This is a genomic window from Exiguobacterium sp. s150, from assembly GCF_018618435.1.
Classification (GTDB): Bacteria; Bacillota; Bacilli; order Exiguobacteriales; family Exiguobacteriaceae; genus Exiguobacterium; species Exiguobacterium alkaliphilum.
Genome location: NZ_JACSMC010000013.1, coordinates 1 through 57,671 on the forward strand (window position 1 = coordinate 1; position 57,671 = coordinate 57,671).

The 57,671-nt window shown below is 53.3% G+C and carries 55 protein-coding genes (1 of these 55 running past the window's edge); 47 read left to right on the top strand and 8 right to left on the bottom strand.

The window, feature by feature from the left end:
* Positions 1–101 precede the first annotated feature (101 nt).
* The 3 genes from KNP76_RS08005 to rnhC form a co-directional block, all read right to left on the bottom strand.
* Positions 102–1,124: a PTS sugar transporter subunit IIC gene (locus tag KNP76_RS08005; protein WP_214837865.1), complete on the bottom strand. Its 1,023-nt coding sequence runs from the start codon at positions 1,122–1,124 to the stop codon at positions 102–104.
* A gap of 344 nt (positions 1,125–1,468) precedes the next feature.
* On the bottom strand, positions 1,469–2,281 hold the full coding sequence (locus KNP76_RS08010) for an alpha/beta fold hydrolase (protein WP_214843992.1): 813 nt from the start codon (positions 2,279–2,281) through the stop codon (positions 1,469–1,471).
* Positions 2,282–2,353: 72 nt separating this feature from the next.
* Entirely contained in the window at positions 2,354–3,262 is a 909-nt protein-coding gene (gene rnhC, locus KNP76_RS08015; RefSeq protein WP_211780857.1) for a ribonuclease HIII, read from the bottom strand.
* 125 nt (positions 3,263–3,387) lie between these two features.
* On the opposite strand from rnhC, the gene KNP76_RS08020 reads away from it, so the two are divergent.
* From KNP76_RS08020 to KNP76_RS08050, 7 genes are all read left to right on the top strand, one after another.
* Positions 3,388–3,789, top strand: coding sequence for a hypothetical protein (locus KNP76_RS08020; protein ID WP_211780858.1), 402 nt, complete (start codon positions 3,388–3,390; stop codon positions 3,787–3,789).
* On the top strand, positions 3,789–4,313 hold the full coding sequence (locus tag KNP76_RS08025; RefSeq protein WP_211780859.1) for an NfeD family protein: 525 nt from the start codon (positions 3,789–3,791) through the stop codon (positions 4,311–4,313). The genes KNP76_RS08020 and KNP76_RS08025 overlap by 1 nt, the downstream gene beginning before the upstream one ends.
* Positions 4,314–5,831 (top strand): flotillin lipid rafts scaffold protein FloT, encoded by a 1,518-nt coding sequence (locus tag KNP76_RS08030; RefSeq protein WP_214843994.1) that lies wholly within the window; start codon positions 4,314–4,316, stop codon positions 5,829–5,831. It begins immediately after the preceding gene.
* 145 nt (positions 5,832–5,976) lie between these two features.
* Positions 5,977–6,948 (top strand): BMP family lipoprotein, encoded by a 972-nt coding sequence (locus KNP76_RS08035; RefSeq protein ID WP_214843996.1) that lies wholly within the window; start codon positions 5,977–5,979, stop codon positions 6,946–6,948.
* Positions 6,945–8,585 (top strand): methyl-accepting chemotaxis protein, encoded by a 1,641-nt coding sequence (locus KNP76_RS08040; protein WP_214843998.1) that lies wholly within the window; start codon positions 6,945–6,947, stop codon positions 8,583–8,585. The genes KNP76_RS08035 and KNP76_RS08040 overlap by 4 nt, the downstream gene beginning before the upstream one ends.
* 159 nt (positions 8,586–8,744) lie before the next feature.
* Positions 8,745–9,314, top strand: coding sequence for a ComEA family DNA-binding protein (locus KNP76_RS08045; RefSeq protein WP_214843999.1), 570 nt, complete (start codon positions 8,745–8,747; stop codon positions 9,312–9,314).
* Position 9,315: 1 nt separating this feature from the next.
* Positions 9,316–11,448 carry a DNA internalization-related competence protein ComEC/Rec2 gene (locus KNP76_RS08050; RefSeq protein ID WP_214844001.1) on the top strand — a complete coding sequence of 711 codons (2,133 nt, stop codon included), beginning with the start codon at positions 9,316–9,318 and terminating at the stop codon, positions 11,446–11,448.
* Positions 11,449–11,501: 53 nt separating this feature from the next.
* Here KNP76_RS08050 and KNP76_RS08055 read toward each other — a convergent pair whose 3' ends face one another.
* Positions 11,502–11,666, bottom strand: a complete 165-nt coding sequence (locus KNP76_RS08055; protein WP_024371416.1) for a YqzM family protein — start codon at positions 11,664–11,666, stop codon at positions 11,502–11,504.
* Between the two features lie 91 nt (positions 11,667–11,757).
* On the opposite strand from KNP76_RS08055, the gene holA reads away from it, so the two are divergent.
* Entirely contained in the window at positions 11,758–12,768 is a 1,011-nt protein-coding gene (gene holA / locus KNP76_RS08060; RefSeq protein WP_235193477.1) for a DNA polymerase III subunit delta, read from the top strand.
* Between the two features lie 9 nt (positions 12,769–12,777).
* Complete coding sequence (locus tag KNP76_RS08065) at positions 12,778–13,212, top strand: GNAT family N-acetyltransferase (protein ID WP_034809385.1); 435 nt, start codon at positions 12,778–12,780, stop codon at positions 13,210–13,212.
* A gap of 30 nt (positions 13,213–13,242) precedes the next feature.
* Here KNP76_RS08065 and rpsT read toward each other — a convergent pair whose 3' ends face one another.
* The gene (gene rpsT / locus KNP76_RS08070) at positions 13,243–13,503 is read right to left on the bottom strand and encodes a 30S ribosomal protein S20 (RefSeq protein ID WP_021065661.1); all 261 of its coding nucleotides are present in this window, start codon (positions 13,501–13,503) and stop codon (positions 13,243–13,245) included.
* Between the two features lie 219 nt (positions 13,504–13,722).
* On the opposite strand from rpsT, the gene lepA reads away from it, so the two are divergent.
* The 5 genes from lepA (at position 13,723) to hemW (ending at position 20,296) form a co-directional block, all read left to right on the top strand.
* Positions 13,723–15,546, top strand: a complete 1,824-nt coding sequence (lepA, locus tag KNP76_RS08075) for a translation elongation factor 4 (protein ID WP_034809388.1) — start codon at positions 13,723–13,725, stop codon at positions 15,544–15,546.
* A gap of 107 nt (positions 15,547–15,653) precedes the next feature.
* Positions 15,654–16,724, top strand: a complete 1,071-nt coding sequence (gene serC, locus KNP76_RS08080) for a 3-phosphoserine/phosphohydroxythreonine transaminase (RefSeq protein ID WP_276514429.1) — start codon at positions 15,654–15,656, stop codon at positions 16,722–16,724.
* Complete coding sequence (locus KNP76_RS08085) at positions 16,711–17,874, top strand: phosphoglycerate dehydrogenase (protein WP_034809393.1); 1,164 nt, start codon at positions 16,711–16,713, stop codon at positions 17,872–17,874. Before serC ends, KNP76_RS08085 begins: the two co-directional genes overlap by 14 nt.
* Positions 17,875–17,886: 12 nt before the next feature.
* Complete coding sequence (locus KNP76_RS08090; protein WP_214844009.1) at positions 17,887–19,071, top strand: DUF1015 domain-containing protein; 1,185 nt, start codon at positions 17,887–17,889, stop codon at positions 19,069–19,071.
* 67 nt (positions 19,072–19,138) lie between these two features.
* Positions 19,139–20,296 (top strand): radical SAM family heme chaperone HemW, encoded by a 1,158-nt coding sequence (hemW, locus tag KNP76_RS08095; protein ID WP_214844011.1) that lies wholly within the window; start codon positions 19,139–19,141, stop codon positions 20,294–20,296.
* Positions 20,297–20,340: 44 nt separating this feature from the next.
* On the opposite strand, the gene KNP76_RS08100 is transcribed toward hemW, so the two are convergent.
* On the bottom strand, positions 20,341–20,946 hold the full coding sequence (locus KNP76_RS08100; protein WP_214844013.1) for a DUF1054 domain-containing protein: 606 nt from the start codon (positions 20,944–20,946) through the stop codon (positions 20,341–20,343).
* Between the two features lie 192 nt (positions 20,947–21,138).
* Between KNP76_RS08100 and hrcA the strand changes: the two genes are divergently transcribed.
* From hrcA to KNP76_RS08130, 6 genes are all read left to right on the top strand, one after another.
* Complete coding sequence (gene hrcA, locus KNP76_RS08105; protein WP_034814824.1) at positions 21,139–22,161, top strand: heat-inducible transcriptional repressor HrcA; 1,023 nt, start codon at positions 21,139–21,141, stop codon at positions 22,159–22,161.
* 17 nt (positions 22,162–22,178) lie between these two features.
* Positions 22,179–22,754, top strand: a complete 576-nt coding sequence (gene grpE / locus KNP76_RS08110; RefSeq protein WP_051622730.1) for a nucleotide exchange factor GrpE — start codon at positions 22,179–22,181, stop codon at positions 22,752–22,754.
* A gap of 29 nt (positions 22,755–22,783) precedes the next feature.
* Entirely contained in the window at positions 22,784–24,607 is a 1,824-nt protein-coding gene (dnaK, locus tag KNP76_RS08115) for a molecular chaperone DnaK (RefSeq protein WP_211780868.1), read from the top strand.
* A 105-nt stretch (positions 24,608–24,712) separates the two neighbouring features.
* Positions 24,713–25,816, top strand: coding sequence for a molecular chaperone DnaJ (gene dnaJ / locus KNP76_RS08120; RefSeq protein ID WP_034814828.1), 1,104 nt, complete (start codon positions 24,713–24,715; stop codon positions 25,814–25,816).
* 18 nt (positions 25,817–25,834) lie between these two features.
* Entirely contained in the window at positions 25,835–26,773 is a 939-nt protein-coding gene (gene prmA / locus KNP76_RS08125) for a 50S ribosomal protein L11 methyltransferase (protein WP_214844015.1), read from the top strand.
* Positions 26,774–26,777: 4 nt separating this feature from the next.
* Positions 26,778–27,524, top strand: a complete 747-nt coding sequence (locus KNP76_RS08130) for a 16S rRNA (uracil(1498)-N(3))-methyltransferase (protein ID WP_214844017.1) — start codon at positions 26,778–26,780, stop codon at positions 27,522–27,524.
* 34 nt (positions 27,525–27,558) lie between these two features.
* Here KNP76_RS08130 and KNP76_RS08135 read toward each other — a convergent pair whose 3' ends face one another.
* Entirely contained in the window at positions 27,559–31,224 is a 3,666-nt protein-coding gene (locus KNP76_RS08135) for a S8 family serine peptidase (RefSeq protein ID WP_214844019.1), read from the bottom strand.
* Between the two features lie 342 nt (positions 31,225–31,566).
* Here KNP76_RS08135 and KNP76_RS08140 point away from each other — a divergent pair, with 342 nt between their 5' ends.
* The 26 genes from KNP76_RS08140 to KNP76_RS08265 all read left to right on the top strand — a co-directional run bounded on the left by KNP76_RS08140 (position 31,567) and on the right by KNP76_RS08265 (position 55,247).
* Positions 31,567–32,196, top strand: a complete 630-nt coding sequence (locus KNP76_RS08140) for a class I SAM-dependent methyltransferase (RefSeq protein ID WP_251137399.1) — start codon at positions 31,567–31,569, stop codon at positions 32,194–32,196.
* Positions 32,193–32,660, top strand: a complete 468-nt coding sequence (locus KNP76_RS08145; protein ID WP_021065678.1) for an S-ribosylhomocysteine lyase — start codon at positions 32,193–32,195, stop codon at positions 32,658–32,660. Before KNP76_RS08140 ends, KNP76_RS08145 begins: the two co-directional genes overlap by 4 nt.
* Positions 32,661–33,599, top strand: a complete 939-nt coding sequence (locus KNP76_RS08150) for a PLP-dependent cysteine synthase family protein (RefSeq protein WP_214844023.1) — start codon at positions 32,661–32,663, stop codon at positions 33,597–33,599.
* Positions 33,565–34,722, top strand: a complete 1,158-nt coding sequence (locus KNP76_RS08155) for a bifunctional cystathionine gamma-lyase/homocysteine desulfhydrase (RefSeq protein ID WP_214837952.1) — start codon at positions 33,565–33,567, stop codon at positions 34,720–34,722. The genes KNP76_RS08150 and KNP76_RS08155 overlap by 35 nt, the downstream gene beginning before the upstream one ends.
* A gap of 121 nt (positions 34,723–34,843) precedes the next feature.
* Positions 34,844–35,731 (top strand): EamA family transporter RarD, encoded by an 888-nt coding sequence (gene rarD, locus KNP76_RS08160; protein ID WP_260564072.1) that lies wholly within the window; start codon positions 34,844–34,846, stop codon positions 35,729–35,731.
* A gap of 90 nt (positions 35,732–35,821) precedes the next feature.
* Complete coding sequence (gene deoC / locus KNP76_RS08165) at positions 35,822–36,487, top strand: deoxyribose-phosphate aldolase (protein ID WP_034814844.1); 666 nt, start codon at positions 35,822–35,824, stop codon at positions 36,485–36,487.
* A gap of 77 nt (positions 36,488–36,564) precedes the next feature.
* Entirely contained in the window at positions 36,565–36,759 is a 195-nt protein-coding gene (rpsU, locus tag KNP76_RS08170) for a 30S ribosomal protein S21 (RefSeq protein ID WP_029334745.1), read from the top strand.
* Positions 36,760–36,792: 33 nt separating this feature from the next.
* Positions 36,793–37,242, top strand: coding sequence for a GatB/YqeY domain-containing protein (locus tag KNP76_RS08175; RefSeq protein WP_034809424.1), 450 nt, complete (start codon positions 36,793–36,795; stop codon positions 37,240–37,242).
* A 134-nt stretch (positions 37,243–37,376) separates the two neighbouring features.
* Positions 37,377–37,889, top strand: a complete 513-nt coding sequence (locus tag KNP76_RS08180) for an NfeD family protein (RefSeq protein WP_214844025.1) — start codon at positions 37,377–37,379, stop codon at positions 37,887–37,889.
* On the top strand, positions 37,886–38,869 hold the full coding sequence (gene floA / locus KNP76_RS08185) for a flotillin-like protein FloA (protein WP_034809426.1): 984 nt from the start codon (positions 37,886–37,888) through the stop codon (positions 38,867–38,869). Before KNP76_RS08180 ends, floA begins: the two co-directional genes overlap by 4 nt.
* Positions 38,870–38,874: 5 nt before the next feature.
* Positions 38,875–39,339, top strand: coding sequence for a hypothetical protein (locus KNP76_RS08190; RefSeq protein WP_214844027.1), 465 nt, complete (start codon positions 38,875–38,877; stop codon positions 39,337–39,339).
* Positions 39,340–39,517: 178 nt separating this feature from the next.
* Positions 39,518–40,474 (top strand): PhoH family protein, encoded by a 957-nt coding sequence (locus tag KNP76_RS08195; protein WP_034809432.1) that lies wholly within the window; start codon positions 39,518–39,520, stop codon positions 40,472–40,474.
* A 17-nt stretch (positions 40,475–40,491) separates the two neighbouring features.
* Complete coding sequence (locus tag KNP76_RS08200; RefSeq protein ID WP_235193475.1) at positions 40,492–42,573, top strand: HD family phosphohydrolase; 2,082 nt, start codon at positions 40,492–40,494, stop codon at positions 42,571–42,573.
* Positions 42,551–43,027, top strand: coding sequence for an rRNA maturation RNase YbeY (ybeY, locus tag KNP76_RS08205; RefSeq protein ID WP_034809436.1), 477 nt, complete (start codon positions 42,551–42,553; stop codon positions 43,025–43,027). The genes KNP76_RS08200 and ybeY overlap by 23 nt, the downstream gene beginning before the upstream one ends.
* Positions 43,024–43,368, top strand: coding sequence for a diacylglycerol kinase family protein (locus KNP76_RS08210; RefSeq protein WP_034809437.1), 345 nt, complete (start codon positions 43,024–43,026; stop codon positions 43,366–43,368). Before ybeY ends, KNP76_RS08210 begins: the two co-directional genes overlap by 4 nt.
* A gap of 43 nt (positions 43,369–43,411) precedes the next feature.
* Positions 43,412–44,320 (top strand): GTPase Era, encoded by a 909-nt coding sequence (gene era / locus KNP76_RS08215; RefSeq protein ID WP_034809438.1) that lies wholly within the window; start codon positions 43,412–43,414, stop codon positions 44,318–44,320.
* A 3-nt stretch (positions 44,321–44,323) separates the two neighbouring features.
* Positions 44,324–45,073, top strand: a complete 750-nt coding sequence (recO, locus tag KNP76_RS08220) for a DNA repair protein RecO (protein WP_214844029.1) — start codon at positions 44,324–44,326, stop codon at positions 45,071–45,073.
* Between the two features lie 281 nt (positions 45,074–45,354).
* Positions 45,355–46,257: a glycine--tRNA ligase subunit alpha gene (gene glyQ / locus KNP76_RS08225; RefSeq protein ID WP_034809440.1), complete on the top strand. Its 903-nt coding sequence runs from the start codon at positions 45,355–45,357 to the stop codon at positions 46,255–46,257.
* Entirely contained in the window at positions 46,250–48,307 is a 2,058-nt protein-coding gene (gene glyS, locus KNP76_RS08230) for a glycine--tRNA ligase subunit beta (RefSeq protein WP_214844031.1), read from the top strand. Before glyQ ends, glyS begins: the two co-directional genes overlap by 8 nt.
* 21 nt (positions 48,308–48,328) lie before the next feature.
* On the top strand, positions 48,329–48,958 hold the full coding sequence (gene ccpN, locus KNP76_RS08235; protein WP_034809442.1) for a transcriptional regulator CcpN: 630 nt from the start codon (positions 48,329–48,331) through the stop codon (positions 48,956–48,958).
* Positions 48,945–49,778: a pyruvate, water dikinase regulatory protein gene (locus tag KNP76_RS08240; RefSeq protein WP_051622731.1), complete on the top strand. Its 834-nt coding sequence runs from the start codon at positions 48,945–48,947 to the stop codon at positions 49,776–49,778. Before ccpN ends, KNP76_RS08240 begins: the two co-directional genes overlap by 14 nt.
* Before the next feature lie 122 nt (positions 49,779–49,900).
* The gene (gene dnaG, locus KNP76_RS08245) at positions 49,901–51,718 is read left to right on the top strand and encodes a DNA primase (RefSeq protein WP_371816191.1); all 1,818 of its coding nucleotides are present in this window, start codon (positions 49,901–49,903) and stop codon (positions 51,716–51,718) included.
* Positions 51,719–51,753: 35 nt separating this feature from the next.
* A complete protein-coding gene (gene rpoD, locus KNP76_RS08250) occupies positions 51,754–52,848 on the top strand; it encodes an RNA polymerase sigma factor RpoD (RefSeq protein ID WP_034809447.1) in 1,095 nt (364 codons plus the stop codon).
* 132 nt (positions 52,849–52,980) lie between these two features.
* Positions 52,981–53,319, top strand: a complete 339-nt coding sequence (gene cccA, locus KNP76_RS08255) for a cytochrome c550 (RefSeq protein WP_214844041.1) — start codon at positions 52,981–52,983, stop codon at positions 53,317–53,319.
* Positions 53,320–53,418: 99 nt separating this feature from the next.
* Positions 53,419–54,135 (top strand): tRNA (adenine(22)-N(1))-methyltransferase, encoded by a 717-nt coding sequence (locus KNP76_RS08260; RefSeq protein WP_034814856.1) that lies wholly within the window; start codon positions 53,419–53,421, stop codon positions 54,133–54,135.
* Complete coding sequence (locus KNP76_RS08265) at positions 54,135–55,247, top strand: Nif3-like dinuclear metal center hexameric protein (RefSeq protein ID WP_214844061.1); 1,113 nt, start codon at positions 54,135–54,137, stop codon at positions 55,245–55,247. Before KNP76_RS08260 ends, KNP76_RS08265 begins: the two co-directional genes overlap by 1 nt.
* Before the next feature lie 38 nt (positions 55,248–55,285).
* On the opposite strand, the gene KNP76_RS08270 is transcribed toward KNP76_RS08265, so the two are convergent.
* Positions 55,286–56,239 (bottom strand): 4-hydroxy-3-methylbut-2-enyl diphosphate reductase, encoded by a 954-nt coding sequence (locus tag KNP76_RS08270; RefSeq protein WP_034809456.1) that lies wholly within the window; start codon positions 56,237–56,239, stop codon positions 55,286–55,288.
* A 120-nt stretch (positions 56,240–56,359) separates the two neighbouring features.
* Here KNP76_RS08270 and KNP76_RS08275 point away from each other — a divergent pair, with 120 nt between their 5' ends.
* Positions 56,360–57,671, top strand: the 5' portion of a protein-coding gene (locus KNP76_RS08275) for a sensor histidine kinase (RefSeq protein WP_214844063.1). It continues 452 nt past the right edge of the window; only the first 1,312 of its 1,764 coding nucleotides appear in the window; it begins with the start codon at positions 56,360–56,362; its stop codon lies off the right edge, out of view.

Consider the following 57,671-nt stretch of genomic DNA (forward strand, 5'->3'; position numbering starts at 1 on the left):
AATTAGGCTACCTCACACCGATAAAATATGGTGTGGTGGCAGCCTAATAAGGTGTTTTTATTAGTGTCTCATATAGCTAGGTCAGTCTAAATCGCAGTTTTTTATTGCACTTCGAGCGCCAAGTCACCGAACTTCGTCCATCCGACGAGGCAGGTCACTTTATAAAGAAGGAACGTGATGACAGCGGGGAGCACGACGCCTGTGCCGACGAAGATGGCGAACGCCTCGGCACCTTGAGCCGCCAAGATATTGAGCGGGGCGATCATCGAGTTCAAGCCGAGTCCGGCAATCTCGTATGGGACTTCGAGCGAGAACCAGAGCGTCGCAATCGGGGCACTGATCATGGCCGCGATAAAGGGTGGCATGACGACCCGAGGGTTTTTGACGACGTTCGGGAACTGGACTTTCGGTGTAACAAAGAACGATGCGACCAAACCGCCTGGGTCGGTTTGACGATAAGCCATGAGCGTGAACCCGACGAACTGGGCTGTACATCCAATCAAGGCGGCAGCACTCGCGACAGGGTCGAGTTGAAGCGCGATGGCGAGCGCAGCAGATGATGCCGGCGACATGAGCATGACACTAAAGACGAGCGCGATGACGAGTGATGTGGCAATCGGCGACGTGTTGACCGATGCGGTGATGCTTGCGCTGATGGTATTGATGAGCGGCGTCGTGACGGCCGCTGCACCGACCCCGACGATCCCGCCACCGAGAACGGCGGAAACCGGGACGACCATCATGTCAAACTTTGTCTTTCCAAGAACGCGTTTCCCAATCCAAACAGCCGCAGCCGCTGCAATCAAAGCGCTGATCGGTTGACCCGGGACGAGGACGAGTCCACTCTCGGTCGGTTGGAGGGCAGCCCCGCCGACGGTTGCCGCAATCATCGAACTGAATAAAATGAGCGTGTTGCCACCGAGTTGATAGGCGACACCGGCGCCGAGCGCCGGGGCGAGAAGTGACTTGGCGACTTGCCCGATCGTGACGAGCATGTCGAGCCCTGCCATTTTCCCAATCGTCTCAATCAAGAGTCCGACCCCGAGCGTGACGAGGACGGCGCTTGCCATCCCGGCTGAAATTTTAATCATTCGATCCATTGCGTACTGTTTCACTTCCATCATCTCCTCTGTCTGTTTTCCAATAAAAAAACCTATCCGAATGGGATAGGCGCAAATGGTTCACGGTGAGCGCCTCGTCCGAATCCATCGAAACAAGGGCCCAAAAATTCGTCTCGGTTACGAGTCGATTTTCAGTCCCTTCGTCGAATAATAATCAGCAGGCCGTGTTGTGTCTGTGTATGCATGGCGTTTCGCTCCTCCGTTTTGCTAAGATTTGTCTTAGAGTAACATGACAATTTTCAATAATCAATATTTTCTGAAAATTAATTTGAAAAAAATTGGAACGATAAAATAAAAAGAGGTAGCAGCTCCTAATTTGAGAGCGCTACCATTCGCCATACATGGCGTTATGAGGTGCTGGCCGTAAGCAAGCCAACTTGTTCATCAATAAAATTCATCGAGACGGTGTTAAAGATATCCGGCTGATCGACGTTGACGACGTGACCAGAATCCTCGACGACATGAACGTTCGCCGTCGGTTGGTGTTTCGCCGTCCGTTCGACCGCTTCGAGAAACATGTAATCCTCATCACCCATCACATAAAGAATCGGGACGGCCGTTTGAATCGATGAGAAATGTCGAAGCAACGGATTCATGTTCTCGGTCATCTTGAACCAACGAATGAACTCGCGTTGGCATAGGTTAGCCGCATCGCGGACAAACATCATCCGTGACTTCTTATGGCGTTTTTTCGGCAATAAAATCCATGCGAACAGTTGATAGAGCCACATGTACGGCACGAAGTTTTGCACGAGGCTACCGAGACGAATCAATAACGTCGAACGAACGTTAAATTTGACGATCGCGCCCCCGAGCACGACCGAGGCAATACGTTCCGGATGGTGTTCGAACATCGCTTGAATGACGATCGTCCCGAGCGATAGTCCGACCATATGACCTTTTTCGATGTTCAAGTGGTCCATCACTTCGACCACGTCTTCGACGACGACGTCGAGCGTGTATGCGTTGAGCGGTTGCGTTAACGACTGCTCGGCATCATAAGACCCGCCGTGGCCACGCAAGTCGAGCAACAGGACATTATATTTCTTTTTAAACGGTCGGATTTGACGATACCAGTGAGACAGGCTCCCCCCGGCGCCATGAATGAAGATGACCCAAGGATGGTCGTCGCTTAATGTATACGTTTTACAATGCAACATGAACGCTATCCTCCAAAAGTTTTTAAGTTCATTAAACCATAAAAATAATATACCATATGTCGCTTGGAAGCACTATCGTTTCAACTCACTCAAGCGTATGGCTTTCTTCGTATTGGCGAAGTGGACTTTGGCGATGCCGTTCAATCGATCGACGCCATCGCGACGGATTAACGTGGCGGCCGCTTGATCGACTTTGGTGCCCGCACCTTTTGGCAAGGTGAGGCCGACAGTTTGACTCAATTTGTCCATTTCCTTCAAAAAGAACGCACGTGCCAAAATCGAGGCGGCTGCCACGGCGACGTGCAGCCCTTCCGCTTTCGTCGAGAAATAGACGTCGTCCTTGACGATGTGACGCTCTTGACTCAGGTGCTTATAATAGACGGCCTTTTCTGCGAACTGATCAATCAAAATCGCATCCGGTTTCTCCTCGAGTTTGTCGAGAAGGGCCGATAAGGCGGCGTTATGGGCGATGGCGGTCATCTTTCCTTGCGTCATCGTTTTTTGCATCTTATTGTACATCGGGTTATGAAGCGTCGCTTTCTGATACGGGATCGTCACGTGCAAATCACGGGCGATGCGTTTAATCTCAGGGTCAGACAACAACTTCGAATCTTTGACGCCTAATTCTTTGACGAGTTCGATTTTTTCTTTTGGGACGTAGGCGGCGACGATGACGAGCGGACCGAAGTAATCGCCTTTACCGACTTCATCACTGCCGACGACCGACCAATCCGAAAATCCTTCCGGTAGCATCGAAGTGGCGGCCACTTTTTTTGCTACTGGCGTTCCCCATTTCGCCGCCTCCGTCTCAGCCGCTTGACCTTGGAACATGACTTTACCCGAATTGTAAACGGTAATCACACAGGAAGGTGTTTTCGCGCTAAATTTCGCATAAGGTGGCGGTTTGACCGCGTGAGGTGCGTAGCGCTCGATCAAGGCGTTCTGCGCCTCGGTCGATAATTGAATGACTTGATTGCCCAACAGGAGCACTTCCTTTCTATCTCGCAAATTAATTTTACATTTTTTTTGTATATTTTGAAACCAGCACACTGGCTTTTCCGTATGAAACAGTGAGACGAGTAAAAGTGAAATGAGGTGAGGCAAAAATGTGGTGGCGCGAGGACACGGAGCAAGGCGAGGCGGAATTCCTCTATAAACAAATTCTCGAGCTCGAATCGAGAATCGCTAAGCTAGTTGCCCATCAAGTACGGGTGCGTCGCCTACTCATGCAAGAGTCGTCAGAAGCGACGACAGAGCAAATCATCACGCTGCAAGCAGAAGTCGATCATTATTTGACGTTGTTGCGGCAAGAGAGAGTAGAAGCTGTCGATCGTTATGATCGATTGACATTCGAGAAGACGTTAGGGCGCGTCCGGCAATCCATGGAACAACCGACCCGTCCGCTCACAGAATGGGATACGATTGAACGGGCGCTCGCGCTTGAAGTCGAGCATCTGCGTCGCGTGCTCGCCTACGAACATGAACGCCGAAGCGAGGAGGGGTGGTAATGGAGTCACTCGATCAATTATATTGGTGGGTCCTCATCATTGCGGGACTCGGAACGTTCGTGTATATGCTATTTTCAGACGCGTTCGACATGTTTGAAGGCTGGTTCAACCCAGCCGTCATCCTTTCGTTCTTGGCACTCGGGGCGGGAATTGGTCTCATTTTAAATGCGCTCGCGCACGTCTCGCCGATGATTGGGCTCGCCGTCGCCCTTGTCGGTTCGTTCGCCTTGACGACGCTTCTTTACTTATTCGTCTTATTGCCACTCTCGAATGCGGAGGAATCTATCGGGATGACCGATGAGTCACTCATCGGCCTCGTCGGCCGGTTGACCGTCCCTGTGCCCGAAGGTGGATATGGAGAAGTGCTCGTCGAATCGGTGACTGGCTCCGTATTAAAGACGGCGCAAAGCATTGACGGGAAAGCCATCTCGGCAGACCGTCGCGTTGTCATCATTGAAGTAGAACGAAACATTGCGGTCGTCATGGAATACGACGAACCGACAATCCGGAAGGAGAATGGATAGATGGATACAGTCATCCTTGCAAGCATTATCGTCGGGGTTATCATTCTTTCCCTGATTTTTGTATTCGTATTAAAGTACCGTACGGTCGGACCGGATGAGGCGCTAATCGTCACCGGAAGTTACTTAGGAAAGAAAAATGTCCATAGCGACGCCTCGGGCAACCGGGTCAAAATCATCCGTGGTGGCGGTACGTTCGTGTTACCTGTCTTCCAACAGGCAGAACCGCTCAGCCTTCTCTCGAGCAAGCTTGAAGTCACAACACCGGAAGTTTATACGGAACAAGGTGTCCCGGTCATGGCGGACGGAACGGCCATCATTAAAATCGGTGGCTCTATCAGTGAGATTGCCACAGCGGCCGAGCAATTCCTCGGCAAACCAAAAATCGAGCGTGAGAACGAGGCGAAAGAAGTACTCGAAGGTCACCTCCGCTCCATCCTTGGTTCGATGACGGTCGAAGAGATTTACAAGAACCGGGACAAGTTCTCACAAGAAGTCCAACGTGTCGCTTCACAAGACTTAGCGAAGATGGGTCTCGTCATCGTCTCGTTCACGATTAAAGACGTTCGTGACAAGAACGGCTATCTCGAGTCACTCGGAAAACCGCGAATCGCCCAAGTTAAACGGGATGCAGACATCGCGACAGCCGAGGCAGATAAAGAGACGCGCATCAAGCAAGCCGAAGCGATGAAAGACGCGAAGAAAGCCGAGCTCGAGCGGGCCTCAGAAATCGCAGAAGCCGAGAAAGAGAACCAACTCCGCATCGCGGCGTACCGTCGTGAACAAGACGTCGCCAAAGCCCGAGCCGACCAAGCGTATGAGCTTGAAGAAGCGCGAGCGAAACAAGAAGTCACCGAGCAACAGATGCAAGTCCAAATCATCGAGCGTCAGAAGCAAATCGAGCTCGAAGAGAAAGAGATTATGCGTCGCGAGAAACAATATGACTCGGAAGTGAAGAAGAAAGCCGACGCCGATCGCTATGCGATCGAGCAGTCAGCGGAAGCGGATAAAGCCCGTCAAATTGCCTCAGCCGATGCCGAGAAGTACCGCATCGAGGCCGAAGCGAAAGCCGACGCAGAACGCGTTCGACTCGCCGGTGTCGCCGAAGCCGACTCGGAGCGGGCGAAAGGGGAAGCGGAAGCCGAAATCATCCGCTTGACAGGTCTCGCCGAAGCGGAAGCGAAACAAAAAATCGCCGAAGCGTTCGAGCAATACGGCCAAGCCGCGATTCTCGATATGGTCGTCAAGATGCTCCCGGATTACGCGAAGCAGATTGCTGCGCCACTCGGAAACATCGATCAAATCACGGTCGTCGATACAGGAAGCGGCAAAGACGGTGGGGCCGGAAAAGTCACGGGTTATGCCACTGACTTGATGGCGTCGCTCCAGCAGACGCTCAAAGCCTCATCGGGGATCGACATGAAAGACCTGCTCGACAACTTCGTCGGGAAAGGGAACGTGCCGACAGACGATGCGCCGGAACGCAAGCTCGTTGAGACGGCAGCGACGACAGAAGAATAAATCACGAGGTCGCAGACGCATTCGTCTGCGGCCTTTTTTGTGAACATGCGCGAGATTTCCCTAACTTTCAAACGGAATGACTTCAAGCCGAGTCGAATCGTGTCGATAAGTGAGATGTCAGACCAATTGAGAGAGGAAGAATGTCATGAAAAAAGGAGTCATCTTCGGGTTGATGACCGCAAGCGTCTTGTGGTTATCGGCCTGTCAATCTGTCATCGACAAACCTGAGACCGCCATCGAGGAGCGGCAGTCGATGGGTGTCGTCTTATCGGACGTCGGTCTCGGGGACCAATCGTTCAGCGACGCGGCCATGCGGGGCATGGGGCAATTACAAGAGACTGGGGAATGGTACGTTGATTATCGAGAGCTTGAGGAGACGAAAACGTATGAAGCCGGCTTCGAACAGCTCGTAGCGGCAGGGCACGATGTCATCATCGGGCTCGGCTTTGCGTGCCAGGAGGATTTAGAGAAAGTAGCGGCCAATCATCCAGACCAACAGTTCGCCTTGATTGACGCCGTTTCGACGTTACCGAACGTGATGTCCGTAACGTTTGAAGAAGTAGAAGGGAGCGCGTTGGCCGGTGCGGTGGCAGGTCTTGAGACAGAGACAGGAAAAATCGGATTTGTCGGCGGCGTGGACAACGAGTTGATTCAAAAGTTCTCGACCGGCTTCTTACTCGGAGCGAAAGCGGTAAACGCCGATGTCGAACTCATTGTCGATTATGCGAATGACTTTGCCTCGCCTGAAATCGGAGAGCAGTTGGCCGAGAAACAGATCGAGGCAGGAGCCGACGTCTTATATGCGGCGGCAGGATTGACCGGTGTCGGTGTCTTACAGACCGCACAAGCGAACGGCGTGAAGGCCATCGGGGTCGATAGCGATCAGTCGATGATTGCGCCGGATGCGGTCATCACGTCGATGTTAAAACAAGTGGACTTAGCCATCGTCGCCATCGCGGATAACGTTCAAGAGGAAGCCTTCAGCGAACATCTCACGCTTGGTCTCGAGGAGGGCGGGGTCGGTCTTGCCGCACTTCGTCGCGTCCAGTGGAGCGACGAGGAACGGGAACGCTTTGACGCATTCGAGAAACGGCTACTGGAGGGCAAACAACAATGAGTTTACGAAAACGATTTATTGTGTCAACGGTGTTTACGGTCGTTTTGATCGTCTTGATGATGAGTTACGTCTTGACGACGTTAAATCGGTTGCAAACGTATAACGAACAGTACGGCTCACAAATGATTGAGTTGTCTCAACTCGAGACGTCCCTCCTTCAAGAACAGTCACTTTGGACATCACTTGGCGAGCAGATGAGCCCGGCGACATTGAATCAGTTAACACGCATCCGCGAAAACAACGTGGCCACGTTTGAGACGCTAGAACGTACGTATTTAATTCCGGCGTTCAACGAACATTTGGAACGGGCGACAGCAAAGTACGCGCGCATCGGTGAGAACGTCGAGGCGGAGGCCGGCGGGATTGCAGCCCGGATTCAAGCAGCCAAGCTCGAAGGATTACTGAACGACGTGAATACGCTACTCGTTAAGAATGGTTCGTTCTACGAAGCACTCCAACAGGAGGCGGCAGAGGAGACGAAACGGTTGTTTGTCATTTCCATCGTGCTCACGGCGTTCGTGATTGGCGCGCTCGCGGTGTACAACTTCTTCTTTGCCCGTTCCATCACGCGTCCGCTCGAGCAGACCGTCGAGGCAGCCGAAGCCATCGCTTCTGGTCGACTGATTTCATTGCCCGAGTCGACGAGACGAGACGAGATCGGGCGTCTTGAACGGGCGATGCGACATATGACGGTCTCCCTTCAAACGGTAATCGGGTCAATCCGGGTCACCTCGATGCAAGTCAACGCGATGACCGAGACGGCCGCGACCGAGAACGAGGCGGTCGTCAGCACGACGTCAAACATCACGAACGCGGTCGATGAGATGGCGAACGGTGCCCAATCGATTGCGAACGAGCTACAAGAGACGCTCGAGTCGGTCGGCATCATGGCGGCCTCGTTCGAGACGAGCCTCCAACAGACGCGCCAGACGACAGAAGAGACGAGCGCGATGACGCGCGAAGTCCAAGACGGGATTGAGACGTTGACCGACCAAGAACGGATCTTGCAACGCTCGAGCGAACGAAATACGACCCTCGTCAAACGGATGGATGCGTTCGCGCGAAATACGGACGAGATTGAACGGATGGCGAAGCTCGTCGAAGACGTGGCAGCCCAAACGAACTTACTCGCGTTGAACGCGGCGATTGAAGCGGCCCGTGCCGGCGAAGCAGGACGCGGTTTCGCCGTCGTCGCGAGCGAAGTGAAGAAGTTAGCTGAAGAGAGTAACGTGGCGACACGCTCGATCTTTAGTGTCGTCCAATCGATTCATGAAGAAGTGGAGCGATTGAAACAGACGGTCGAAGAAGCGAGTCAAGAACAGACGGCCCAACTCCAAGCGTTCGGCTTGACGAAACAAGCGTTCACGCGGATTCATGATCGGACAGACCATGTCGCCGCATTCGTCCATACAATCGAGCGAGAAATGCTGGCCTCGAGTAGCGAAGTGACGAACGTGTTGAAGCGGGTCGAAGAAGTGAGCGGGGTGACTGAAGAGCTTGCCGCCGGAAATGAAGAAGTGGCCGCCTCGATGAAGGAACAACAGGCGAGCTTTGACCAAATTTTCGTTTTGATGCAAGAACTCGAAGGACAGGCAGCGGCACTTGCCGATCAAGTCCAACATTTTCAAAACGATTGAGACAAGTTTCGGCTTGTCTCTTTTTTTTATGGGAAAACAGGACGAGTCGGACGGTACAACGGACAAGCAAGCGACTGAATCGAGGAGATAGCCCTAGATGAGCGGTAGATGATTCGGGCGCATACTATAGACCAGAAGGTGTCGATAGGAGGAAGCGAGATGGAAAAATGGAAACGTTACGTCATCGGGCTGGTTGTGGCTTTATTCATGGCGGTCGGCTACATGTTCGCATCGAAACAGCCCGAGACGCCGATGGTCGAACAATTCGAACTCAAAGCGGAAGAGTCGGTTCAAGCGGAACCGGCAGCGGGGAAGATCGTCGTCTACGTGACAGGCGCCGTCGTCTCACCTGACGTGTATGAGATGCCGTCCGGGGCAAGGGTCGGGGACGTTCTAACGCTAGCCGTTTTGACTCCGGAAGCAGAACCGGAGCAGTTGAACTTGGCCCAACTGCTCGTCGATGGGTCAAAGATCACGGTGCCGAAAAAAGGCGAGCTTCTCGAGGTCGCACCGGAGACGACCGAGACTGAAACGAACGGGGTCCACGTCAACAGTGCGACGAAAGAGGAATTGATGACGGTCCCGGGGATCGGACCGGCTAAAGCCGAGGCGATATTAAATTATTTGAAAGAACATGGTCCGTTCAAGTCCTATGAAGAACTTCGGAACGTGAAAGGTTTCGGTGAGAAGACGTTAGAAAACATGAAGGGCTACCTGCTGGTCCCGTAAGATGCCGATTTTTCCGCTACTTCCAATCAGTGTCCTCATCGCTTGTACCCAAGGCTTCGTCCTCGTCGGCTTCGTGCTGTTCCTCTTTTTGCTTGCGACATGTCGAGGCCAGTCAGTTGGCACGTATATCGGCGCAGGTTGTCTCGCCTTGATCATTTTTTGGCATGACGAGCCACCGGTCATCTCAGGAGGAGAAGACGTGTTGTTCTCAATCGAGAGCCGACGTGACAATGGGCGTTCGGTCCGATTATACGGTGAGACGTCTGGAGTGGACGGGGTATTGGTCGGACGTGATGTGGCGCTCGGCCGTCCGGGAGAGACGTGTCTCGTCACGTTCGAGCCGGATGCGTTCGCACCGCTCCGAAACGTCGGCGGGTTCGATGAAATGGCGTGGGCGAAAGGGGCAGGCCTCTCGTTCAAGGGAAGCCAAGTCACCGTGACCGCCTGTCGTCCGACGGCAGGCTTGGACGGGATGATGCTTCGGTTCAAAGAGCGCCAGTTGTCCCGCATCGAGGCGACGTATCGGCCTGATGTGGCGCTCTACATGGAGGCACTCTTATTTGGAGAAGGGCGATTGTTGGATGAAGAAACGTCATTTTCGTATCGGGTCACAGGGCTTTTACATCTGCTCGTCATTTCGGGGTCACACATCGCCATGCTCGTCCTCGCGTTCAAATGGCTCCTTGTGCCATTCCCCTTTCATCGTGAAACAAAGATGATCCTCATTGGATTGATTGTGACCGCATTCGGGTGGCTGACCGGATTCTCTCCGCCTGTCGCGCGCGCCGTACTAGTCGCCGACATGGTACTCGTCTTCTCACTATTCGGTTATTCGGTCCGTGACCCGATGCGTCTTTTAAGTTGGTGCGCGGCGGCATTACTCGCACTTCAACCATACTTGTTATTTAATCTTGGGTTTCAACTCACGGTCGGGATGACGCTCTTCTTGATTGTGACCCGTTCGCAATGGACGAACGTGCTCAGTCTGGCAATTTATGCCCAATGGATTGGTTTGATTTTGTTATGGAACGTGCAACCGGTCATCTCGATCGCGGCTCCGTTCTATAACGTAATTGTGGCCATTCTCTTCTCGTGGGTGATGATTCCTCTCGGTTTTTTGGCGTATCTCGTACCGTTATATGAACCGTTACTTCATCCGGTACTCGACGGGCTACATGGGACGTTCACGCTACACAATCAGGTCAAACCGTGGCTCCCGCTCCATGAGCTGACCGTTTGGGGCTCGTTCCTTCTCGCCATCGGATTATGGATTGGACTTCTCTTTCTCGAGCGGCGCCAATTGATTGGTTGGGGAATCGCGTTGCTCACACTCAGTGCTGTCGCCTTGGCGTCCGAATTGAAAGAAGAAGGGCGCGTCACGTTTTTAGACGTCGGGCAAGGAGATGCGATCGTCGTCGAGACGCACGGCCTCACCGGTTTGATTGATGTCGGTGGGGTGTATCATGACCCTTCGGAGAAAAAACGCTCGACGTTTGACCCAGGCGCAGATGTCGTCGCGCCGTACTTATGGAAGCGGGGCGAACGAGAAATCGACTTTTTATTGCTCACCCATGCCGATCACGATCACATTGGCGGGTTGGACGGGTTACTTGATTTGATTCAAGTAAAAGAAGTGTGGTTAGCGGCCGAAGCGGCCGATATGGAGAAACGAGGCGAATTGTTATCTAAACTTGCGCGTAAAAATGTCCCGGTCCGTTTCGTCCGGGCCGGGGACCGTCCCTATCCATGGTTTTGGATCGTCAGTCCTTCGGAGCGTAAGGCAGATGAGAATGCCAATTCTGTCTCGGCCTATTTAACGGTCGGTGGGATGACGTACTTGTTGACGGGTGACTTACCGGAAGCGGGGGAAGTCGCTCTCCCGACTGTCGACGTTGATGTGTTCAAACTCGGCCATCATGGCTCGGACACGTCGTCGAGCGAGGCACTAGTAAACCGGATCGATCCGGAATGGGTCGTGGCGAGCGTCGGCAGGAACAACCGTTACGGGCATCCGCATCCAGACGTCTTGGCGCGACTTGTCGGCAGGCGCGTGCTACGGACGGATGAGGACGGGATGATCGTATGTGAACGTGGCGCTTGCCGAGGGATCGTGGAAACGAAGGTCAGTCGATGAAATGTATGATAAACTAAAAAACGATTGCTCCCCCGGGGCAATCGTTTCGTAGCTTATAAGCTTAAGAACTTGATGAGGACGCCAATCGCGAATAGCGTGAAGAAAAAGCCGAACGGTACGATGAAGCCGATCGCTGAATCGATGGCATCGTTTCGTTTGCATTGGACATCGTTCTCAAACGGGTTTTCGCTTGGTGGGCGAACAGAGTTAATATGCATAGTGAGTCCCTCCTTGAAATGGTTCCGTCCTAAGTATAGCGAATCGGTGAAGGATAATCTATGTTTTAGATAAGAATAAATTGTGAAAGTGGTGTGTGTTTTGAATGAACCATGGCTCCATAACGGCAAAGTAGCCAACGTGTACGTCTTGTTCGGGACGGAGAAGTATCTGCTCGATTCGTGGGAGAAAGAAATCGTCAAGGCGGCCAACCCGTCCGGCGACCAGTTCGACGTGATGCGACTCGACTTACAAGAGACGGCGCTCGATACGGCACTCGACGAGGCGGAGACGGTCCCGTTCTTCAGCGATTATCGGACGGTCGTCGTGAAAAACGCCCAGTTTTTGACCGGCGCGAAAGAGAAACAAAAGCAAAATGTCGAACGGTTGACGGAATATTTGTTGCAGCCGGCACCGTACGCCGTGCTCGTCTTCATCATCGAGACAGAAAAACTCGATGAGCGTAAAAAAGTCGTCAAGCGCTTAAAAGAACGGGCCATCGTCCTCGAGGCGAAAAAGCCGAGCCAGACCGAGCTGATGCGTTACGTCGGTGACGAACTGAATCGACGTGGGCAAAAGATGGACCGCTCGACCGTCGAGCGACTTTTGTTCTTATGCCATGATGATTGGGGGAAACTCGTACGCGAGCTCGAGAAGTTGCAACTGTATGCGAGTGATGGTAGCGAGATCCCGCTCGAAATCGTCAACGATCTCGTCCCTCGAACGCTTGAAGACAATGTGTTCCAACTGTCCGAATTTTTAGTCGCCCGGCGTGCCGACGCGGCGCTACGGCTCGTCCGTGATTTAGAGAAACAAGGTCAGGAGTTGATTGGGCTCTTGTCGCTTCTCGCCCGTCAGTACCGGAACATGTATTTGACGAAGCAGCTGACGGAAAAAGGATATGGGGAAAAACAAATCGCGTCAAAGATTGGGGCGCATCCGTACACAGTGAAGCTGGCCGGGCAAGCGAGCCGGAATTTCACGGAGGCGCAGCTCGCCGCGGCGCTGACGATGATTGCCGATGCAGATGAGTCGATGAAGACCGGTCGTGGCGATAAACAAATCGTCTTCGATACGCTCGTCTGTCAGTTGACGCTCGTGTGAGGTGAGAAAATGAGTTTACGACAAGTGGAACTTGAAGATGTGATTCCGCTCAGGCATGAAGTGCTCAGACCGGGTCAGATGCGGGAGACGTGTTATTTTGAAGGGGATGACAACGAGACGACACGCCATTTCGCTTGGGTCGAGGACGGTCAGGTGTTGTCGATCGCGACCGTGATGGAAGCAGGGCGTGACGTCGACGGGAAGACAGTGCCGTACCAACTGCGGGGGATGGCGACCGACCCGGCCTCCGCCGGGCAAGGGATCGGCTCGTCGTTTTTACAGGCGCTGCACGAAACGGTCAACGACTCGTGGTGGTGCAACGCCCGCGAAGTCGCCGTGCGCTTCTATGAACGGAACGGCCTCGTCGTCGTCGGTGAGCCGTTCGAAATTCCCGGGATTGGGACGCATTACGTCATGGTATACGAAAAAACAGCCGGCTCCTGATGGAGGCGGCTGTTCCGGTTTGATCTCTAATTAGAGAGCTGCGATGCGAGCTGCGAGACGTGATTTGTCACGGCCAGCTTTGTTTTGGTGGATAAGACCTTTTGCTGCAGCTTTGTCGATTTTCTTCGTAGCGAGGACGAAAGCTTCTTGAGCAGCTTCTTTGTTTCCTTCGAGTACGAGAGCGTCAACACGTTTTACTGCTGTACGCATTGCTGCTTTCTCTTGCGAGTTTGCGACGCGACGCTTTTCAGAAGTTTTTGCACGTTTGATTGCTGATTTGATGTTTGCCATTGTTTGTCACCTCCTGAAACAAGAAAGTGTATGTTCTCATTACTTCAAGTAATCATTCAACAGAACAAGCACAATTGTAGCAAACGCTTATTTGAAAAGCAACCACTTGATGATTATTCTGAAAACTATATGTGGTATTGTTGTAGTAGGTCGTACACATACACTTAAGATTTTGATATAATGACACGGTATGCATGAGAAGGATAGGTGAACCCATATATGAACAACAAAGAATTAGAGAATCGTCAGAAGAAGATTCGCAACTTTTCCATCATCGCTCACATCGATCATGGAAAGTCGACGCTCGCTGACCGGATTCTTGAGAAGACGGGTGCGCTCACGGCGCGCGAGATGAAAGAACAGACGCTTGATGCGATGGACCTTGAACGTGAGCGCGGTATCACGATCAAGTTAAACGCCGTCAAGTTGAACTATACGGCTAAAGACGGGGAAGAGTATATCCTTCATTTGATCGATACACCGGGCCACGTCGATTTCACGTATGAAGTATCACGCTCGCTCGCGGCGTGTGAAGGGGCCGTCCTCGTCGTGGACGCGGCCCAAGGAATCGAAGCACAGACGCTCGCGAACGTCTACCTCGCATTAGATAACGACCTTGAAATCATCCCGGTCATCAACAAAATTGATTTGCCGTCAGCCGACGTCGAGCGCGTGCGCCAAGAGATTGAGGACGTGATTGGTCTTGACGCGAGTGATGCCGTACCGGCTTCAGCGAAAGCCGGGATCGGGATTGAAGAGATTCTCGAGCAAATTGTCGAGCTCGTCCCTGCACCGACGGGCGATCCGTCCGCGCCGCTTCAAGCCCTCATCTTCGACTCGTACTATGACGCCTATCGCGGTGTCGTCGCCTCGATTCGAATCGTCAACGGTTCGGTCAAAGTCGGAGACAAGGTGCAAATGATGTCGACCGGTAAATCGTTCGAAGTCACAGACCTCGGCGTCTCGACCCCAAAACCGGTGTCGGTGAAAGAGTTGAACGTCGGAGACGTTGGGACATTGTCAGCGTCGATCAAGACGGTCGGCGACGTTCGCGTCGGTGACACGATCACACTCGCGAAAAACCCAGCGACGGATCAACTCCCAGGTTATCGGAAGATGAACCCGATGGTGTACTGCGGTCTTTATCCGATCGATGCGGCGAAGTATAACGATTTACGTGAAGCGCTCGAGCGCCTCCAATTGTCGGATGCGGCACTCGAATTTGAGCCCGAGACGTCACAGGCACTCGGCTTCGGTTTCCGTAGCGGTTTCCTCGGCATGCTCCACATGGAAATCATCCAAGAGCGGATTGAGCGAGAGTTCGGGATTGACTTGATTACGACGGCACCGTCGGTTATTTATCACGTCACGACGACGTCAGGCGACGTCATCCACGTCGATAACCCATCGAAGATGCCAGAACAACAAAAGATCGAGACGATTGAAGAGCCGTACGTCAAAGCGGCCATCATGACGCCGAACGACTATGTCGGCGCCATCATGGAGCTCTGCCAGAAGAAACGTGGGACGTTCATCGATATGCAGTATATCGACACGACACGCGTCAAAATCACGTACGAGATTCCATTGAGTGAAATTGTCTACGACTTCTTCGATCAGTTGAAGTCGAGCACGAAAGGCTATGCCTCGCTCGATTACGAGTTGATCGGCTATCGTCCGTCACGCCTCGTCAAGATGGACATCCTTTTGAACAACGAAGTCGTCGATGCACTCAGCTTTATCGTTCACCGCGATTTCGCGTACGAGCGTGGGAAAGTCATCGTCGAGAAGTTGAAGGCGCTCATCCCGCGGATGCAGTTCGAGGTACCGGTCCAAGCAGCGGTCGGGACGAAGATTGTCGCCCGTTCGACGATCAAGGCGCTCCGCAAGAACGTCCTCGCGAAATGTTACGGCGGGGACATCTCGCGGAAGCGGAAGCTTCTTGAGAAGCAAAAAGAAGGTAAAAAGCGCATGAAGATGGTTGGATCTGTCGAAGTGCCGCAAGAAGCGTTCATGTCTGTCTTGTCGATGGACGAAGAATAACCGTTCGCCCTTATCAAACGATAAGGGCGATTTTTTTGATTTGGCAGGATATGGGGAAGGCGATACGGAATAGTACCCACTTACAGAAAAATAGAGGAGGAGAAGCAGTGCCGACTTATAATTTTTCAGCCGGTCCGGGGATGTTGCCCGCACCGGTGTTGGAAGAAGTACAATCACAACTTCTTTCCTATAAAGAAAGCGGCGTCTCGATCGTCGAGATGAGCCATCGTTCTTCGGCATTCATCGAAGTGGCAAGGGAACTCGAGCACCGGCTTCGCCGTTTGATGCACATTCCAGACACGTACGCCGTCCTGTTCCTTCAAGGTGGGGCGACGCTCCAGTTCTCGATGGTCCCGATGAATCTGGGCAAATCGGGCCGCTTCGCCTATCTCGACAGCGGGACGTGGTCGAAGAAGGCGATTCAAGACGCAAGCCGGTTCGGTGATGTCGTCCTTGCGGGTAGTTCGGCGGCAACAACGTATGGGACGATTCCAGTTTGGCCGGAATCGATTCAAGACGTCGACTATCTTCATTTAACGTTGAACAACACGATTGAAGGTACCCGCTACACCGCGCTTCCTGAGACGAACGTCCCGCTTGTCGCCGACGTCTCGTCCAACATTCTGGCGGAAGCGATTGACGTCGAGCGCTTCGGCCTCATCTACGCCGGTGCCCAGAAGAACATCGGGCCGGCCGGGTTGACGCTCGTCGTCATCCGTCGCGATTTGATTGTCGAACGTGACCTGCCGTCATATCTCGCTTACAGCAAACACGTCGATACGCTCTTGAACACCCCGGCGACGTTCAGTCTCTATGTCGCCGAACGGGTCCTCGCTTGGATTGAAGCGGAGGGGGGCGTTTCGGAGATGGAGCGCCGCAACCGCGAGAAGAGCGAGCGATTGTATCACGCGCTCGATACGTCATCGTTGTTCCGTCCGATTGTGACCGATACGACGTGCCGCTCGTTGACGAACATCCCGTTCACGACGGGGGATGACGTCACGGACGAGGCGTTCCGGAAGTTTGCAGAAATGCGCGGGTTGATTGAACTCGGCGGCCACCGGTCGGTCGGCGGGTTGCGGGCGAGCCTATACAATGCGATGCCGCTCGAAGGCGTCAATCGCTTGATTGAAACGATGCAAGAGTTTGAACAGGGGGGACACGATGTTTCACATTAAAACGTATAATCAAATCGCACAGGAAGGACTCAATCGCTTCGAACCGAGCGAATATGCCCTCAATGCGTCGGAGCAGGCGGACGCCTGGGTCATCCGGAGCCATGACGTGCACGAGGCGGAGATTCCGCCTTACCTGCTCGCTATCGCCCGCGCTGGAGCCGGGGTGAACAACTTGCCGCTCGAACGGCTGGCCCGTCAAGGCGTCGTCGTGTTTCACACCCCGGGAGCGAATGCGAACGCGGTGAAAGAACTCGTGCTCGCGAGCATGCTTTTGTCGGTCCGGCCAATTTTACAAGGCGTGCGTTGGGTCAACGAGCATACGTTCAACAGCCAGACGCTCCTAGAGCGGGCGATGGAAGACGAAAAACGTAAGTTCGTCGGGGCGGAGCTTCGAGGTAAGAAAGTCGGCATCGTCGGCCTCGGGGCAATCGGCTCGGCGCTCGCGAGCGACTTGATTCAGCTCGGTGTCGACGTCGTCGGATACGACCCGCATCTATCGGTCGATGGGGCGTGGAACGTCTCCAAGCAAGTGAAACGGGCGCGGCACGTGAGCGAACTGCTCGCCGATATCGACCTGTTGTCCATCCATATGCCGCTCACGGCAGATACACGTGGCATCATCGACGCCTCATGGTTCAATCAAATGAAGCCGAGAACGACCGTGTTGAACTTTGCGCGCGGTGAGCTCGTGAACGATTCCGACTTGTTGGACGCGCTCGATGGGAACGTCGAGACGTACATCACCGACTTCCCGAAACAACAGCTTCTCGGACATCCGCGGATTGTCGCATTCCCACATCTCGGGGCGTCGACGAAAGAGTCGGAAGTGAACTGTGCCGTCCAGGCGGTCGACACGTTGAAATCGTATTTGGAGACCGGCAACATCCGCCACTCGGCGAACTTTCCGGACACCGAACTGCCGTACATCGGCAAGCGCCGTCTGGCCGTCCTCCATCTAAACGTCCCGAACATGGTCGGCCAAATCGCGAGCCGACTCGCTGAGAACGGAATCAACATCGACAACATGGTGAACCGGAGTCGAGGGGACGTGGCATATACGTTAATTGATATCGATAATCACCAGAACGAGAAACTGTCGGTCCACACGCTTTATGAGATCGAGGGCGTCATGCGCGTCCGTGAATTTTGAGGAGGAATGACCATGGTCGTATTCAAACCGTTTGCCCCATACATGCCGAAACATCCCGAGAACGTCGCCGCCGACCCGTACGATATCGTCAGCGTCGAACAGGCGCGTCTTGACGTCGAACAGCGTCCCGATTCGTTCCTCGCGGTCGATAAGCCAGAACTGTTCATGGCGGACATGCCGCTCGAGGCGTGGGGACAACGAGCCCGTCATGAGCTCGAGCGGCTTTACGAGAGCGAGTTGACCGAACGGACGAACGGATTTTATGTGTATCGGCTCACCGATCAAGGGCGTGTCCAGACAGGGCTCGTCGCCACGTTCTCAGTGGCAGATTATGAGGCAGGTCGCATAAAGATTCATGAGCACACGCGTGCCGTGAAAGAACGCGAACGCGTCGAGCACGTCTCGGCGACGAAAGCGCACACCGGCCCGATTTTGATGAGCCACGCGCCGGACGAAGGGTTGCGTCGCATCCTAGACGACGCGACGACAGGGGAGCCGTTGTTTGCCTTCACGGACAGTCAAGGTGTCGTCCATGAAGGCTACGCCGTGCCATCGAAGCATCAAGCACGCGTCATCATGCTCGGGGCCAACATTCCGGCCATCTATATCGCCGATGGGCATCACCGTGCCAAGGCTGCAGCCGTCGTCGCACGGAGCCCGCTTCATGAAGGAGAGTCCAAACAAGAACGGGACCACTTCCTCGGCGTCTTGTTCCCGAGCGATGAGCTGACGATTTTGCCGTACCATCGCGTTTTGCAAGATGTGGCACCTGAAGAAGTCGCGGCGCTACTAGACGGCCTCTCCTTTAGTTACGAGATTGAAGCCGCAGAAAATGTATTCGTCCCGACCGAGAGTGCGATGTTCGGTTTGGCTTTTCGAGACAAGCATTACAAGCTGACGAAGCGACAAGACGTCGAGGCGTTAGCCGTCGCGACGCTTCAACGAGACATCCTCGAGCCGTACTTCCGAGTCGAGGATGTCCGGACGGATGAACGCATCGATTTTGTCGGTGGAAAAGACGCGATTGAGCGCCTCGAAGCGTTAGCTAGGCGACAGGACGTCGTCATCCTGACGTGCCACGCCACGGCGATGGAAGAACTGATGCGCGTCGCGGACGAAGCGGGCCAAATGCCGCCGAAATCGACGTGGTTCGAGCCGAAACTGAAGAGCGGGCTATTCATCCATCGCTTTGACTGAACACGCATAGTGGCATCGCGGCGCAAAAAACGTTATAAATGGAAAGAGAAGAAAGGGGTGGCCGCTCATGGCTAAAGCCGTATATCTTCACATTCCATTTTGTGAACATATTTGTTATTACTGCGATTTCAACAAGGTGTTCTTAAAGAACCAACCGGTTGATGACTATTTAGATGCACTTGAACGAGAGATCGAACTATCGCTCGAACAATATCCGACCGATACGATCGAGACGATTTTTATCGGCGGCGGGACACCGACCGCGCTCAATGAGGCGCAGATGAAACGACTCATGGACATGGTCGAACGTCATCTGCTCCCGCTCGCGTCTCCGAATCTTGAATACTCGGTCGAGGCGAACCCTAACTTCGTCAGTACCGAGAAACTCGATACGATGAAGCGAGGCGGCGTCAATCGCCTCAGTTTCGGCGTCCAGACGTTCGATGACGGCGGGTTGGAACGGATCGGCCGGACGCATCGGGCCGATGACGTGTTCCACACCGTCAACGAAGCGGCGAAACGGTTCGATAACATATCCATCGACCTCATGTTCGGGCTCCCGGAACAGACGCTCGAACAAATCGAGCGCGACCTCGACTTGACGTTCCAGCTGCCGATTCAACACGTCTCTTCCTACTCGCTCATTTTAGAGCCACATACCGTGTTCGCGATTCAAGAGCGAAAAGGGAAGCTGCGCCTTCCGGGTGAGGATATCGAAGTCGCGATGTATTTGAAAGTGATGGAGACGCTCGAACGACGCGGGTTGAAACAATATGAGATTTCAAACTATAGCCTCGAAGGACGGGAGAGCCGGCACAACCAAGTGTATTGGCGCAATGAAGAGTATTATGGCTTCGGTGCCGGGGCACACAGTTATTTGAACGGGGAACGGCGGGCGAACATCGCACCCATCCCGCACTATATTAAAGCGGAAGGGTTACCGGTCCGCAGTACGACGCCGCTCGAGACGGTCGAGAAGATGGAAGAGGAGCTTTTCCTCGGTCTTCGCATGCGTTCCGGTGTAGCGTTCGAGACGTTTGAAGCGAAGTACGGCCAATCGATGGAAGCCGTGTTCGGTCACGTCTTGGCCGACCTCGAGGCGAAGCGGTTAATCGAACGGACGGACACGCACGTCCGGCTGACCGAGTCCGGTCTGCCGCTCGCGAACGAGGCGTTCGCCGCCTTTATCGGCGAGGCCCGTGTCGACTCTGATGCGGTTCAGTAAATTGCGCATACAAAAAGGGAATCCACGATGGATTCCCTTTTACGTTATAAGACGAGGTCGCGATAAATCGGCGTGAGCCGGCTGAACGTGTCCTCGACGAGCGCGAGGAAGGCCGCCTCGTTTTGGAGGATCGACGCATCGGCCGGAAGTTGGCGACCGATTAAAAAGTCGGCTTTCTTCACTTCTTTGAACCGCTCTAAAATCGTGTCAATCGCCTCTTGAGACGTATCTTCAAGTAGGAACGCTTCCTTCTTCATATGGTCACCGGCAATGTGGAAGTCCGGGAACGCCGTCTTGACGTCAATCTTCATGAGACGTTCAGCAATGGCTGCCTTGTTCGGCATCTCATAGATGAACGCGAGCCAGACGAAGACCCGATCGTCGAATAGACCGACCTGGAAGTGCGGGTGTTTCTTGTAGCCGCGTTTGTCGTGGCAAATGGCCATCCACGTATCTTTCGGCGGATTGACCGTACGACGCGCATGTTTGGCGACGTGCAAGTAGAGCGGGATTCCGACGTCCGCTTCGAGTTGTGGACCGACTTCCTCATAGATTTGATGGAAGAGCGGTTGGATGGTCGAACGAATCCCTTCCATCCGTACATCGAGACCGTCTTGTGTGAATACGTCAAATTGTTGTGTTGTAAACATTTAATCACCTCACCTCGTATGATACCGAAATGAGTCGTAAGATGCATCGGCGGCGACTTCGGAACAACTGGAAAAAATGAAGCGAATGAATTGACAAATATGGAGAACGTGATAATATTTGAAGTGTGATTAGCACTCAGTAAATATGAGTGCTAATAAAGCGAGGCCAATCATTCAGAGAGGAGTGAAAACGTGCTGACGGAGAGACAATTGCTCATTTTACGAGCCATCATTGATGACTATATTCAGACGGCACAACCGGTCGGATCGCGTACGTTATCGAAACGAGATGATCTTTCGTTCAGTTCGGCGACGATTCGAAACGATATGGCTGATTTGGAAGATTTGGGTCTCATCGAGAAACCGCATACTTCAGCCGGGCGCATTCCTTCTGAGGTCGGCTATCGCTATTATGTCGATCACCTCGTCGAGAAACGAGTGATTGACGAACGGGAGACGCACCATCTCGGTGAACGGTTGCGGGCGTCGGCGCAAGAGTCGGATCTGCTCATTCGTCAAGCCGCTGACCTCCTCTCTGACTTGACCAACTATACGACGGTGGCACTCGGCCCCAATAGCCAAATGAATCGTCTGGCCCGCATCGATTTGATGCCACTCGATGAACGGCGCGGTGTCGTGTTGATTTTGACGGACCAGGGCCACGTCGAACATCGGACGCTTGTCTTCGAATCTCCGATGGCGCCGGACATGGTCGAGGAGACGATTCGGTTTTTAAACGATCGGTTGAAAGGGACACCGATCGGGCAGTTGAAGCAGCGCCTTGGCGAGGAAGTGTCAAAGCTTCAACTCGCGAATCGAGAACAGTATGAGAATATGTTGCAACTGATTCAATCGACTGCCGGACTGCAACATCCGACCTCGCTCTATTTAGGCGGGAAGAAGAACATCTTCAATCAACCGGAGTTTCAATCGCTCGATACGCTCCGCCCGTTCCTCGAATGGATCGATGAACAGGAGCGCTTGACCGATTGGCTCGAATCGTTGCCAAACCGCGAGATTTATGTGAGCATTGGGAGCGAGAACGGGATCCTCGCGCTTCAAAACTGTAGCGTCATCACGTCGGATTATACGCTCGACGGAAAAACGTTCGGAACGATTGCGATGATCGGTCCGACGCGGATGGACTATCGGCACGGCGTCCAAATGATGGGGCAGTTGATTGAAGCGCTCAGGCGAACGAAATTAGAAGAGTGACGGAAAGGAGCCTCAACATGACAGTTGACAACCAGAACGGTCCAGACAAGGACGAAGTGCTCGAAGAGAAAGATTTTGAGCCGAAACAAGAAGCGACAGAAGTCGAAGCGGACGAGGTTTCAAATGCTCAGATTGTGGAAGAAACTTCTGAGGGGACGGATTATGAAAAAGAAATCGAAGCACTGCGAGCGAGCGAGCTTCGCATTCGCGCCGATTTTGACAACTTCCGTCGTCGGACGAATGAAGAGAACGCGAAACGCATCAAGTTCGCTTCCCAGTCAGTCATCGAGAAATTGATTCCGCTCATCGATAACTTCGAGCGGGCACTTCAAGTCGAAGCGACGTCTGACGATGCGAAACAGATTCAGGCGGGCGTCGACATGATTCACCGTCAGCTTCTCGATGTGTTGAACGGGGAACAAGTCGAAGCGATCGACGCGGTCGGTCAGCCGTTTGACCCGAATTTTCATCAAGCGGTCATGCAAGAGCCGAGCGACGAGTTCGATTCAGGCGTCGTGACGATGGAGCTTCAAAAAGGGTACACGATGCATGGGCGTGTCATTCGTCCGAGCATGGTAAAAGTCGCAGAATAACATTACTTAACTAGATGGAGGAATCGACAATGGGTAAAATTATCGGAATTGACTTAGGTACAACGAACTCATGTGTAGCAGTGATGGAAGGTGGCGAAGCAGTCGTCATCTCGAACGCGGAAGGGAACCGGACGACACCTTCTGTCGTCGCCTTCAAAGGGGAAGAACGTCAAGTCGGTGAAGTCGCTAAACGTCAAGCGATCACGAACCCGAACACGATCCAATCAATCAAGCGTCACATGGGTACGTCACATACAGTAGAAGTCGATGGCAAGAAGTTCACGCCACAAGAAATCTCGGCCATCATCTTGCAAAAACTCAAAAAAGACGCAGAAGACTACCTCGGTGAGTCTGTCACAGAAGCGGTCATCACGGTGCCTGCCTACTTCAACGACGCCGAACGTCAAGCGACGAAAGACGCTGGGAAAATCGCCGGACTCGAAGTCAAACGAATCATCAACGAGCCGACAGCAGCGGCACTCGCTTACGGCCTCGACAAAGGTGAAGACCATACGATTTTAATTTATGACCTTGGTGGCGGTACGTTCGACGTCTCGATTCTTGAGCTCGGCGACGGCGTCTTCGAAGTTGTGGCGACAGCCGGTGACAACCGTCTCGGTGGCGACGACTTCGACCAAAAAGTCATCGACTACCTCGTCCAAGAGTTCAAAAAAGAGAACGGCATCGACCTCGCCCAAGACAAGATGGCGCTCCAACGCTTGAAAGATGCGGCCGAGAAAGCGAAAAAAGACCTCTCGGGCGTGACAAGCGCGCACATCAGCCTCCCGTTCATCACGGCCGGAGCGGCTGGCCCGCTTCACTTGGAGACGACGCTTACGCGTGCGAAATTTGACGAATTGACAGCCGACCTCGTCGAGCGCACGATGGAACCGACGCGTCGCGCCTTGAAAGACTCAGGTCTCACACCGTCTGACCTCGACAAGATTATCCTCGTCGGTGGTTCGACGCGTATTCCTGCAGTCCAAAAAGCGATTCATGATTTCACGAAGAAAGAGCCGTTCAAAGGCGTGAACCCGGATGAAGTCGTTGCCCTCGGAGCTGCGATTCAAGGCGGCGTCCTTGCCGGTGACGTGAAAGATGTTGTCCTTCTCGACGTCACACCACTTTCGCTCGGAATTGAGACGATGGGCGGCGTAATGACGAAGTTGATCGATCGCAACACGACAATCCCGACATCGAAGTCACAAGTGTTCTCGACAGCGGCGGACAACCAGCCAGCCGTCGATATCCACGTTCTTCAAGGGGAGCGTCCGATGGCGCCGGATAACAAGACGCTCGGTCGTTTCCAATTGACGGACATCCCGCCGGCACCACGTGGCGTCCCGCAAATCGAAGTCAAATTCGATATCGACGCGAACGGGATTGTACACGTTTCGGCGAAAGACCTCGGCACGAACAAAGAACAATCGATCACAATTCAATCGTCTTCAGGAATCGATGAGGCTGAAATCGAGCGGATGGTAAAAGAAGCCGAAGCGAACGCCGAAGCGGACAAACAGCGCAAAGAAGAAGCAGAACTCCGTAACGAGACAGACCAGCTCGTCTTCGCGACAGACAAGGCGATTAAAGACCTTGGCGACAAAGTGGATGCGGCCGACAAAGAGCGCGCGGAAGCAGCGAAAGAGAAAGCGAAGTCTGCGCTCGAAGGCACAGACCTTGAAGCAATTCGTACGGCGAAAGACGAATTGTCGAACGTCGTTCAAGAGTTGACGCAAAAAGTATATGCGAGCATGGCTGAAGAGCAAGGTGCTGAAGGCGCCGAGACACAGACGGAAGCGAAAGACGACAACGTCGTCGACGCCGAGTTTGAAGATCTCGACGACCGTAAATAATAAAACGGATGGGAGGGCGCCAAAGCAGGTTTCTGCTTTGGCTCTTTCTATGTTAAGGTAGAATCGGTAAATTCGAACTTTAAAGACGAGATAGGAGAGACTGACGTGGCGAAACGAGATTATTATGAAGTGCTTGGCCTAGATAAATCGGCCTCGGCGCAAGACATTAAACGAGCGTATCGGAAGCTCGCGCGAGAATATCATCCAGACATTAACCAAGAGCCGGATGCAGCAGATAAATTCAAAGAGATCGGCGAGGCGTATGAAGTATTGTCCGATGAGCAGAAACGGGCCCAATACGACCGATTTGGTTTTGAAGGGGCGAGCCAGTTCGGTGGCGGCGACTTCCAAGGTGGATTTGGTGACATTTTCGACATGTTCTTCGGTGGCGGCGGACGCCGTCAAGATCCGAACGCGCCGCGTCGAGGGGAAGACTATCAATATGTCGTCGACCTCGACTTCATGGAAAGCGTGACGGGTAAGACGGAGACGATCGAACTCGAGATTGAAGTCGAATGTGACACTTGTATGGGCAGTGGTGCCAAACCGGGGACGAAACCAGAGACGTGCGGCCGTTGTGGTGGCAGTGGCGTCGAGACAGTTGAACAGAATACGATTCTCGGCCGGATGGTCAACCAACGGCCATGTAGTCAATGTCACGGGACAGGGAAGACGATTAAAGAAAAGTGTCCGACGTGTCACGGTTCAGGCCACGTCAAGAAGACGCAGCGCGTCGAAGTGAAAATTCCAGCTGGGATTGACAACGGCCAACAGATTCGGATGTCTGGAAAAGGCGGTCCTGGTTTTAATGGGGGACCGGCTGGAGATTTATACGTCGTCGTCCGTGTCCGCGGTCATGAGATTTTTGAGCGCGTCGACCAACATATCGCAATGGAGATGCCGGTCACGTTCGCTCAGGCAGCACTTGGCGCTGAAATCGAAGTGCCGACCGTCCACGGAAAAGTCAGCTTGAAAGTCCCGGCCGGCACACAGACCGGATCGAAATTTCGTCTTCGCGGAAAAGGGATGCCGAGCGTTCGTGGCGGTGGTCACGGGGACCAATACGTCACCATCGTCGTCATGACACCGACGAACATGACGGACCGTCAAAAAGAGTTGCTCCGCGAGTTCGAAGAGATTGGCGGCGAAGCGGGCGTCGAAGAACAACACGGGTTGTTCCAAAAAATGAAAAAGTTTTTTAGTCACTAAAAGGAGCGTGTTCAAACGATGAAATGGTCTGAAATTTGTGTCCACACGACACAGCAGGCGGTCGAGGCCGTATCGAATTTATTACATGAAGTGGGGGCACAAGGCGTCGTCATCGAGGACGTCGAAGACTATGACCAGATGATGGCTGAAGACCATTTCGGAGAGATTTGGGACGTCTCGGGACGTGAATCGTATCCGACCTCAGGCGTTTACGTCAAAGCGTACGTGCCGGCGTCGAGCGACTTTCAGGACACGCTCGCCGCGTTCCGAAAAGAAGTCGACCGGCTACGAGACATCTTGGACATCGGTAGCGGAGACGTGACCGTCGCCGAGCTCGACGAAGAGGACTGGGCCCACTCGTGGAAACAATACTATAAGCCCGTCAAAATCTCACAACAGCTCACGATCGTCCCGCTCTGGGAGGACTATGAGCCGCAACCGGAAGAGAACGTCATTCTCCTCGATCCGGGCATGGCCTTCGGGACGGGCACGCATCCGACGACGATGTTATGCATTCAAGCGATCGAGAATTACATTCAGCCGGGTGACCGCTTGATTGACGTCGGGACCGGTTCAGGCGTACTTGCCATCGCGGCGGCGAAACTCGGGGCGTCACACGTCGAGGCGCTCGATTTGGATACCGTCGCCGTCGAATCGGCGCGACAAAACGTCGAGACGAACGGGGTCGAAGCGCTCGTCGCCGTCAACACGGGTGACCTGTTGAAAGGAATGGACGGCACGTATGACCTCGTCGTCGCGAACATCCTCGCGGACGTCATCTTGCTCTTTATCGACGATGCGTACGACCGCGTCAAACAAGGCGGTTACTTCATCACATCCGGCATCATCGGTCAGAAGCGGGCGGAAGTTGCCGAAGCGCTCCAAACGGCCGGCTTTGTCATTGAAGAGACGCGTGTCATGGAAGATTGGGTTGCCATCATCGCGAAGAAGGGGTGAGCGCATGCAACGATACTTTCTGAACAGAGACGCGCTCGCGAATGACCACGTCGTACTACCGGCGGATATCGCCCATCATATCGGGACCGTGCTCCGCGGACAGCCCGGCTATCGGCTCGTCCTTCTCGACGGGGAAGGATACGAGTACGAGGCCGAGGTCGTGACACTCGAGAAGAAGTCAGGGACGGTGCGTGTGATCGAGAAACGCCCGGCGACGACGGAACTGCCGATTGAGGTGACGCTCGCCTATGCGCTCCCGAAAGGTGACAAAGTCGAACTCGTCGCCCAAAAGGCGACCGAGCTCGGCGTGCACCAGTTGCTTCTCTTCGAGTCGAAACGGTCGGTCGCGAAGTGGGACGCGAAAAAAGCGCCGAAAAAAGTCGAGCGTCTTCAAAAGATCATGCAGGAGGCGGCCGAACAGTCGTATCGTGCCATCGTCCCGACGTGTTCGTACATCAGTTCACGAGAGTTGTCACGACAGCTCGAGACGTACGATGCCGTCGTGGTCGCCTATGAGGAAGAAGCGAAGCAAGGAGAGAAAGCGGCCTTTGCGACCGTGCTCCAGACACTTCGACCTAGGGCCAAGCTACTGCTCATCGTCGGGCCGGAAGGTGGCTTTGATGAGGGGGAAGTGATCGAGTGGACGGAACGCGGGGCACAGGCCTGTGCGTTCGGACCACGCATCTTGCGTTCTGAGACGGCGCCGCTCTACGCGCTCGCTGCCATCTCTTATGCGCTCGAATTGACGTAAAAAAAGCTCTCGCCGCGTGCGGCAAGAGCTTTTTTCATTTCTTCGTCAATGTGATTGTCTCTTTTGTGACGTTCCCCGCGAGGTCGACCGCCTCGAACGTGAACGTGTTCTCACCAGAGACGACAGGAAGCGTGAGCGTCTCGGTCCGAGAGAACGGACGCATCTCATATGGCGCCTTGAGCGTTTGGCTGAACTTCAAGTCTCCGTTGACGAGTAACTTCACTTCGTCAAAGTTATCTTTCACCGTCACGTCCAAGCGGACGGACTGCTGGTTTTTATTAATCGTTTTTGGAAGCTTCCCGAACGAGATCGTCGCTGGTGTCGCATCGACAAAGATCGTCCGTTGGAAGTTCGCGACGTTACCGGCCGCATCTTCAGCGACAAAACGTAACTTGTGCACGCCGTCGGCGAACGTCCGCGTCGTGTTGAAGTCATAGCGTTTCGTCGCCTCGTTCCACGTGAGTGGGACGTCCGTGCCATCGACTTGGAATGATTGAATCGCAGAGGCGTCTTGAATCGAACCGGCGATCGGGATGACCGAAGTCGCGTACGGTGCGAGCGCGAGCGGGGCCGTCAAGAAGACGCCTGGCTTGTCGGCGTCGTTCGAGTACGCCACTGCTTTCGTCGTCGCGTTACCGGCATGGTCCGTGACGCGGACGCTGATGGAGTCGCTCTCGGCGAGCGAGGCGAACGTATGCGTCGCTGTCGTGTCAGCAGATGTCGCAACGGCTTTTCCGTTGACGAGGTACTCGACCGAACGGACGCCGGCGAAGTCGTCTTTCGCTTGGACCGTCAAGCTGTCACCTTGCCATTTCGCTGTGAACGTCGGATCCGTGTAGTCGACTTTGACCGGGAAACGAAGCGTCTGTGCTTCTTTTTTCATGTAATCGATGCTCGCTTCAATCTCGTAGAAGTACTTGCCGGCAGGTGCCGGTTTCCCGTTCAACTGGCCGTCCCACTTGTAGGCTGCCGAGTAGTAGTACGGTGTGTTGCGTCCGCCATCAAAGTAATTCTTCCGCAACTCATCGTCTTGGCGGAGGGTACGGACGACGTTTCCGGCTTCATCGACGATGCGGTACTTCACATCTTTCGCGTTTCGGAGCAACGAGAAGACTGGTGTCGCGGCGTCTTTCACGCCGTCACCGTCTGGCGAGAAGGCGATGGCATCAAAGTTTAACGACTTGTCTAACTTAGCGCCTAGGTAGTTCCCGGCTTGATCGACCATGCCGGCAGTCTCATAGAATGAGCCCGACTCATAAACCGAAGCGTCGAAGATTGGTGCCTTGCCCCAGTCCCCTTCGAAACCGACGAACGGTACGACGAGATCTGGGTTTCCTTCAGACCCGTTCGAATCAGACAGGCGGATGAAGCCGTCGACGAAGTACCCGTTCTCGAACACGTCTTTTGCTGCCACGAGGCCGCTCAACGTTTTCGGATTCAATACTTGTGCTTTCGAGACATCGACAGCGACTTTAACTTCTGTCTTTTGATTCGGTTTCAACTTCACCGAGTTGACTGCCTTCCCGTTGACGGTCACCGTCGCGTTTTGAAGCGGTTGGGCTTCCATCGCGTTTTGGACGAGGCCTGGTGTGCGCTCGATGGCGAGGTCTGTCTGGAGCGATGATGAGACGTCATACGAGACGGCTTCGTTCGACAAGTTCTCGACGACGAGCGTGAACGTCGCTTTGCTGCGGTTCAATTCCTTCAAGGCAACTTTTGCCTCTTTTGACGTCTTCTCATAGGCGACGGCTGGTGTCGAGACGGCAGCGTGCAACTGCATCAAGCCGGCTCCACCACGACGTGGCGTGTACGGGATGTTTTGTTTCAACTGTTGATTGTATGGGCCGATATCGGTCACAGCTTTCGACGTGTTAATCAACAAGTTTTTCGCCATCGTGACGCGATCGACGCCGTCGAGGTCGAACTGCTCATCGACACGTTGCAAGACGAGCGCTGCGCCCCCAGCGACGTGAGGGGCCGCCATCGACGTACCGCTCATGAGGCCGTATTGGTTATCGTTGAGCGTCGAGAAGATTTGACCGCCCGGTGCCGCGATTTCTGGTTTGAAATCGAGGTTCGGTGTCACGCCCCACGATGTGAAGTTTGACAACGCGCCAGCCGCGCGGTTGGCCACGCTGATTCGATCACCGTTGAAGCCGATGCGCATCTGTTCGCCAGCGATCAGACGGTCGCGCAAGTCGTTCCCGTCCTTGATGCTGAGTGAAGCCATCGGGATTTTCGGGTTCGACAAGGCCATGCTCACATAGTCGCCGTGACCGACCGTACCGCGGACGATGACACCGGCCGCGCCGTTCGCTTCGGCTGTCTGTTGGATGTTCGAGTAAAAGTAACTACCGTCTCGGACGGCGAGCACGATTTTCCCTTTGACATCTTTGCCGACGTAGTTTGCCGGCTGACCGTCGCCGACGTAGACGATATCGTATTCGCCTTGTGTGAAGGCTGGTCCGTCTTGCTTTTTCCAACCGATTTTATCAGTCTTGTCACCTGAGCGGACCGAGAACGCGTCGAGCTGGATTTGGTCGTTCTCAAGCGAGGCGACCGATGTCGAAGCCGAACTAACGCTCGGTGAACCGACGACGCCCGTGTCTGGGTTGTTGGCATATGGCAAATCGAATCCGTTCCCAAAGTAAGCCGAGTTCCCTGCCGAGATGGACATGAACACACCGTTATCGACAGCGCGTTGAACGGCTTGTTGTTCCGGGGAATCGGCGCTGACGAATCCAGCGGTCGATCCGAGGCTCATGTTGATGACGTCTGCACCGAGCTTGATGGCGTCATCAATCGCTTTGATGTAGATGTCTCCGTAGGTCGAGGCGTAGTTCGGGTCATTACTGAATACTTTCAGTCCAAGGACTTGGGCCTCAGGCGCAACACCTTTCAATCCGCCAGTCTCTTCGTTTCCGTTCGCGGCAACCGTTCCGGAGACGTGCATCCCGTGCATCGATGCACCTGGTGAATCGTCGCGGATGTCATCATTCTCGTCATAATAGTTGTATGCATACGGGACCTTATCGTTTATGTACGCGCCGGCCATCCCGAATTCGCTCACGGCCGATGTGACCTCGGATTCAGAGAGTTCGGCTTTTGACTGATCGCTCAATCTGAAGTCGCGATGGTCCGCATCGACACCGGTATCGATGACGGCGACGACCGTCCCTTCTCCTGTATAGCCGTAGTCGCCCCATGTCTGTTGGGACTGGACCATGCCGTTGCTCGTCACCATGTCTGGCTTCACTTCCGGACGTTCGTACTCGTTGACGAGATGGACGGCCGCGACTTCTGGCAACGCCTCGATTTTTTCGATATCGGCTGTCGTCGCGAACGTACTGAATCCGTTGAAGACGGTCGTGAACTCTTCGAGTGGTTCGACTTTGACGCCTTTTTTCGCAATCGCGTCTTTCGCTTTCTTTTGCTCGGCCTTCACGAGACCGTGTGCCCGATCTTTCTCGGCTTTTGAAAGCGCATTAAACTTTTTACCTTTTTGTTTCGCTTGTTCAATGGCTGGGGCGCCGACGAGTTCGACGACGACACGAAGTTTTTCTTGTTTGTCACTGACGGCGACGTTCGCCGTGACCGACGGTTTGGCAAGGACTGGTTCGGCACCGAGACCGAGAAGGCCAGGCGTCAATGCGAGGCAAGTGGCGAGGGATACGTTAACGTAAAATTTAGGTTGTGGCAAAATAAATCCTCCATTCGTTTTCTAAAGATTTAATCTATTTGTGGAAAATCATAGCGGAACAACGATTTAATTTCCTTTTATTTTTTAAAAATCAGGGTAATGAATTTGAACAAATTAAAAAATTCTGACAATTACTTTTGTCCTAACGACTCATAATTGGATGGGTCTTTTTTCGTTTTGAGACATCGATTTATAAATAATGCGGCTGATTGAGACGAGAGCGATACAATTCACTTGAGATTTTTCAAAAAAGTTGATAAAGTCTGGGTATAGAATTCATATAAAACATATCAACATAGTCGGAATAAAGAAGAATGAGGTGGACCAATGGGACTTCAGTTCATGGATATTTTTAAAGAGTGGGCGTCACAATACGATGAGACGGTGAACGGGCACGACGAACAATACAAAGAAGTGTTCGCCGGGTATGACACGATGCTTGACGAGGTCGTTGAGCAGTTAGACGGACGCGTGATGGAGTTTGGTGTCGGGACTGGAAACTTGAGTGCCCGTATTCTTAAACAGCACGAGTTGATTGCGATCGAGCCTTCTGATGAGATGCGTGAGGTAGCGATTCAAAAGCTCGGGATTGAAGTAAAGACGGGTGACTTCTTGAACTATCCGGCCGAGCAATGCGTCGATTCGATTGTATCGTCTTACGCGTTTCACCATTTGACAGACGTCGAGAAACGTCAAGCGATCGAGAGCTATGTCGAGCATCTTGATTCACCAAGGTTCGTCTTGCTCGATACGATGTTTGAGTCAGCTGAAGCACGGGCACAGATTATTAATTGGGCAACGGAACATGGTTACGCTGACTTGGTCGAAGATTTGAACCGCGAGTATTATCCATACACAGACACGATCCGGTCGATTTTAGAAGACAACGGATACGCTGTGCAGATGGAACAAAAAAACAAATTTGTATGGCTCGTCGTGGCCACGAAACAAACAGGAGGAACACAATCATGAAAAGTTATAAAGTCGAAAGCTTTAATTTAGATCATACAAAAGTACAAGCGCCTTACGTCCGTCTAGCCGGAGTGAAGAAAGGCACGGCCGATACGATTTATAAATATGATATCCGTTTCATTCAACCGAACGAGGGGCTCATGCCGATGCGGGCCGTGCACTCGCTCGAGCATTTGATTGCTGAAAACAGCCGTAGCCATTCGAACCAAATTATCGATGTATCGCCAATGGGTTGCCAGACAGGCTTCTACTGGACGATGCTCAACGACGGCGATTACGAAGCGATGCTCGACCTCGTCGAAGCGACACTGCGCGACGCGGCGAATGCGACAGAATTACCGGCGCAAAACCCGATTCAATGCGGAAGCGCGAACCATCATGATTTCGAGGGCGCCAAAAAACTTGCGGCTGATATGCTCGCGAAGCGTGACGAGTGGCACATCATCTTCAAGGACGAGGCGTAAATGATCGTCCGGGATGTGTATGAGCTTATCGGACATACCCCGCTCATCGAGTTGACGACGTTACCTGTCCCGGAAGGCGTGAAAGTGTTTGGAAAGATGGAGATGCGAAATCCAGGTGGAAGCGTCAAAGATCGTCTTGGTCTTCAATTGATTGAACGCGCGATTGAGCGAGGTCAACTCACACAGGGCGGGACGGTCGTCGAACCGACCGCCGGGAATACCGGAATCGGCCTCGCGCTCGCTTGTCAAAAGTTCGGGATTCGACTCATGACGGTCACGCCTGAGAAATTCAGTCAAGAGAAACAAGCACTCATGCGCTTGCTTGGTGCGACAGTCGTTAACACCCCGACGTCGCTTGGGATGAAAGGGGCGATTGAGCGGGCGAAAGAACTGGCAGTCGAACATGACGCGTATTTGCCTGAACAGTTCTCGAATCCTGATAATCCGGATACGTACGTCGAAACGCTCGCTTTAGAATTACTCCACGATCTTCCGCAGATTGATGTCTTTATTGCGGGCGCAGGTTCTGGCGGGACGTTCACGGGCGTCGCGAAAACGCTCAGACCGAACGGGACGAAAACGATCGTTGTCGAGCCAGAAGGGTCGATTTTAAATGGCGGGGCACCGGGTTCTCATAAGACAGAGGGTATCGGGGTTGAGTCGTGGCCGGTTTTTCTAGACGAGGCTTACGTCGATGGCATCTATACGATTACAGATGAGGACGCATTCTACTACGTGGCCCACATGGCCAAGCGCGAAGGGCTTCTTATCGGAAGTTCGTCCGGGGCGGCCATCGCGGCTTGTGTCCAGGAAGCCAACCAGATGACCGAAGGCGTGATTGTCACGATTTTGCCGGACAGTGTGGAACGATATTTAAGTCAAGGGATAGTCGAGGAGGCAGAACATGCGTACAAAAACAGCGCTCATTCACGGCGGTAAAACGACGGACCCGCTAACAGGGGCCGTCACACCGGCGATTTATCAAACGAGCACATACAAACAAGACGGAATCGGTAACTTGCGAGAAGGGTACGAGTATTCACGTACCGCTAACCCGACGCGCACGGCACTCGAGACGTTGATTGCAGACATCGAGGGCGGCGCACGTGGTTTTGCGTTCGCATCGGGGATGGCAGCCGTGTCGACGATTTTAATGCTCTTAAAATCTGGGGACCACGTCATCGTCGGTTCTGATGTATATGGAGGAACGTACCGTGTATTCAATCGAGTATTTCAATCACTTGGCTTGGAGGCATCTTTTGTCGATACGGCCGATGAGACGGCGGTCCGCGCCGCGCTTCAGCCGAACACAAAAATGATTTACGTTGAGACACCGACGAACCCGCTCTTAAACGTCACGGATTTGAAGCAGATGCGTCAAATCTCGGACGAGGCGGGGACGTTGTTCGTCGTCGACAATACGTTCATGACGCCATACTTCCAAAATCCGATCGAGTTCGGAGCGGATTACGTGCTTCATAGTGCGACGAAGTATTTAGGGGGCCATAGCGACGTCGTTGCCGGTCTCGTCGTCTCGCGCACCGAAGAACTCGGTGAAGACTTGGCGTTCTTACAAAACTCGGTCGGTGCCGTTCTCGGGCCACAGGACAGCTTCCTCGTTGTCCGTGGCATCAAGACGCTTGCCGTCCGTATGGAAGAAATCGAATCGAACGCGCTCGCGCTCGTCGACTTCTTGACGAAACATGAAGCAGTCGGACGCGTCTTGCATCCGAGTATCGCTAGTGAGGAAGCGAAGCGTGTTCATACGTCACAAGCACGCGGGTTCGGCGGCATGATCGCCTTTGATGTCGGATCAGCCGAAGCGGCCGAATTGATTGTCGCGAAGACGCACTATTTCACGCTTGCGGAAAGTCTCGGTGCGGTCGAGAGTCTCATCAGTGTACCGGCACGAATGACGCATGCATCAATTCCGCCTGAACGACGCCTCGAGCTCGGGATTACAGACGGGCTTGTTCGAATCTCTGTCGGCCTTGAAGACGTAGCTGACTTGATCGAAGATTTGGAACAAGCGCTCGCTGCCGTCGAGACGATTTCAAACTAAATGACTTAGGAAGAGAGGCAGTGCTTCGAGCACGCCTCTTTTTGTTCTGTATATAAGAAAGAAATATGTTGAATGTGGATAACGCATCGACTAAACTGACGTTAATTGTAGGAGAGGGCAGGTGAATACGTTGAATAAAGGAGTCTTGACCACGGTTGGCGCATACGTCATGTGGGGGATCCTCCCGATTTATTGGAAGTTTCTACAGGAAATCCCGAGCAGTCAAATTCTCGCTCATCGAATCGTTTGGTCGTTTTTATTCATCTTGCTCGTCTTGAAGTGGACGAAACAGTGGACGGAATTCAATTATGCGTTACGTCACCGAGCGACTCGAAACGCTTTCATGTTGAACGGGTTCATCGTCAGTGCGAACTGGTTTGTTTACATATGGGCCGTGAACCATGGTTACATCATTGAAGCTTCACTCGGCTATTACATCAATCCGCTCGTCAGTATGGTGTTAGGGGTGCTCGTGTTTCGGGAATCATTAAATCGGGTCCAGTGGCTCGCTGTCGGGGTGGCCACGATTGGGGTGCTCGTCTTGACGTTTGGTTACGGTTCATTCCCTTGGATTGCGTTCATCTTGGCAAGTACGTTCGGATTTTACGGGATGGTGAAAAAGCGACGGCCGCTCGCCTCGACGGTCAGTCTCGGCATCGAGACGCTCGCTGTTGTACCGGTCGCGGTTTTGTTTCTCGCGTTCGAGACGTCGCGGGAGACGCTCACCCTCACTCCGTCTCCGATTATTTGGCTCGCCCTACTCGGGACCGGCGTCATGACGGCGTTACCGCTCTTGTTGTTCGGCTACGGAGCGCAGCACATCCCGTTCACACTTGTTGGGTTTTTGCAGTTCATCGCACCGACAATCAGTCTGGCGATTGGCGTCATCCTGTACCATGAGCCGTTCACGGCATATCATGTGTTCGCGTTCACGTGTATTTGGCTCGCCATCTTCTTCTTTAGCTGGAACAGCTGGGTCCAAACGAGAAAACGACGCCAGCTTGCTTAAATGAAAGCTGTTACAAGCGCGTAAAACATGATAATATGTTAGAGGTCAGACCTATATGTCAGACTTAACGATCAAAGGAGGAACTATACGATGGAATTAGCACGTTATATCGACCACACGGCTTTAAAGGCTGAAACGACGAAAGATCAAATTACAAAGCTTTGCGAAGAGGCGCTCGAGTACAAATTTGCGAGCGTCTGTGTCAACCCGACATGGGTAAAGTATGCAGCAGAACAACTCAAGTCAGATGACGACGTGAAAGTATGCACGGTCATCGGCTTTCCACTCGGAGCCAACACGCCAGAAGTGAAGGCGTTCGAGACGAAAGATGCAATCGCGAACGGTGCAGATGAAGTCGATATGGTCATCAATATCGCAGCGTTGAAAGACGGCGACTTGGAGCTTGTCGAGCGCGACATCCGCGCGGTCGTGGAAGCAGCGAACGGTACGCTCGTTAAAGTCATCTTCGAAACGTGCATGCTCACGAAAGAAGAAATCAAGACTGCGGCCGAGTTGTCAGTCAAGGCTGGTGCAGACTTTGTGAAGACGTCGACTGGTTTCTCGACGGGCGGCGCGACGGTTGAAGATATTCGCCTCATGCGCGAAACGGTCGGCCCGGATGTTGGCGTGAAGGCATCGGGTGGCGTACGTGACTTTGAAGGCGCGAAAGCGATGATTGATGCGGGTGCGACGCGCATCGGCGCATCGGCTGGAATCGCCATCGTCACAGGCGGTCGTTCAGATAGCGACTATTAACAACTAGTGGTTGACCTCACGACTTAATTTCACTATAATATGATATGACGTGTGAAACACGTTTCCTTAGTCGTGTAATTCGGAGGGAGGGAAAACTAGTGGAAACTCGTGTCCGTAAAAACGAATCGCTTGAAGACGCTCTTCGTCGTTTCAAACGCGGTGTTTCGAAAGATGGCACTCTTGCCGAAGTTCGCAAACGTCGTCACTACGAAAAGCCAAGCGTAAAACGTAAATTGAAATCAGAAGCTGCGCGTAAGCGTAAGAAATTCTAATTTCAGTTTCATTTGTAGAGAGGGTGTTAGCTCATGAGTCTTCAAGAACGCTTGACGGACGACATGAAGCAAGCCATGCGCGCCAAACAGAAAGATCGTCTTACGACGATCCGGATGGTCAAAGCGTCGCTCCAAAATGAGGCTATCAAATTTGGCCGACAAGATCTTACTGAGGAAGAGGAACTCACGGTGCTCAACCGAGAGATGAAACAGCGCAGAGACTCCCTCCGAGAATTCGAAAGCGCTGGTCGTGAGGACCTTGCTTCTAAAGTTGCTGACGAGATTGTCGTGCTAGAGGCCTATATGCCTGAACAACTCTCTGAAGAAGAGGTCACTGCAATCGTCAAAGCAGCTATCGCCCAGACGAATGCGTCGGCCCCATCTGATATGGGTAAGGTGATGGGCGTCGTCATGCCTCAAGTTAAAGGCAAGGCAGACGGTGGTCTTGTGAACCGAATCGTCAAACAACAATTGACGAATTGAACGAATTGGCAGGGTCTTTTGGAAATTCCAAAAGATTCTGCCTTTTTTTGCGTATTCTGAAACCACATTCAATCTCGTTTCGTATACACTAGAGATAAGAGGTAGCTTTTTATTTGGAAGGGGGTAGCAATACGATGACATTTGGTCTCGGAGTGATTCTGACAGTGTTTTTCGTCGGAGTCGTCCTTCTTGGAATTGAAGTGTTCGTTGCCGGTTTTGGGTTGTTTGGAGTGCTCGGTATAGGTGCGGTCGTCGCCAGTCTGATTATGGCAGGCGCCACGATCGGTCAGTTGTGGCTATCGCTCGGTTTGGCCACGGCCATCGTTGCCGGACTTGGATTTTGGGCGTATCGACGTTTGCGGTCGAATCGGTCGCTCATGTACAAGGGCCTTATTTTGACGGACTCGACGTCGTCAGAAAAAGGTTACTTGTCTCACGCCGACAAACAAAGTTTGCTCGGTAAGGTCGGCGTCACATTGACACCACTTCGTCCAGCGGGTACCGCTGAGATTGAAGGAGAACGAATCGATGTCGTAACAGAGGGTAGCTATCTCGATCAACAAACTAAAATTCAGGTGTATAAAGTGGATTCAGGACGCGTCGTCGTCCGAAGCTTTGTAGAGCCGAAGGAGGATGTAACAGAATGACACCAGAACTATTGACCACGTTACTCATCTCAGGTGGAGGTTTGATTGCCCTAGCGGTATTCTTCACGTTCGTACCGGTAGGATTATGGATTAGCTCGTTCGCAGCAGGCGTTCACGTTTCAATCTTTACGCTCGTCGGGATGCGTCTCCGTCGCGTCGTCCCATCGAAAATCGTCAACCCGCTCATTAAAGCGGTGAAAGCCGGACTCGGTTTGAACACGAACCAACTCGAGAGTCACTTCCTTGCCGGCGGTAACGTCGACCGTGTCGTCAACGCATTGATTGCGGCACACCGCGCCAACATCGAGCTGTCGTTCGAACGAGCGGCAGCGATTGATCTCGCTGGTCGGAACGTGCTTGAAGCGGTCCAAATGTCGGTTAACCCGAAAGTGATTGAAACACCGTTTATCGCTGGTGTGGCGATGGATGGGATCGAAGTAAAGGCGAAAGCCCGCATCACGGTTCGCGCCAACATCGACCGTCTCGTCGGTGGTGCCGGTGAAGAGACGATCATTGCCCGTGTCGGGGAAGGGGTCGTTTCAACGATCGGTTCGCAAAACAATCATAAGCACGTACTTGAAAACCCGGATTTGATTTCACGTACAGTATTGACGAAAGGTCTTGATTCAGGGACGGCGTTCGAGATTCTCTCGATTGATATTGCCGACATTGATATCGGTAAGAACATCGGTGCGGTACTTCAAACAGACCAAGCCGAAGCCGACAAAAAGATTGCCCAAGCGAAGGCGGAAGAGCGCCGTGCGATGGCGATTGCTCGCGAACAAGAGATGAAATCTTCTGTTGAAGAGATGCGCGCGAAAGTTGTCGCAGCTGAAGCCGAAGTCCCACTCGCGATGGCCGAGGCACTCCGCCACGGTAAACTCGGTGTCATGGACTACGTCAACTACTTGAACGTCCAAGCCGATACAGACATGCGTAAAGCGATCGGTCACCCAGTCGAATCTGACAATAGAGAGTAATCGATATGGATGGACTGTGGGTACTCCTACTCGCCGCGTTCGGGATCGCCTCGGCGGTCATGAAGCGGTTAGAGAAATCCTCGTCGACGACGGGAGAGCGTCCCCCAAGTTCGGACTTGAAACGCTATCTCGATACGGTCGGCGATATGATGAAAGAAGTCGAAGGTTCGCTTGAGGAACCGAAGCAAGGACAAGGCCAGGGACAAAAACTGCGACGCCGCGTCGCGGCTCCTGCGGACCCGGAACAAACGTTAGGTCGTCCGTACGACCCAGACCGTCACGCGCCGAAGTCGCGAGAGCGACAACCGGCCGTCAGTCGGGAGTTTGAACAGACGGTGAAGATTCCGCCAATTACGGAGGCGGAATCGACACGTCCACAACCACAACCACGCATGTCGATGAAGCAAGTGAGACAAGCGGTCGTGTGGAGTGAAATCATTCAGCCACCCGTTTCAAAACGTAAGCGCTGAATGAAGCAGTGACGGGAACCGCCTTGATGTGTTGGTTTAATCCAACAATCAAGTGCGGTTCTTCTCGTTGCTGCTTTTTTGCTCGTGGAAGGGGCGGTCTTTCTTTCACGAACGGCTTGATAGTGCTAAAGTAAAGAGGGAACAATCTATTCAAGAGGGGGAGTATCATCCATTGATTATGACTGATAAAATTCCGTTCGTCATGGAGCATGCGAACGAAGCACAAGCACTCCTTGGACCGAAAGACGAAGTGTTCGAAGCTATCGAATCTGAGCTTTCCGTCGCATTGACACCTCGAGGAGAAGAACTCATCATTCAAGCAGACTCAGCCGATACGTTAGAGCTGACGAAACAAGTCGTCAAGACATTGCAACAGCTCGTAAAGAAAGGCGCACGTTTGAACGAGAGCGATGCGATCAGCGTGATTCAACATATTCAAGTCGGGAAAGGTGACGAGTTGCTCGAACATTACGAACGCGTCGTCTTCACGACGAGCAAAGGGAAGCCGATTCGTGCGAAGACGGTCGGGCAGAGCCGTTACGTTCGCGCCATCGAGCGCCGTGACCTCGTCTTCGGAATCGGTCCGGCCGGTACGGGGAAAACGTATTTGGCGGTCGTCTTAGCCGTCCGTGCTTTGAAGGAAGGTCAAGTGAAACGCATCATCTTGACACGACCTGCCGTTGAAGCCGGAGAGAGCCTAGGCTTTTTACCGGGCGACTTGAAAGAGAAAGTCGATCCGTATTTGCGTCCGCTTTATGACGCCTTATTCGACGTCTATGGCGTCGAACAGACGAATCGCCTGCTCGAGCGCGGGACGATTGAAGTCGCCCCGCTCGCCTATATGCGAGGACGGACGCTCGAGGACGCGTTCGTCATCCTAGACGAGGCACAGAACACGACGAAAGAACAGATGAAGATGTTCCTGACTCGACTCGGTTTCGGGTCGAAGATGGTCGTCACGGGTGACTTGACGCAAGTCGACTTACCGAAAGGGAAAGCGTCCGGCTTACAAGAGGCGCTCCGCCTGTTAGAAGGGGTAGACGGGATTCATTTCGAGCACTTTACCGCTTCGGACGTCGTGCGCCATCCACTCGTCAAGAAAATCATCAACGCCTATAGCACGGATCTTACATGACGAAAGGGGGGGCACTGATGCAACGAGCACGTCATTGGACGGTGGCGGCGATTTCAATCGTCTTCTTCCTCATCCTTGGGGCAATCCTTTACTTTACAGTGCGCCCGACCATCATAAGCGTCGAACCACTCGGGATTGCCGAACAGGATATCCGCTCACCGATCACAATCGAGGACCGCGTGGCGACGGAACGGTTGAGGCAAGAAGCGACGAACGCCGTCGGCAGCCAGTTCTCGCTTCGCCGTGAGTTCGCCGATCAACAGATTGCGAAAGTCGAGCAGCTGTTCGCGGCGTTCGAGAACACGGATGACGAGACAGAATTAGCCGACATTAAAAGTCGTCTCAACTCGACTGATGCGAACGGATTTCTTGGGGACGATGAGTTGAACGCGTTGCTCCAGGCGAGTGAAAACACGCGAAGAACGGTCGAAGATGTCACCGTGACGGCGCTTCAGGAAGTTATGGGGAATCGCATCGAGACGAGTTCCGACTCAATCGCCGATGCACGAGACCGCGCCGGGACGCTCATCGATCAATCACCGCTCTCGCTCGAGTTTCGAACGATTGCCAAAAGCTTGAGCGACCAGCTCATCGTGCCGAACTACGTCTTCGACTCAGAAGCGACGCGGCAAAAGGAACAAGAAGCGGTCGATGCTGTCGACCCGGTCATCATTCAAGAGGGTCAACTGCTCGTCAATCAAGGAGAAGTCGTCACGCGCGAAATTTATCGTAAGCTCGAACTGAGTGGTGCCATTGACCCGAACCGATCGTTCGCACCGCTTTTCGGATCATACTTATTGAGCGGCCTGCTGACAGCTGGATTTTTGTTTATGTTGATTCGCTCAAAGATCAATGAGCTATTGCTCCGACCGAAAATCTTGATTACGGTATATGGTCTCTTGTTATTCCAACTTGGACTCTTTTTCGGAGTCGGCTATATCGGCATCGAATTCACAACGTACGCCTATGTGCTCGCGCCGACGGCCTTCGTCGTATTACTGCTCCGGATTTTGGTCGATGAACGCGTCGCACTCGCATCGGCGTTGATCACGATGATTGCCGGGGCGATTGTCGTCAGTTATGGACAGAATACGAGCTTCATGACGCTCGTTTATTTCGCGACGGGAAGCTTCCTCGCGGTGTTCTTGGTCGAACCGAAGATTCAGCGGAAGCGACTGTTCTTGTCCGGCATCTTGCTCGGGATCATCAATATCATCATGGTGCTCGCCTTGTTGTTCTTACGAAACACGCAAGTGACATGGGAAATGGCGGCTTACTTGTCCGGCTTCGCCGTCGTCGGAGCGCTCTTGTCCATCGTTCTCACGTTCGGCTTCTTGCCGTTCCTCGAACCGTGGTTCGGCGTCTTGTCATCCGGACGCCTCGTCGAACTGATGAGCCCGACTCACCCGCTCTTGCGGAAGTTGTTGATGGAGGCGCCAGGCACGTATCATCACAGCATGATGGTCGCCAATTTGGCCGAGTCGGCGTGTGAGGCGATCGGGGCCGACGGATTGCTCGCCCGCGTGGCGAGTTATTACCACGACCTCGGAAAGACCGAACGACCGCTCCATTTCATCGAGAATCAACAGAACGGCGTCAATCCGCATGACCGACTCACTCCTGAAGAGTCGGCCGATATCATCATGGCCCATCCGTATGACGGGGCCGATCTTCTGCGGCGCTACAAGTTGCCACAAGAGATTATCGACATCGCCGAACAACATCACGGTACCTCGCTGTTGAAGTTCTTTTACGTGAAGGCGAAAGAGACGCGTGACGTATCCGAATCGCGCTTCCGTTATCCGGGTCCGAAACCGCAGACGCGTGAGGCGGCCGTCGTCATGATCGTCGATTCAATCGAGGCCGCGGTCCGGTCTCAAAAACAACCGACGCCCGACCGCATCCGTCAGCTCGTTAATGGCATCATTCGCGATAAGCTGCAAGACGGTCAGTTTGAAGATTGTGATTTGACGACGAAAGAAGTATGGCGTGTCGGCGAGAGTGCCTGTGAGACGTTGACTGGCCTCTTCCATGAACGCATCGAATATCCAGAACTAAAGAAAGAAGGCGACATGCATGCAAATCATCTCGAACGATGAACATGGATTACTGACGAGCGCACAACGTGAACTCGTCGAAGCGATTTTAGTCCACGCCGCAACAGAAGAAGACGTCGAGGAACCGAGTGAACTCTCGGTCACGTTCTTGACGAACGAGTTGATTCAAGAAATCAATCGGGATTGGCGCGGCAAAGATGCCCCGACGGATGTGATCAGTTTTGCGTTCGATGAGATGGGGGAAGAAGAGATGGATTTCATGCTCGACGAAGACGAGCCGCGCCTCCTAGGCGACCTCGTCATCTCGGTCGAGCGTTGTCGGGAACAAGCGGCGGACTACGGCCACTCATTCGAACGAGAACTCGGTTTCTTGGCAATCCACGGCTTCTTACATCTCCTCGGGTACGACCATATGACGCCGGAAGACGAGGCGGAAATGACGGCTCGGCAAGAAGAAGTGCTCGCCCATTTTGAGTTGAAGCGAGGCGAGGTGTGAGACCGTTTTGGTTCGCCGTGCAAGGGATTGTGCACGCGGCGCGGACCGAGCGGAATATGCGGATTCACCTCATCGCGAGCCTCCTCGTCGTTGTGTTCGCGATATGGCTCGACACGACGACGATGGAGAACTTGTTGTTATTTGGTTGGATCATTCTCGTCATTTCGTTAGAATTACTCAATACGGCCGTCGAACGGACGGTCGATCTTGTGACGCGCGACGTGAGGCCACTCGCCAAACAAGCGAAAGATGTGGCCGCTGGTGCCGTGCTCGTCGCCTCAGTCGGTGCGGCCGTAACGGCCCTCGTCATCTATTTACCGTATCTTCTCGCGCTCGTGTGAACGGGCGCGTCCTTATTCAAGACAATATGAAAGCAGGTGCACTATGTATCAAGAAGATTTTAAATCAGGATTCGTCTCGATTATCGGTCGCCCGAACGTCGGGAAATCTACATTTTTAAACCGCGTGATTGGTCAAAAGATTGCCATCATGTCGGATAAGCCACAGACGACGCGCAACAAAGTCCAAGGGGTGTACACGACCGACGACGCTCAAATCATTTTCATCGACACGCCAGGGATTCATAAACCGAAACACCGCCTCGGTGATTTCATGATGAAAGTCGCGACGAACGCCTTGCGTGAAGTCGATGCGATTCTTTTCATGGTCAACGTGACGGAACCGCGTGGCGCGGGCGATGATTTCATTATCGAAAAGTTGAAAGGGCTCGACACGCCGATCATCCTCGTCATGAACAAAATCGATATGATTCATCCGGATGAGATTCCAGCCGTGATTGAACAATATAAAAACCAGCTCGATTTTGCGGCATATGTCCCAATCTCGGCACTTCAAGGGAACAACGTCGAACCACTTCTTAAAGAGATTAAAAAGTTACTTCCGGAAGGCCCGATGTATTACCCGGCCGACCAAGTGACCGATCACCCGGAACGGTTCATCATCTCTGAACTGATTCGTGAGAAAGTGCTCCATAAGACGCGTGACGAAGTGCCGCACTCGATTGCTGTCGCCATCGAGTCGATTAAAAAACGCGAGAACTCGGAGATGGTCGATGTCGAGGCGGTGATCATGGTCGAGCGCGATTCGCAAAAAGGAATCGTCATCGGCAAAAAAGGTGCGATGCTCCGTGAAATCGGGACCGAAGCCCGTCAGGATATCGAGATGCTCCTCGGGACGAAAGTGTATTTGAACCTTTGGGTGAAAGTACAGAAGGACTGGCGCAACAAGATGGGCCAACTGCGCGACCTCGGTTTCCGCGACGACGAGTATTAAGCGATGTTACAAAAAGTCACGGGGATCGTCATCCGCACGGTCAATTACGGTGAGTCGAACAAAGTCGTGACGTTGTTCACCGAAGAGCTCGGTAAGGTCGCCGTCATGGCACGGGGGGCGAAGAAGCCAGGCAGTCGTCTTCATTCGTCGAGTCAACCGTTCGTCGAAGCCGTCTATATCTTTCCGGCGAGTCGTGGCCTTGGCCAATTGAAATCGTCGGATGTAATCACGTCGTACCCAGAAATTCGAAAAGACGTCGAGCGGATGGCGTATGCGATGTATTGGCTCGAACTCGTCGACCGGACCGTCGAGGACCGCGTGCCGAACCGTCCGCTCTACCGCATCTTGAACGAGGCGCTTCAGGCGCTCAATGCCGGGATGGACGCGGAGGTGATCACGCACCACTTTGAGCTGCGTATTCTTCACTTGCTCGGTGTCGCCCCGGTATTGACCGGATGCATCCGCTGTAACGACGTGACCGACCCGATGTACTTTTCGGTGACGGCGGGTGGCTTCCTGTGCGCACGTCATAACGAGGAAGACTCGATTCGTTTGAGCGAACGGTTGGCGAAACTGCTGTATTGGATGAGCCGTCATGAGCTTTCCGAGTTCAGCAACGTTCCGCTCACGAAAGAGACGCGGCTACTTCTCAGGCAACTGTTCGACGCCTATATGGATTCATACAGCGGACTCCGTCTCAAGACGAAGCGCGTGCTCGATCAAATGCAACGACTTCATTTGAACGATGATTGACTTTTTCGACAAGATTCGATACCATAATCTACGATTAGACAAATGAATGTAGCGTGCGCAATGAAGGAAATGAGTAGCTTTTTAACGATGGGGACAGCGAGTTCGGGCAGGTGGGAGCCGAGCGCCATGTGAAAAGTGAATGGCGGTTCTGGAGCGCCCACAATCCAAAGAGTGGCCTCGTTTCGAGGCAAGTAGGGTGGAACCGCGGGTAATCCCGTCCCTATGTGCATGGCACATAGGGGCGTTTTTTGTCGTTTCAATACTTTTGGAGGTGTCACAACATGAAACATAAGACAGTACAAGAAATCATTTTGACGTTGCAAAACTTCTGGGCGTCAAAAGGTTGCCTGACGATGCAGGCATATGACGTGGAAAAAGGAGCCGGGACGATGAACCCGATGACGTTCCTCCGGAGTCTCGGACCGGAGCCGTGGAACGTCTGCTATACGGAGCCATCGCGCCGCCCGGCAGATGGCCGATACGGAGAGAACCCGAACCGTCTCTATCAACACCATCAGTTCCAAGTCATCATGAAGCCGTCACCGGACAACATTCAAGAACTGTACTTGGAGAGCCTCGAGCTCATCGGGATCAACCCGCTCGAGCACGATATCCGTTTCGTCGAAGATAACTGGGAGAACCCGACGTTCGGTGCGGCCGGACTCGGTTGGGAAGTGTGGCTCAACGGGATGGAAATCACGCAGTTCACGTACTTCCAACAAGTCGGAGGCATCGAGTGTGATCCGATCGCTGTCGAAATCACGTATGGTCTCGAGCGTCTCGCCTCGTACATCCAGGAAGTCGAGAGCGTGTTCGACCTCGTCTGGACAGATGGATTCAAGTACGGGGACATCTTCTACCAGCCGGAGTTCGAGCATTCGAAATATACGTTCGAGCTTTCAGATGTCGACATGCTGTTCACGTTGTTCGACACGTATGAAAAAGAAGCGAAACGCGCCCTTGACGAGAACCTCGTCTTCCCGGCTTACGACTACATCCTCAAATGTTCGCACACGTTCAACTTACTCGATGCGAAAGGCGCCATCTCGGTGACCGAACGTACCGGATTCATTCAACGTGTACGCAACATGTCGCGCGCGTGCGCGGCGAAGTTTATCGAAGAACGGGAACGTCTCGGTTTCCCGCTTCTTAATCAAGAGAAAGCAGGTGCCCTTGATGCGTGACCTTTTATTAGAAATCGGACTTGAAGAATTGCCAGCCCAATACGTCCTCCGCTCGGAGCAACAGCTAGCGGAGCGCGTCACCACGTTCTTGAACGACGCCCGCGTCAACTTTGGGACGGTCGACGTCTATTCGACGCCACGCCGTCTCGCCGTCCTCGTCAAAAACGTCGAAGAGACACAACAAGATTTGACGGAGACGTTACGTGGACCAGCGAAGAAGATCGCCCAAGATGCTGAAGGGAACTGGTCGAAAGCCGCGGCCGGATTCGCGCGCGGTCGAGGCCTCTCGGTCGAGGACCTCTATTTCGCGGAAGAGAAAGGCGTCGAGTACGTCTTTGCAGACCGTCACGAGGCGGGCCAAGCGACGATGTCGCTCCTGTCTGGCCTTGAACACGTCGTGCGCGGCATGACGTTCCCAAAAAACATGAAATGGGGGACGAGCAGTCTCCGTTATATGCGCCCGATTCGTTGGATGATCGCCTTGTTCGGAACAGAGCGCATCGATTTCGAGATTGAAGGGGTCAAAACAGGCAATGTGACGCGCGGTCACCGCTTCTTAAGCACGGGTGACGTCACGATTGCTTCGCCCGACGCGTACGTGTCGACGCTCGAACAAGCGTACGTCATCGCTTCATATGAGGCGCGTAAAGACCAGATCACGGCTCAAATCGAGGCGCTCGCCTCTGAACAAGGCTGGACGGTACCGCTCGACGCGTCATTGCTTGAAGAAGTGACGAACCTCGTCGAGTGGCCGACAGCGCTATTCGGTGAGTATGATGCGAGTTATCTTGAACTCCCAGAAGAAGTATTGATCACGACGATGAAAGAACATCAACGTTACTTCCCGGTCTACGTCGGGGACACGCTCAAGCAGTATTTCGTCACTGTCCGGAACGGGAACGCCGAGCACCTCGAGAACGTCGCCCGCGGAAACGAGAAAGTCATCCGTGCTCGTCTCGCCGATGCCGTCTTCTTCTACGAGGAAGACAAGAAGACGAAGCTTGACGATCAACTGCCGCGTCTCGACCGGATCGTGTTCCATGAGAAACTCGGCACGACCGGTGACAAAGTTCGTCGCGTGGAACGGCTAGCCGAAACGCTCGCGCCGCTCTTTAAAGCGGACGAAACGAAAGTCGCGCGTGCGGCACACATCCATAAGTTCGACCTCGTCAGTCAAATGGTGTACGAGTTCACGGAACTGCAAGGCATCATGGGCGAGAAATATGCCCTCATGCAAGGCGAAGACCGCGAAGTCGCTGCGGCCATCCGTGAACATTACATGCCACGGTTTGCCGGCGATGCGTCACCAACGACTGCGACCGGGGCAACGCTCGCGCTCGCAGACAAGCTCGATTCGATTGCCGCCTTCTTTGGAATCGGCATGATCCCGAGCGGTTCACAAGACCCGTTCGCTCTTCGCCGACAAGCGCAAGGTGTCGTTCAAATCCTTGGGGATTGGGACGTCGACATGACGATTGATGAGATTTTGTCACAAGTTGTCGATTCTCAGCTAGAAGCAGGACTTTACGATGCCGATAAAGAACAAGTCAAAGCGCAATTGAAAGACTTCTTCATGCTTCGCTTGAAGTATCGTCTGCAAGAGCGCCAAGTCCGTTACGATGTCATCGATGCGATTCTTACGACAGGACTTTCGGTCACACGTCTCGATGCCCGTGCCGAAGCGGTGCAACAGTTCGTGTCGCGTGACGAGGCGAAACCGTTGATTGAACAATTGACACGGGTCGGCAACATCGCGAAGAAAGGTGAACACGGACCGATTGACGTCTCCTTGTTCGAGAACGACGAAGAACGTATGCTCCATGACGCTGCCGAGACGACGGTGCATCAGTTGAATGATGCGGTCGAGGCAGGGGACTACGAACGCGCGCTCACGGCACTTCGCATCTTGGAGCAACCGATTAGCGCTTACTTTGAAAATACGATGGTCATGAGTGACGTGGAGGCAGTCCGCTTGAACCGTCTTCACGAGATGAAACGTCTGGCGTCGGCAATCGAGCGCGTCGCCGACTTCAATGCACTCGTGCTTTGACCAAAATAGAGGGGGTTGGCCATGCAACTGAATGAACGCCAACAGAAGATTGTCGAAATCGTGAAAGGGAACGGACCGATCACGGGTGAACAGATTGCACAAGAACTATCGCTCACCCGGGCGACGCTCCGTCCCGACCTTGCGATTTTGACGATGACGGGCATATTAGAGGCGAGACCGCGCGTCGGGTACACGTTCGTCGGCAAACGCAACTCATCGATGCTGCGTGAGAAGCTCGATTCGTTGACCGTCGGCGACTTTATGTCGTCAGCAAAAGTCGTCAGTGACGAGATGACCGTATACGATGCGGTCGTGACCCTATTTTTAGAAGACGTCGGTTCTTTGTTCGTCGTCGGAAAAGATAGTGAACTCGTCGGCGTCTTGTCCCGGAAAGACTTGCTCCGGGCCGCGATTGGGAATCAAGACCTAGACCAATTGCCTGTCAATGTCATCATGACACGGATGCCGAACATTACCGTCTGCGAGAAAAGTGAGACGTTGATTCGGGCCGGGATGAAGTTGATTGAAAAACAAATCGACGCGATGCCGGTCGTCGAAGAAAAAGACGGCAAACTGATCGTGCTCGGACGGATGACGAAGACGAATATGACAAAAGTGTTGATCGCACTCGCCAACGATGAGTCGTTCTGAGGAGGAAGCTGATTTGACAAAGAAACAACTCGTGTTTGTCGTAAGTGACTCGGTCGGTGAGACGTGTGAACTCGTCGTTCGGGCTGCGAGCATCCAGTTCCATGAAAATGCGATTGAGACGCTTCGTATCCCGTTCGTCGAGGATGAACAGACGATTCATGACGTCGTCACGCAAGCCCGGGCGCAAACGGCGGTCATCGCGTTTACGCTCGTCAACGAAGAACATCGCGCCTTGCTCGTCTCACTCGGGGAGCGGTACGGCGTGAAGACGGTCGACTTGCTCGGTGACTTGCTCGACGTCTTATCGGGTGAACTTCAAGAGAGCCCTCGTGAAAAGCCAGGACTCATCTATCGCCTTGACGACGATTATTTCCGTAAAATCGAGGCGATGGAGTTCGCGGTGAAGTATGATGACGGTCGGGACCCGCGTGGACTGAAGAAAGCCGACATCGTGCTCGTCGGGGTCTCGCGGACATCGAAAACGCCGCTGTCCCAGTACTTGGCTTTGAAACGGTTTAAAGTGGCGAACGTCCCGCTCGTCCCGGAATCGCGGCCGCCAGAAGAATTGTTCGATTTGCCGCCGGAACGTTGCGTCGGGCTGATCATTTCGCCGGACAAGCTGATCTCGATTCGAATGGAACGCTTGAAATCACTCGGTTTGAAGCCGGAGGCGGACTATGCGCAACTCGAGCGCATCAATCGTGAGCTCGAGTACGCGAGAGGGATTTATGAACGGATCGGTTGTGAGGTGATCGACGTGACGAATAAGGCCGTCGAAGAGACGGCCGGTATCATTTTGCGTCATCTCGGTCATTCGTGACGCATTACGAGCACTCGTGTTAGTAATCGGAGTTGCGAACGGGTATAATAGAGTACTGACATTACAGTGAAACGGAACGTGAAGCGCGTTCCGTTTCGTTGCGAGTTTGGATGTAGGGAGTGGTGGAGTTGCCACGGATACCGGATGAAGTCATTGCGGAAGTGAAACAGGCAACAGATATCGTCGATTTGATAAGCGAACGGGTCGAATTGAAGAAACAAGGACATCGCCTCGTCGGGCTCTGTCCGTTTCATTCCGAGAATAGTCCCTCTTTTTCGGTGTCCCCGGAAAAAGGGATGTATCATTGTTTCGGTTGCGGTGCAGGCGGTAACGTCTTCACGTTCGTCATGGAGACGGAAGGTCTATCGTTCCCGGAAACGGTTGAACGGTTGGCCACACGGGCCAACATCACCGTCGAAGGTGGTGTTCCCGGAGACGAGGAACTATCGCACGACCAACAGATTCGTAAACAGATGCGTGACGCCCATCGTGTCGTCGCAGAACTGTATCATGAAGTGCTCATGAAGACAGAAGCAGGAGACGTCGGTTTGACTTATTTGACGAATCGCGGGCTCCATGAGGAGACCATCGCCGCATATAAGATTGGCTATGCGCCGGACCAGCGGCGATTTACTGTTGATTCACTTGAACGGCGAGGCTTCGACCTCGAAGTGATGGTCGAGGCCGGCTTGATTTCAAAGTCTAGAGCCGGTGAATACTTTGATCGGTTTGAAGGTCGGGTCGTCTTTCCGATTGCGGATCGAGACGGCACCATCGTCGGCTTCAGCGGCCGATCGATTGACGAACGAAAGCCAAAGTACGTGAACACGTCCGACACCCCGTTGTTCAATAAGAGTGAACTGTTATTCGGCTTTCCCCAAGCGCGTGCGACGATGCGAAAACAGAAGCGTGTCTTCTTAGTCGAAGGCAACGTGGATGTGCTCCAAGTCGCCCAAGCGGGAACGAAAGAAGTGGTCGCGTCGCTCGGAACGGCGTTCTCGTCCGGACACGCCCGTGCGCTAGCACGGATGGTGGACGAGGTCATCGTCTGTTACGACGGTGACCATGCCGGGCAAGAGGCGACGCTCAAAGTCGTCCGCTTGCTCGAGACGTATCCGCTCGACGTCCAAGTGCTCCTCTTACCGGAAAAAACGGACCCGGACGACTACATTCGAACGAACGGGACCGAACAATGGCAACGGTTCGTCGACTCGGAACGTCTGTCTGTCCTCGATTTCATGAACCGCACACTCCGTCGCGGGAAAAACTTGAATCGAGAAGGAGAACGGATTCGGTTTATTGAATCTATGCTTGAGGAAATCAGTAAAAGTGACAACTCGATTCGGCGCGATTTATACGTGAAAAAATTGGCCGATGAGTTCGAGATTCCCGTTAACACGCTATTGTCACGGATGCCGGCGACGGGGAAAAAAGAGCAAGTGCCGGAGCACGTGGCAGAACCTGAACCGGTGCGGCGACGTGCCTCGAAGGCGGCTGAGCCACGCTACTTGAAGGCGGAAAAGTTGCTGTTGCGTGCCTTGCTCAGCGGGCCGGATCGCGTGCGTTACGTACGAGACCGACTCGGGTTGGCGTATCAGGACGAGGTTCACCGGATGTTGGCGACAGCGCTTTATGAGGTCGTCTCGGAGGAGATGACGCTCGAGGAGTTCGAACAAGTCGTCCCAGCCTTCATGGAGCGACGTTGCAACGAGCGTCCGGATTACGCGACACGATACGCGGAAGTTCGACTCATGGCTGCGCCTGATGAGCTTAGCGAAGAGGTTTTAGATGAATACATTAAGGTCATAAACAGTTATGAGGAACAGCGTCAAATCGAACGGGCGAAAAGGGATATCGCGCAAGATGCCGAAAGTATTGTAGACCAGGCATCGAAATTGCAAGAGCTCATTAACCGCAGTCGCCGTCTACGCGAACGATGAACGCGAAGGAAGTTTGGAAGGAGTTGAACTGCTAGATGGCAGAGAAGAAAAAAGAGGACTTATTTAACGCCATAGAGGAACTCGAGAAGTTAGGGAAGAAAAAAGGCGTCGTCTCGATGCAGGAGATTCAAGATCGTCTCAGCCACTTTGAAGTGGACTCGGACTTCGTCGACAACTTCATCGAAGACTTAGAAGGCAAAGATATCCGTGTCACAGAAGATGCGGCCGATGCGGAAGAGACACCCGCGAAAAAAGAAGATGACGAAGTCGATTTGAACGACTTGTCGGTCCCGCCCGGCATTAAAATCAATGACCCGGTCCGCATGTACTTGAAAGAGATTGGCCGCGTGGACCTTCTCAGCGCGAAAGATGAGACGGAGCTTGCGAAGCGGATCGAGCAAGGGGATGAAGAAGCGAAGAAGCGGCTTGCTGAAGCCAACCTTCGTCTCGTCGTCTCGATCGCGAAACGTTACGTCGGTCGCGGGATGCTCTTCCTCGATTTGATTCAAGAAGGGAACATGGGTCTGATTAAAGCTGTCGAGAAATTCGACTACATGAAAGGGTTCAAGTTCTCGACGTACGCGACGTGGTGGATTCGTCAAGCGATTACACGCGCCATCGCCGACCAAGCCCGGACGATTCGGATTCCGGTCCATATGGTCGAGACGATCAACAAATTGATTCGCGTTCAACGTCAGTTGTTGCAAGACCTCGGCCGTGAGCCTTCTCCTGAGGAGATTGCCAAGGAGATGGAACTGACGCCGGAGAAAGTTCGTGAAATCTTGAAGATTGCCCAAGAGCCGGTATCGCTTGAGACGCCGATTGGGGAAGAAGACGATTCACATCTCGGCGACTTCATCGAAGACCAAGACGCGATGGCACCTCAAGACGCGGCGGCTTATGAGTTGCTCAAAGAACAGCTCGAAGACGTGCTCGATACGCTCACGGACCGGGAAGAGAACGTCCTTCGTCTTCGTTTCGGACTCGATGATGGTCGGACCCGTACGCTCGAAGAAGTCGGGAAAGTATTCGGCGTCACACGCGAGCGGATTCGTCAAATCGAGGCGAAAGCGTTACGTAAGCTGCGTCACCCGAGTCGTTCGAAACGTTTGAAAGATTTCCTTGATTGATTAGACATTTGAATAAAGTGTGAAGTTTTAGAAGAAAGGGAGGAAAATGAGTGATTTTCCTTCCTTCTTTATTGTTTTTTGAGTAAAATAGTGATGGGTAGAAATTTGGAATGAACATGAGGGGGAAATACAATGCGTAATCCATTGTTGCCATTTGCCGCGATCGCAATCGTTGCCATCATCGCCATGGTCTCATTATCTTATTTTGGCGTGAACCAAGCGCAACAAGCAGCGGAAGGTCCGGCTATAACTGAAATGAATCCGGAAGAGTTGTATGCTGCGAAAGGGTGTACCGGTTGCCACGGTGGTAACTTAGAAGGTGGCGTCGGCCCGGCCCTTACAGGTGTAGGGGAGCGCTTGTCGGCTGAAGAGATTGCCAACATTATCGTAAACGGTCAAGGTTCAATGCCAGGTGGCCTCGCGTCGGCAGAAGAGGCGGAAGTCCTCGCGACGTGGTTGCTCGAGCAATAAGACGGACGTACTCTCACGCATGAGGGTACGTTTTTTTGTTGTCCGCATCACGAAATTTCGTTAACCTAAGATAGAAGTAGTCAAAAAGGAGTTGTCTTCATGCAAGAACAAGTAACGTTAGACCGTCGACTCAAACAAGTCGTCGATTTCATTCCGCACGGTAGCGTGCTCGCCGATATCGGTTCCGACCATGCCTATGTCCCGTGTTATCTCGTTCAAAATGGGATCGTCGACCGTGCGATCGCCGGTGAAGTGAATCGCGGACCGATGGAAGCGGCAGAGGCTCAAGTCGCTTTGATTGGGGCGACGGACAAAATCGACGTCCGACTCGGAGACGGGCTTGCCGTCCTAAATGAGGATGAGGCGACATGTATCTCGATTTGTGGGATGGGTGGCAGTTTGATTCGCTCGATTCTAGAAGCTGGGAAAAATAAGCTCGGAGCGGTCGAGCGACTCGTCTTGCAACCGAACGTTGATGGGGAGCATGTACGGGAATGGTTGCTTGCCTCAGGATATGTATTGATTGATGAGCAAATCGTTGAGGAGAACGATAAAGTGTATGAAATTCTTGTCGGCGAGCGTGGGAGCGAAACCCGGTACAGCCAAAACGAAGACGTACGAAAATGGCAACTGCTTTTCGGTCCTTATCTCTTAGAGCGTCGCCCCGACGCGTTTAAACTCAAATGGCGTCGTGAGGCCGACAAGTTGGACTACGTGCTCGGACAGATGCGTTCTGGCGAACAGACGGAGGCGCTCCTTGAAAAGCAACGGACGTTTACGCTACTACGTGACAAGATGAGAGAGGTGAGTGGATAATGGCAAACGGCAATCATATCATCCAACTGTTCGAATCGTTCGCCCCGAAGCACTTGGCCGTCGAAGGGGATAAGATTGGTCTTCAAATCGGTTCGCTTGATAAAGAAGTCCGAAAAGTGATGGTCACGCTCGATGTGCTCGAAACGGTCGTCGATGAGGCGATTGAGCACGAGATCGACTTGATTATCGCTCACCATCCGCCAATCTTTAGCCCGCTCGGCCAAGTGAATGACCGAAGCGCCGCCGGCCGGATCGTCATGAAATGTGTGAAGCATGACATCGCCGTGTATGTGGCCCATACGAACCTCGACGTGTGCGCCGGCGGGGTCAACGACTGGATGAGCGACGCGCTCGGCCTAATCGAGACGAGCGTCCTCATTCCAACATATGAAGAGCCCGTGTATAAGCTCGCCGTCTTCGTCCCGAAGACGCACGAAGCGGTCGTGTCTGAGGCGTTGGCAAGGGCAGGGGCCGGTCACATCGGTGACTATCGTGACTGTCAGTTCAAAGTGGACGGCATCGGCCAGTTCAAACCGCTCGACCACGCGGACCCGTATCTCGGTCAAGTCGGCAAGACGGAAACGGTCGAAGAAGTGAAGATTGAGACCATCATGACAGAAAGTCAAAAGAAACACGTCTTGCGTGCGATGAAACAAGCGCATCCGTACGAAGAAGTGGCCCACGATGTGATTCGTGACGAAATCGCTGGGCCGGTCCATGGCCTCGGCCGCATCGGACGCTTGGCGAGTCCGCTCACGCTCGAACAGTTCGCCCTCCACGTCAAATCGAGCTTCGGAGTTGAAGGTGTCCGAGTCGTCGGTGAGCCGGGCCGGATGATTGAAAAGGTCGCCGTCCTCGGCGGGGACGGAAACAAATACGTGTCGGCCGCGCACTTTAAAGGTGCGGACGCCTACGTGACCGGTGACCTTTATTTCCACGTGGCCCACGATGCGATGGCGTTCGGGCTCGCCGTCGTCGACCCAGGGCATCACGTCGAGAGCGTCATGAAACAAGGTGTCGTCGACGTGTTGCGTCAACGGTTCAATCAAGCGAAACTCGACGTTGAGTTGATCGTATCGACGACGAATACGAACCCGTTTCGTTTCCAATAATAAACAATCCCCGGCCTGTTCTAGGCCGGGGATTGTCGTCACTTGCGGAGCGCCTTCACTTTAGGAAGGATGCTTCGTAGTTCAAGGAATGGCGTTTTATCATGCGTGCTCAAGTCAGCAGGATCATATTGCGTCAAGAAGTCGATGACTTTTTTCGTGATCGGTGTCGGTGTCGAGGCACCGGAAGTGACAGCGACCGTCTCGACTCCTTCGAGCCAGGCGAGGTCGAGTTCGCTCAAGTCACCGATTCGATACGCGTTCGTCCCGGCAATCTCTTTTGAGACTTGGGCGAGCCGGTTCGAGTTGTTCGATTTCGGATCACCGACGACGATTAACAAATCGCAGTCCCCGGCCTGTTCGGCGACGGCTTCTTGACGAACTTGCGTCGCGTTGCAAATTTCGTTATGCACTTCGACGTGCGGGTAACGTTCTTGGATTTGTTCAATCAACGCCGAGACGTCCCATTGGCTCATCGTCGTCTGGTTCGTGACGAGAATGTTCGACTCGAACAAGCGGGCCGGCAACGCCTCGAGGTCATGCTCGTACTGGACGAGGTGGACTTTATCCGGGGCGACACCCATCGCGCCTTCCGGTTCCGGGTGACCGTGTTTCCCGATATAGATGACTTCATAGCCGACAGCCGTCTTCTCGCGAATCAAATCGTGTGTGACGAGCACGTCCGGACAAGAAGCGTCGACAATCGTCAACCCTTTTTCGATGGCCCGCTTGCGTACGAGCGGTGAGATTCCGTGGGCGGTGAAGACGACCGTTCCTTCATCAATCGTCTCGAGTGCTTGCATGCGGTCGTCACCATCGACTGTTTTGACGCCGAGGTCTTCGAACGCTTGTGTGACGTGGCGGTTGTGAACGATCATACCGAGTATATGGATTGGCCGTGGTAAATCTGGGTTGGCCACAGCCTCGTTGGCGAGTTTCATGGCGTCGACGACACCGTAACAGTATCCGCGCGGGCTGATCTTTTTAATTTTCATTATGCGATGAACGCTCCTTTCGCGATGCTTTCATACGTCTTAGTCTAACATTGTTTCGAAAATACGAAAAGAATTGCGTGTATTCATGCTATAATTTGAAGGTTAGAAAGGAGGGACACCGTGGAACGTTTGAAATCATTGTTAGAAGTACGTAAGTCATACTTCTTTCAAATCACGTTTATCATCTTCATCATCTTAGGGCTCGTCATCTCCTCTTTAGCGTTTTCGGCCGATCGTGTGACGGTGTCCCGTGCCGAAGAGCTGGCGAAAGATCAGTTCGATTATGCGATTGACGGCAGTATCGAAAATATGGAGACGCGGCTCGGGAAACTATACGAGGACCTCGTCTACCTTGGTGCGTATCTCGGCAACGAGCCGTGGATCGAGGAACGGATTCGCACCGGCTATTTGAATCAGCGAACGGGCTTCACCTCGATCTTCTATTATGACTTGCGAGAAGACGCGTTCACGTGGTACTCACAACGCCAAGTGCCGGCGATGACGCTGAAGTCAGACCCGAAATTCACGAACGTCATCACGTCAGGTGGTAACGAAATTTATATGAGTGACCCGATTTCCATCTCTGGAGATGTCGGGACGTATTTGTATGTCCCGGTTTTGGAAGACAATCGCCCGGTCGGTCTGTTCGGGGGCAGCATCAGCGTCCTCAACTCGGACTTGTATCGGCGTGTCTTGGAGTCGGCGAATGACAATATGATTTTGTATCTATTGAACGAGCGCGGGGAAGTCTTGTCGACGTCGTTCAACCTCGTCACCGATGCCGAGCGGCGCTTGTCGCGGTCGGTCATCGAATCGGCGAAAGACAAGGACGTACGCTCCATCATGAGCACGGACACGGACGTCTATATGTATGAACCGGACGCCCGGGTCAACGGTTGGAGCGTGCTCGCCAAACATAGCAACGATTCCGTCTATGAAGCGGTCTATGCGACGCGTTGGCAATATTTATTAATCACGCTCGTCACGTTCTTTTTAAGTATCCTCGTCGGATTGCTTCTATCTAAGACATTGACGAGCCCGCTCACAGAGCTCGTGCAGAACATTAAACGGCAACAGTCCCTCGAGCCGATTCAACTCGAACGGACCGGTTCCAAAGAAGTCCAGACGCTACTCGACACGTATAACGATTATTCGAGACGGATGGAAACGTCCCGGCGCGAGCAGTTGAGTCAGCAACAACTGTTGCTCCAACAAGAGAAGCTCGCCTCGCTCGGCCAGCTCGCCGCCGGGATTGCCCACGAGATTCGAAACCCGCTCACGCCTGTCCAAATCACGCTTCAAATGGTGAAAGAAGGGCACAGCAGTCAAGAGATGCTCGACTTGGCCTTATCGGAGCTCAACCGGGCCAATCACTTGATTACGACGATGCTCACGCTCGCGAAGCCGGACCAGTCAAAACGAGATGAAGAGT

Bases quoted from the DNA above. Each gene is read 5' to 3' on its own strand.
- KNP76_RS08005 (WP_214837865.1), bottom strand. From the start codon at position 1,124: ATGATGGAAGTGAAACAGTACGCAATGGATCGAATGATTAAAATTTCA.
- KNP76_RS08010 (WP_214843992.1), bottom strand. From the start codon at position 2,281: ATGTTGCATTGTAAAACGTATACATTAAGCGACGACCATCCTTGGGTC.
- KNP76_RS08020 (WP_211780858.1), top strand. From the start codon at position 3,388: ATGTGGTGGCGCGAGGACACGGAGCAAGGCGAGGCGGAATTCCTCTAT.
- KNP76_RS08025 (WP_211780859.1), top strand. From the start codon at position 3,789: ATGGAGTCACTCGATCAATTATATTGGTGGGTCCTCATCATTGCGGGA.
- KNP76_RS08030 (WP_214843994.1), top strand. From the start codon at position 4,314: ATGGATACAGTCATCCTTGCAAGCATTATCGTCGGGGTTATCATTCTT.
- KNP76_RS08035 (WP_214843996.1), top strand. From the start codon at position 5,977: ATGAAAAAAGGAGTCATCTTCGGGTTGATGACCGCAAGCGTCTTGTGG.
- KNP76_RS08040 (WP_214843998.1), top strand. From the start codon at position 6,945: ATGAGTTTACGAAAACGATTTATTGTGTCAACGGTGTTTACGGTCGTT.
- KNP76_RS08045 (WP_214843999.1), top strand. From the start codon at position 8,745: ATGGAAAAATGGAAACGTTACGTCATCGGGCTGGTTGTGGCTTTATTC.
- KNP76_RS08050 (WP_214844001.1), top strand. From the start codon at position 9,316: ATGCCGATTTTTCCGCTACTTCCAATCAGTGTCCTCATCGCTTGTACC.
- KNP76_RS08055 (WP_024371416.1), bottom strand. From the start codon at position 11,666: ATGCATATTAACTCTGTTCGCCCACCAAGCGAAAACCCGTTTGAGAAC.
- KNP76_RS08065 (WP_034809385.1), top strand. From the start codon at position 12,778: ATGAGTTTACGACAAGTGGAACTTGAAGATGTGATTCCGCTCAGGCAT.
- rpsT (WP_021065661.1), bottom strand. From the start codon at position 13,503: ATGGCAAACATCAAATCAGCAATCAAACGTGCAAAAACTTCTGAAAAG.
- lepA (WP_034809388.1), top strand. From the start codon at position 13,723: ATGAACAACAAAGAATTAGAGAATCGTCAGAAGAAGATTCGCAACTTT.
- KNP76_RS08085 (WP_034809393.1), top strand. From the start codon at position 16,711: ATGTTTCACATTAAAACGTATAATCAAATCGCACAGGAAGGACTCAAT.
- KNP76_RS08090 (WP_214844009.1), top strand. From the start codon at position 17,887: ATGGTCGTATTCAAACCGTTTGCCCCATACATGCCGAAACATCCCGAG.
- hemW (WP_214844011.1), top strand. From the start codon at position 19,139: ATGGCTAAAGCCGTATATCTTCACATTCCATTTTGTGAACATATTTGT.
- KNP76_RS08100 (WP_214844013.1), bottom strand. From the start codon at position 20,946: ATGTTTACAACACAACAATTTGACGTATTCACACAAGACGGTCTCGAT.
- grpE (WP_051622730.1), top strand. From the start codon at position 22,179: ATGACAGTTGACAACCAGAACGGTCCAGACAAGGACGAAGTGCTCGAA.
- dnaK (WP_211780868.1), top strand. From the start codon at position 22,784: ATGGGTAAAATTATCGGAATTGACTTAGGTACAACGAACTCATGTGTA.
- prmA (WP_214844015.1), top strand. From the start codon at position 25,835: ATGAAATGGTCTGAAATTTGTGTCCACACGACACAGCAGGCGGTCGAG.
- KNP76_RS08130 (WP_214844017.1), top strand. From the start codon at position 26,778: ATGCAACGATACTTTCTGAACAGAGACGCGCTCGCGAATGACCACGTC.
- KNP76_RS08140 (WP_251137399.1), top strand. From the start codon at position 31,567: ATGGATATTTTTAAAGAGTGGGCGTCACAATACGATGAGACGGTGAAC.
- KNP76_RS08145 (WP_021065678.1), top strand. From the start codon at position 32,193: ATGAAAAGTTATAAAGTCGAAAGCTTTAATTTAGATCATACAAAAGTA.
- KNP76_RS08150 (WP_214844023.1), top strand. From the start codon at position 32,661: ATGATCGTCCGGGATGTGTATGAGCTTATCGGACATACCCCGCTCATC.
- KNP76_RS08155 (WP_214837952.1), top strand. From the start codon at position 33,565: ATGCGTACAAAAACAGCGCTCATTCACGGCGGTAAAACGACGGACCCG.
- deoC (WP_034814844.1), top strand. From the start codon at position 35,822: ATGGAATTAGCACGTTATATCGACCACACGGCTTTAAAGGCTGAAACG.
- KNP76_RS08175 (WP_034809424.1), top strand. From the start codon at position 36,793: ATGAGTCTTCAAGAACGCTTGACGGACGACATGAAGCAAGCCATGCGC.
- KNP76_RS08180 (WP_214844025.1), top strand. From the start codon at position 37,377: ATGACATTTGGTCTCGGAGTGATTCTGACAGTGTTTTTCGTCGGAGTC.
- floA (WP_034809426.1), top strand. From the start codon at position 37,886: ATGACACCAGAACTATTGACCACGTTACTCATCTCAGGTGGAGGTTTG.
- KNP76_RS08190 (WP_214844027.1), top strand. From the start codon at position 38,875: ATGGATGGACTGTGGGTACTCCTACTCGCCGCGTTCGGGATCGCCTCG.
- KNP76_RS08195 (WP_034809432.1), top strand. From the start codon at position 39,518: ATGACTGATAAAATTCCGTTCGTCATGGAGCATGCGAACGAAGCACAA.
- KNP76_RS08200 (WP_235193475.1), top strand. From the start codon at position 40,492: ATGCAACGAGCACGTCATTGGACGGTGGCGGCGATTTCAATCGTCTTC.
- ybeY (WP_034809436.1), top strand. From the start codon at position 42,551: ATGCAAATCATCTCGAACGATGAACATGGATTACTGACGAGCGCACAA.
- era (WP_034809438.1), top strand. From the start codon at position 43,412: ATGTATCAAGAAGATTTTAAATCAGGATTCGTCTCGATTATCGGTCGC.
- recO (WP_214844029.1), top strand. From the start codon at position 44,324: ATGTTACAAAAAGTCACGGGGATCGTCATCCGCACGGTCAATTACGGT.
- glyQ (WP_034809440.1), top strand. From the start codon at position 45,355: ATGAAACATAAGACAGTACAAGAAATCATTTTGACGTTGCAAAACTTC.
- glyS (WP_214844031.1), top strand. From the start codon at position 46,250: ATGCGTGACCTTTTATTAGAAATCGGACTTGAAGAATTGCCAGCCCAA.
- ccpN (WP_034809442.1), top strand. From the start codon at position 48,329: ATGCAACTGAATGAACGCCAACAGAAGATTGTCGAAATCGTGAAAGGG.
- KNP76_RS08240 (WP_051622731.1), top strand. From the start codon at position 48,945: ATGAGTCGTTCTGAGGAGGAAGCTGATTTGACAAAGAAACAACTCGTG.
- rpoD (WP_034809447.1), top strand. From the start codon at position 51,754: ATGGCAGAGAAGAAAAAAGAGGACTTATTTAACGCCATAGAGGAACTC.
- cccA (WP_214844041.1), top strand. From the start codon at position 52,981: ATGCGTAATCCATTGTTGCCATTTGCCGCGATCGCAATCGTTGCCATC.
- KNP76_RS08260 (WP_034814856.1), top strand. From the start codon at position 53,419: ATGCAAGAACAAGTAACGTTAGACCGTCGACTCAAACAAGTCGTCGAT.
- KNP76_RS08265 (WP_214844061.1), top strand. From the start codon at position 54,135: ATGGCAAACGGCAATCATATCATCCAACTGTTCGAATCGTTCGCCCCG.
- KNP76_RS08270 (WP_034809456.1), bottom strand. From the start codon at position 56,239: ATGAAAATTAAAAAGATCAGCCCGCGCGGATACTGTTACGGTGTCGTC.